The following is a 57,671-nucleotide window of genomic DNA, read 5'->3' as shown; positions in this document are numbered from 1 at the left end:
AGAAATTCTTAGGTTTTACGGCTACGCCGAACCGCCACTGTGAATCCAGTTTATAATCGGCATATCCGTCGGAGACGGCGGCATCCGGCATTGCGAAAACGGGCGAATTGACGTTCTTGCCGACAAGACCGGCGCGGGGCTTAAAAAGTATATCGTCCCTGCGCCACAACAAACCCAAATCCAGGGCAAGAGACGACGACTGCTTAGTGTTTTGGCCAGCGATGTCGCCGATGTCCTTCAACTTCGTTGAATCGCCTTCCCTAAGGAAATATTGTCGGGCGTACATTGTGTCGGCCATTACGTATTTTACGCCGACACCGACGGCAATGCCCTTAAGAAAACGCAATTTTTCGAATTCCGGAAGTTTCCTTCCATGGCTGAAGACCAATTCCGTAAGCGACACGCCTCTGACGGTAATATTTGAATTATTTTCTTTGAATGCCCTGCCACCCGCAAGATTCAGCAAAATCGGCATAGCGGCGCCTATTTGAGCGACGGCGGAGCGTATCTCGTCGGCCGACATATTTTGGGCTACTGCCATATTTATCAGGGCGTTGGCTATTTGAGCCGCCGACAAATTGCCCAGTTTCACCCCGGCTCCGTCGGCGAGCGCCTGAACGGACAACGACAAGTCAGAACTCTCCGTCTCAAGACCCGAAGGCGCATCGGTGCTGGCCGCTATTTTGGAAAGGTCGATACCGTCAAAGCTTTCCGACGACGAAGTCCTAAAAAGCGAAGGGGCGGGGGCGGCGGTCACGGTCGTGGAGCCCAGATAAACGCCGCTTAAATCTATGACGGGGTCAACTCCGACCGAACTGAAATTATTGACGGTTACGGCCCATCGGCCTATTGTGAAATTTGCGCCTCCGGCCGCGTCGATTTCAAGCCCTTTGCCGGGGCCTTCCATTTCTTTGAGATTTATGATTGCCTGCGAGAAGGTGTCAAGGTCGGCGAGTCCGACGGCAGCGCCGGATTTTTGCGCGTCCTGAAGGCGGGATATGGACGCGGCAGAATCGGAGATTTTTCTTGCGGAATTTAGAACACCGCCGGTGGCCTCGATATTCGCGCCGACCGGCAGTTCCACGCCGAAACCCCTCTGAAAAGCGAGCCCGGCCGGATTCCAGTAGGGCGCAAGCGCCCCCTCGGCCACAGCGACAAACGCTCCGCCCATTGCCGTGGGGCGGGAGCCCAGTATCTTAAAACTTCCGGCGTGTACCGGAGCCGAGATACTCGCTAAAACTGAAAATAAAAAAACGGGCGCGAATTTCGTCATACACGTCTCTCCCTCGAAAAGTTTATGAACTTGATTCGGTCGAAAACCCTTATTACGTCATTCCCGAATGTTGTTATCGGGAATCCATACTACGACGGAAACTCTGGATTCCCGCTTTCGCGGGAATGACACACGGGGAGAAAGGGACGTTTTTCAACAACCTCAACTTAAAATTTACGGCGGTTATTATGTGCCTTCCTGCCACGAGGACAGATACTTTTTCTGCTCGGGCGTGAGGCGGTCTATGTTGATGCCCATCGCGGCCAGTTTAAGAGCCGCGATTTTTTCGTCGATGTCGCGCGGGACGGGAAATACCGATTTTTTCAGATCGCCGCCCTTTTTGACCATATATTCCGCGGCCAGCGCCTGATTGGCGAAAGACATATCCATGACTGAGGCGGGATGCCCTTCCGCCGCGGCCAGGTTTATAAGACGTCCGTCGGCCAGAATATAAATCTTTTTATTGCCGGAAAGAACGTATTCGTCGACGAAAGGACGCGCTTCGCGCGACGTCTTGGACATCTTCTTTAAGGCGGGGATGTTTATCTCCACGTTAAAATGTCCCGAATTGCAGACGATGGCGCCGTCTTTCATCCTGGCGAAATGCGCCTTGTCGACGACGTTTATGTCGCCGGTGAGTGTTATGAACAAATCGCCGACTTCGGCGGCTTTAAGCATGGGCATTACCATAAAGCCGTCCATTGTGGCTTCGATTGCTTTAAGAGGGTCTATTTCGGTAACGATGACGTTTGAGCCAAGTCCCTTTGCGCGCATCGCCACGCCTCTGCCGCACCATCCGTAGCCCGCCACAACGACTGTCCTGCCGGCCAGCAGCATGTTCGTGGCTCTGAGTATTCCGTCGATGGTGGATTGCCCCGTCCCGTAACGGTTGTCGAAAAGATGCTTCGTCAGCGCGTCGTTGACGGCGATTATGGGATATTGCAGAACTCCGTCGGCGGCCATTGCCCTCAGACGGATAACGCCGGTAGTCGTCTCCTCCGTTCCTCCGATTATGGTGTCGAGCGTTTCGCGCCTTTTGGAATGTATCGTTGAAACCAGATCGGCGCCGTCGTCCATCGTTATTTGGGGTCTGTGATCGAGCGAAGCGTTCAAGTGCTTGTAGTACGTTTTGTTGTCTTCGCCTTTTATGGCGTACGTCGAGATGCCGTAATGTTTTATGAGCGCGGCGGCCGTTTCATCCTGGGTAGACAGCGGATTGGAGGCGCAAAGCCGCACGTCGGCGCCTCCGGCCTTGAGCGTTATCATAAGATTGGCCGTTTCGGTGGTAACGTGAAGGCAAGCCGCCATCCGCACGCCCTTCAACGGCTTTTCCGACGAGAAACGCTTCTTTATGGCTCTTAAAACCGGCATATCGCGCTCGGCCCATTCTATTTTCTTGCGGCCGGCGTCGGCAAGTTTAATGTCTTTTACGTGAAATTTCATGAGTGTGTCCGTCCTTGTAATATTATTCGGTTGTTTTTACAGCGCCTTGCGGATGGCCGCGACTTTATCCGTGGCCTCCCACGTGAAACCCGACCGGCCGAAATGTCCGTAAGCGGCCGTTTTAACATAAACGGGTTTGGTCAGTTTCAGATGCGATATGATTCCGCGGGGCGTAAGAGGAAATATGTCGCGCACGATTTTCGAGAGTTTCTCGTCGGGAACCTTGCCGGTGCCCCGTGTATCCACAAGCACCGAAACGGGTTCCGCCTCGCCTATGCAGTAGGCCAGCTGAGTCATGCACTCGACGGCGGCTCCTGCGGCCACAATGTTTTTAGCTATGTAGCGTGCCATGTACGTGGCGGAACGGTCGACTTTCGTCGGGTCCTTGCCGGAAAACGCTCCGCCGCCGTGAGGCGCCCATCCGCCGTAAGTATCGACGACTATTTTTCTGCCCGTCATACCGGTATCGGATTGAGGCCCGCCGACGACGAACTTGCCGGTGGCGTTAATATGGTATTTAGTGGCGGAGGTCAGATATTTCGCGGGAATTATTTTCTTTACGACCTTGCGAATAATTTCCTGTTTGGCGCTGTCGCGCATATTACGGCCGCTCTTATCGAGAACGTCGGCGGTATGCTGGCAGGCGATAACGACGTCGCGGACACGGACGGGCTTGCCGTCGACGTATTCCACGGACACCTGTGATTTACAATCGGGGCCCAGATACGGAAGCTCGCCGGAGCGTCTTACATCGGCCAGTTTTTTAACAAGCCGGTGCGCAAGCATTATCGGAAGAGGCATAAGTTCCGGCGTTTCGCGGCAAGCGTAGCCGAACATCGTTCCCTGGTCGCCGGCGCCGCCGGTGTCCACGCCCTGAGATATGTCGGGAGATTGAGAGTGAATAGCGTTTAATATGGCGCAGGTTTTGTAGTCGAAACCGTATTTAGGGTCGGTATATCCTATCTTTTTGACGATGTCGCGCACCAGACTGTGCACGTGCACGAATGTCTTGGTGGTAATTTCCCCGCCCACAATGACAAGTCCCTTGGTGATGAACGTTTCGCACGCCACGCGGCCCGCGGGGTCGCCCGCGAGAATGGCATCCAATATGGAATCCGAAATCTGGTCGCAAACCTTGTCGGGATGGCCTTCGCCCACCGACTCCGAAGTGAAAACAAATGTCTTTTTTTTCATAACGGCTTATCTCTCCTTGTCTTTACGACGAGCGGCGGATTCAAAAGTCCGCCGCGCGTTTATATTTTCAGTCCACGTTGAGTATTGTTCCCTCGTAGACCGATATGTCCGATACTACTTTTGCGCGATATCCAATGATGCAATTATCGAGCTTTACCCTCGGGGCGACGCGAACCCTGCCCCAGAGTATGGAGTTTGATACGGAAGCGCCGCGGGCGATTCTGCACTTGGCGGCTATCACCGTGTCGGGGCCGATTATAGCATTTTTTTCGATGAGACATTCTCTGCCGACGACGCAAGGCGCCAAAAGACGCGCCGTGGGATGGATTCTGGCGCCGTCTCCGACGTAAACGCCTTTCCTGATCTGACGCCCGGGTATTTTAAGAGAGATTTTCCCGTCGAGAGCGTCGCGCTGTCCCTGACGGTATTCTTTTAAATTGCCGACGTCGGTCCAGTAAGATTTTGTCACATATCCGTAAATCGGAAGGCGTTTTTTAAGAAGCCGGGGCCAAAGAGTATTGCCGAAGTCGTAAAATTTGCCGGGCGGTATCATCCTGAGTATCTTGGGCTCGAAAACGTAAATACCGGTATTTACCGTGTTGGAAAACACGTCGGACCACAGAGGTTTTTCTATAAATTTCCTTATCCTTCCCGACGGAGACAACAGGGTGACGCCGTAGTCGAATTTGGAATCAACGGCTTTAAGAACCATTGTAGCCGCGGATTTTTTTCTTCTGTGAAAATCAAGAACCGCCGAAAGGTTGACGTCGGCAAGGCCGTCGCCGGACAGAACTAAAAAAGTTCCGTCTTTAAGAAAATCTTCGCATCTTTTTACTCCGCCGGCGGTGCCCATAAGTTTTTTTTCCGGCGAATACGATATCCGCACGCCCCATCTGGAGCCGTCGCCGAAATAATCTTTTATCATGTCGCCGCGATAATGCAGGTTCATCATTATGTCGCGCACACCGTGGCGGGCGAGGTTTTCGATGGTATGCTCCAGCACGGGTTTATTGACTACCGGAACCATCGGCTTTGGTATGCTGAAAGTCAGCGGACGCAAACGAGTGCCGGCTCCGGCGGCCATAACAAAGGCCCTGATTATTTTTTTCATTTTCTGTCGAAATCGTCCTTTATTCTTATTATATCGTCCTCGGATATATATCTGCCGCGGGAAATTTCTATGACTTCAAGTATCTTTCCGGAAACGTTTTCCAGACGATGGACGGCGTGGACTGGGATGTGAGTCATCTGTCCTTCCCGCACTATTTTCGCGGAACTGCCCTTGGTCACCCGCGCGACACCGTCGACAACGAGCCAGTGCTCGCTGCGGCGCGTGTGTTTCTGCAAACTGAGTTTTTTTCCCGGCAGTACCCTTATTATTTTAACTTTGTAGCCGGGAGCGTCTTCGAGAACTTCGTATTCGCCCCACGGACGGGACACCACGCTATGGCGCAAGGCCTCTTCGCGGCCGGAGATTTTAGCCACGAGGTCGCGCACATTTTGCGACGCGGACGCCGATGCCACCAAAAGAGCGTCGGGAGTGTCGACGATAACGGCATCCTTTATTCCCACCACACCGACGAGACGCCTTGACCCCATGACCACGGTATTGCTTGTGTCCACGGACTCCACCCTGCCGCGAAAAACGTTGCCGCGCTTATCCGCCCCGTACACGCGGCGCGCCGAGTTCCAGTCGCCCAAGTCGTCCCATGCAACGCCGAGCGGCATAATGGCGGTTCTGTCTGATTTTTCGACGACGCCGTAATCTATGGATACCGACGGTATACGTCCGTAAACTTTTTTTATCGCCGAATCCGTAGTCCCCGAACCGCTTAAAAGCGTCGAGACAAGCGAGTGGAAAGAAGGGTTATGCGTTTTAATTTCTTCCAGAAGGACGGACGGTTTGACAACGAATATTCCGGCGTTCCACAGATAACCTTTTTTAAATATTCTGCGGGCCGCGTCAAGCGGCGGCTTCTCCACGAATTTTGAAACCATCCGGACGCGCGAAAAGCCGGGCAACCGCCGTCCGGGTTTTATGTATCCGTAACCGGTTTCGGGGCGGGCGGGCTTTATGCCGAAAAGAACTATAAATCCCTTCCGGGCCGCGTCGGCGGCCGCGCGGACAGTCGCCGCGAACGCCGCGTTGTCGCCGATAAGATGGTCGCTGGGGCAGATGACCATCGGCTCGTCGCCGAATGCGGCAAGGGATTTTGCGGCGGCTATGACGGCCGCGGGAAGCGTATTTTTTGAGGCGGGTTCGGCTATAATATTGTCCGACGGCCAAGCGGGGTTTATCGACGAAATATCTTCGCCCACAGAATATTTGTGCTCGGTATTGGTCACCACCAGAATATTTTTGGCGGGGATAAAGGATTCCAGACGCTTAAAACACTCTCCCAAAAGCGAATACTTGCCGAATTTTATGAGAAACTTGGGCCAGTACGCGCGCGAACGCGGCCACAATCTTGTGCCGGCTCCGCCCGCAAGAATAACCCCCGTAATTTTTTTCATTTCTTGTCCTTTCATTTCTTGGCCTTGAAAAAGTCCATTGTTTTTTTTAAGCCGTCGGACAGAGTGGTCGACGACTTCCACGAAAGCGCGGACGCCGCCTTGGAAACGTCGAGAAAACTTTTGAAGAGTTCTCCCTTGCGCGGCGGCTTGTAGGCGGGTTTTTTAGTGTAGCCGGCCCGATGTCCCGACAGTAAAGCAAACAGCGTGTTTACGTCGGCGGCCGAGCCCGTTCCGATATTGACGGTCTCGTTGTCTCCGGCCGACAGAGCCAGCAGGTTGACCGCGGCGACATCGCCCACATAAACGTAATCGCGCATCTGAAAGCCGTCGCCGTAAATGAAGCATTCTTCGTCCGCAAGAATCTTTGAGACGAAAATCGCAACCACGCCGGCCTCGCCGCGCGGATCCTGCCGCGGGCCGTAAACGTTGCCGTATCTTAATATGGTGTGCTTTATCCCGAACTGGGCGGAGTAGTATCTCAGATAAAACTCGCTTGAGAGTTTGGATATCCCGTACGGAGACATTGGAGCCGGAAGGGCATCCTCCGCGGGCGGCGTATCGCCGCATTCGCCATAGATAGTCCCGCCGCTCGACGAAAATATCACCTTGGACGCGGACGACTCTCGCGCGCTTTCAAGAACATTGATGATGCCGATTATGTTCACCCGCGCGTCGAATGCGGGGTCTTCGACGGATTTTCTCACGTCTATCTGCGCGGCGTGATGGCTTATCACGTCGGGCCGCTCTTCCAGAAAAACTTTGCGCAGTTTGGCGCGGTCGGTCACGTCGACCAGCCGGAACGGAACCGACGAGTTGAGGTTCTCTTTTCTGCCGGTGGAAAGATTATCCACCACCACGACCTCATGGCCGGCGGACACGTAGGCGTCCGCGACGTGCGATGCGATAAATCCGGCGCCGCCGGTCACTATTATTTTCATTGCTGTTTCTTTTTGGAGCCCGCGTGAGGCGCCGGAGCCGACGGAGCGGGCGCGTCCGCGGGTTTCGGGCCGAAGTATTTGTCCCTCAATATTTTTTCTATCTCGTCGGCGACGGCGGGGTTGTCTTTCAGATAATTCTTGGCGTTGTCTTTGCCCTGACCGAGACGAGTTTCCTTGTAGATGAACCAAGTGCCGGATTTTTCGACGAGACCGTCGTCGACGCCCTTGTCGAGCAGACACGCCTCGCGGCTCACGCCTTCGCCGTAATACATCTCGAACTCCGCCTGCGCGAAAGGCGGCGCGACTTTGTTCTTTACCACTTTCACGCGGATGCGCGAACCGACGGGCTCGTCGCCCTTTTTTATCGTTTCTATTCTTCTTATGTCCAGACGCAAAGAGGCGTAGAACTTAAGCGCCAGACCGCCGGTCGTGGTTTCCGGATTTCCCCACATCACGCCGATTTTCTGTCTTATCTGGTTGATGAATATTATCGTGGTTTTGGATTTGGACACCACCGAAGTGAGTTTCCTGAGCGCCTGCGACATCAGCCGCGCGTGCAGTCCCATATGCGAATCGCCCATTTCTCCGTCGATCTCGGCCTTGGGGACAAGGGCGGCGACGGAATCTATCACGATAACGTCGACGGCGGCGGAGCGCACGAGTTTCTCCGTTATTTCAAGCGCCTGCTCGCCTGAATCCGGCTGCGACACGTAAAGATTGTCGATATCGACTCCGAGTTTTTTGGCGTAATCCGGGTCCATCGCGTGTTCCGCGTCGATAAAAGCCGCTACGCCGCCGAGCTTCTGCGCCTGCGCTATTATCAACAGCGTGAGCGTGGTTTTTCCGCCGGCCTCGGGACCGTAAATTTCCACCACGCGGCCGCGCGGAATACCGCCCACGCCTATGGCAATATCGAGAGGAAGTATTCCGGTGGGAATGACCTCGACGGGCGATTTGGCGTGTCTTTCGCCCAGACGCATAACAGCGTCTTTCCCGAAATCTTTTTCAATCTGCGTAATGGCAAGTTCCAAGGCCTTCATTTTTTCGGCATTAGACATAAAACCTCCGGTTGTATCCCCGCTTGTATCTTTCCTGAGCGTAGCGAAGGATCTCGTCCCACTCAGGGCATGCTCCGTGAAGGGTCTCCACCCGAAGGGTGGTCGTCGGAAGACAAGATTCTTCGCGGAGTTTATCCTGAGGCATTATGAGATTCTTCGCTACGCTCAGAATGACGCTCGCTGAAGGACTCAGAATGACAAATAACGGGGTTTTTCAATTGACTCATCTTATAGTTTTGATCCCTGGGTTCTGCCTGCTTATACCTGACCACCCGTTTTTAATACGCGCCGTGGCGGCTCATCACCGCGAAAAATGTCTTAAATAGAATTTTAACGTCGAGACCGGGCGACCAGTTCTCTATGTAGAAAATGTCGAGTTCTATCATTTCTTCATAACTTAAAGAAGCGCGTCCGGAGACCTGCCACAAGCCGGTGATACCCGGCAGCACCCGCAGCCGGCGTTTGGCCCATTCGTCGTAATGCGCGGCTTCCCAGAGCACTTGCGGGCGCGGCCCGACCAGAGACATATCGCCCTTGAGCACGTTTATTATCTGGGGGAGTTCGTCTATGCTGTATCGACGGATAAACTTGCCGAACTTGGTTATGCGCGGGTCGTTTTTCATCTTGAAAGCGGGGCCTTTTCTGTCGCTGGCTTTCTTGAGTTCTTCCAGGCGGTCGTCGGCGTCGGCGACCATGGAACGGAATTTGTAGAAGAAAAACGGCACGCCGCGGTAGCCGACTCTTTTGTGCGCGTAGAGAAAAGGTCCGCGGGAATCGAGTTTTATCAGCAGCGTCACTATTGCCAAAAACGGCCAGGCCATCGACAGAAATGCGGCGGCAAGAAAAACGTCGATGCACCTCTTGAAATAAAAATTGAAGCCGCTGAGATTCACGGCCTTAAGGCGCAGCATCGGCACGCCGAAAGATGTGTCGATTATCGTCTCGCCCAGACAGAGCTGCACAAGGTCGGGGAAGACCTTCAATTCGATGCCCGCCAGGTCGCACCAGTCGTAAAAAGCCATCAACTCTTTTTGCGGATAATCCAGATTAAGGAGTATAACCTGCGAAACGTTTTTTTCTTCGGCGGCGGCCTTCACGGCATAAAGCGACCCGGGGCCTTCGGTTATGTGATATACCGCCTCCAAATGAGGGTGTTCCTTGATGAGCGTTTTTATCGACGAGAAATCTCTTCCGGCTATTATTACCCGCTCAAGTCCGTAGATGTTTCTTAAAATGTAGCGCGCCCAAATCTTGAACGTCTGCCGGAAAGCAAAAACTCCGACAATCGCAAAAACCCAGACGAGTAAAAAAGTTACGCGCGAAAATTCGTACTGTCTCACCACGGCCACGGCCAGTGTCGACAGAAGCATAGCCACGGTTATGTTTTTAAGCGTCCTTATGAACTCGTCTATCGCCGGAAGGAAATAATTTTTGTAGAGGTCGGCGTAGAAAAATACGAACAGAAATATGGGCAGGGAAAAAAGAAGTGTGGCGCGATAAAAAGACCAGTCGGGGATTCCCTTATGGACGGACAGCAAGCCGGAATAAAAACGAACATGATAGGCCGCGAAGAATGCGATGGATACGGCGGCGGCGTCGCCGAAAGCCAGAGCAAGGAGTATCGCCGCCCGACGGAACTTATGTTTCATTTTTATGGTGTGTTAAAAAAAGCCGGGGAAGGGAGTCGAACCCTCGACCTACGGTTTACGAAACCGTTGCTCTACCAACTGAGCTACCCCGGCGAATCTTTTTTGACGGGGTAGCCGTTTTTTCGCTACCCCGGCGAATACTTTGACTCGGTTATTTTACAAAAAAAGAAGATATTGAGCAAAAAAAACAGACGGCGGGGCGATAGTTTTACTTAGGAATAAAACGATATGATATACTGAGGAAGCATACAACCGCCGGCGGAGGGTCGAAAAATACGCCTATATGAGAATATTCACCGCGATAGAGATACCACCCGATATAAGAGACGAGATTTTCCGCGCGGCCTCGCCGCTTGGCGCCGCGGGCGGGATATCCGTAATCCGGCGGGACAATCTTCATATCACGATTAAGTTTATCTCAGAGACCGACGAGGACGGCTTAAAGCGGATCAAACTGGCGGCTGGGAACGTCGCGAATCGTCGGGCGAAAACCTTAAAAATTTCGGGATTCGGATGTTTCCCGACGGACGGCCCGCCGCGTATCGTCTGGGCGGGCATAACGCAGGGCGATGATTTTATAGCGGCCGCCGCCCGTCAACTCGATATGGCGCTGTCGCAGAAAGCCCACGTGACATCGGGAGCATTCGTGCCTCACATTACCGTGGCGCGGATAAGAAACGGCCCGGGCGGACAGAGGGAACAGATCGAGCGCTTCATCGCGGAAGCTGTTTTGTCGACGCGCGAGTTCAAGCCCGAAGCGATATCCGTGATAAAAAGCACGCTCTCGCCGTCCGGCGCGATTTACGAGACGATTTTTACGGCGAAATTCGCCGGACCGGAAAATCCTCTCATCCCGCCTTGTACTCTTTAAGAATAGCCAAAACCTCTTTGTCTTCCACTTGCGCGAAACGCAGGTAAAAACTTCCCACCGAATCGAAATCGCGGGGCGCTTCAAGAGCTACGATTTCATCGACATCGCGGGCAAGCATAGAAAGCGTTTCGCGCGCGCCCACCGGCACGGCGACTATCAATAATTTGGGACGCTCCCGCCGCACCGCCCATATCGCGGCCCGCATTGTGGCGCCGGTAGCGACGCCATCGTCGGAGATGACGACCGTTTTGCCTTCCAGGGGAACTTTGGGCGCTATTTTTCTAAACAGCAGCGCGCGCCGCTTTATCTCGACCATCTGATGCTGCGCCTCGCGCCGGATATATTCGTCGTCGGCGCCCGCGTACGAGGCCGTCTCCCGCTGAACAAACAATTCGCCGCTTTCGGAAACCGCGCCGACGGCCAGTTCGGGATTCATGGGCGCGCCGATTTTGCGCGACAGAACGATATCGAGCTCCGTCCCATTCACCGAGGCGATTTGGCGCGCGATAACAATCCCTCCGCGCAAAATACCGAGCGATACTGTCTTGTTATCGACAATACTCCTTAATTCGTGCGCAAGCAGACGGGCGGCCTCATTACGATCGGCGAAGGTCGACACGCCGTTTGAGACAATAGATAATTTACCCATAGCGTTTTATCCCCGTGAAACGGAGAAGACCCGCCTCTACACGGAAATATATACAAAATAAACACCTCATATTCAAGGGATTTATGTCGTCAGACGATGATATTGAGGGATTGAAACGAGGGTTAATCCTGCTCTTGCGTTATAGAGGTCTTTCTGCCGCGCTCGGAGATCGCAAGCGCTGTCTTTCTGAGGCGGATGGACTTGGGTGTGATTTCTATGAGTTCGTCGTCTTTTATGAATGTTATCGCTCTTTCAAGCGTCATCGGTTGTATCGGGGTAAGAAGTATGTTGTCGTCTTTGCCGGCGGCGCGCATATTCGAGAGTTTCTTTTCTTTGCACGGATTGACGTTCAGGTCGGTGTCGCGGCTGTTGTCGCCTATTATCATTCCCTCGTACACAGGGTCATTGGGCGATATAAACAACGTGCCGCGCGGCTCAAGATGGAAGATCGCGTACGGAACTGCCTTGCCCGCTCTGTCGGCGACCAGCGAACCGGTTTTTCTCAACGAAAAATCGCCGCGATACTCTTCGTAATCGTGGACATAGGAATTCATTATGCCGGTGCCTCTGGTGTCGGTCAAAAACTCGCTTCTATAACCGATAAGAGCTCTTGTAGGCACGGTAAACTCAAGGCGCACACGGCCGGTACCGTGATTGACCATGTTGACCATCTTTCCTTTTCTGCTTGAAATCTTCTCGGTGACTATGCCGACGTTGGCTTCCGCGCAATCTATGAAAAGATGCTCTATGGGTTCAAGAAGTTTGCCGTCTTTCTTTTTGAATATTACCTGCGGACGGCCCACGCTGAACTCAAAACCCTCGCGGCGCATCATTTCGATGAGAATTTCCATCTGAAACTCGCCGCGGCCTTTGACTATATATTTGTCCGACGAAGGCGATTCCTCGACCTGCACGGCGACGTTCTGCAGCGTTTCTTTTTTAAGCCGCTCCAAAATTTTTCTCGACTGAACGATAGTTCCCTCGGTGCCGGAAAGCGGCGACGAGTTGATGGTAAACATCATGAAAATAGTGGGCTCGTCGACTTTTATGCGCTTGATGGCGCGGGGATTTTCGCCGTTACAGATGGTATCGCCTATCGATACGTCCTCGATGCCGGCCAAAATAACTATGTCTCCCGCCCCGGCGAAGTCCACCTCTTTTATGCTGATACCGTCGTAAACCTGAAGTTTTGTCGTTTTCAAAGGCACGATATCGCCGCCTTCTTTTATGCAGACGATATTGTCGTTCTTGCTCACCCGTCCGTTAAAAACTCTTCCGACGGCAAGCCGTCCCATATAGTTGGAATAATCAAGGTCGCAGACGAGCATCTGGAAGGGTTCGTCGGGATTGTGCGAAGGCGCGGGAACTTCGTCGATAATCGTCTCGAAAAGCAAACCTAAATCCTTGCCTTTTTCTTCAAGAGTTTTTTGCGCGATGCCGTCCCGTCCGACGGAAAATATCACGGGAAAATCTATCTGTGCGTCCTTGGCTCCGAGGTCCATAAAAAGTTCGTAAACCTCGTCGAGAACATCTTTGGGGCGGGCGTCTTTGCGGTCGATTTTGTTTATTAAAACGATAATTTTGAGCCCCGATTCCAGCGCTTTCTGCAAAACGAATCTGGTCTGCGGCAGAGGACCTTCGGCCGCGTCGACAAGAAGCAGGGCGCCGTCGACCATTTTAAGAGCCCTCTCCACTTCGCCGCCGAAATCGGCGTGGCCGGGCGTGTCGATAATGTTTATCCGAACGTCGCCCCATCGAACCGCGCAGTTTTTGGCCGCGATAGTGACGCCGCGCTCGCGCTCCAGATCCATATTGTCCATAACGCGTTCGGAGACATCCTGATTTGCCCGGAATATCCCGCTCTGCCGCAGCATGTGGTCCACAAGAGTCGTCTTGCCGTGGTCCACGTGCGCTATAATGGCCACGTTTCGGACTTTATCGTTGCTTTGTGTTTTTTTCACCGCGTTTGGCGTTCCTTATTCTTTGTTTCTTAAACTCCGCCGACAAAAAAAACCGTCGATTAAACATCGACGGTTCATCGATAAAACACCCCCCGCCGGCCGGACGAGATCAGAATGTGCTCTGTGCAAACTACAAGGGTAATCTTGCTATTATTTCTAAAGCCGTTTGTTGGGGTTGAGTGAACTTTTAATGATCACTCCGCCTTTAATACCGCTTTTTAAAATCAGCACTTTACTCTATTTACACTGACAATCTTTAGATCTCTGTCCGGCCTGTTATGGCGCGGGGATGATTCTAAGTCCTATCGCGAAAAACATTAAAACAGCGTTAAAACGCCGTAATTAAAGTTTTACCACGTTGGCCGCTTTGGAACCTTTGTCCGAAGGAACAACTTCGAACTCCACTTCGTCGCCTTCTTTCAGGGATTTGAATCCTTCCATCTGGACGGCGGTGTGGTGCACGAATACGTCGCTGCCTTCTTCGGGGGTTATGAAACCATAACCTTTGCTGTCATTAAACCACTTAACTTTGCCTTTCATCTGTTATCTCACCTCCTTTTTGTTAAAAAAATAACCGCGGGGCGCCGGGTGACTTCAAGCACCTTGCGGTCTTTGTTTGTCCTACATTCGCGAGCAGTATAGCATATTGCGCCGGGCTAAAGCAATAGGCGGACAAAAATATATTTACCCGCGGGGATGCGCGCAAAAGCGCATATTGCATCGACGGCGGAAGCGTCCGCGCGTCAAGTTTTTAGCGACGACGACGCGGCGAAGCGAACGGCATAGACCCCGGGTGCAGTCGATGAGCGTTGCCTCGCTCGTAGACGCTGATTTGCTGGGCCATCCACATATAAGGCGGACGCAGAACGCGGAACGCTTCGGATAAAAGACCTGTTTTCGGACGGCTGTAAACAAAATCCAAAGCGGCCAACTTTTGTACCCAGTAACGCTTGGGCTGTTCATTAACGTGATGACATCCGCCCTGATGCGGCGGCGAGGCCGAAAAAATCAGGACAGACGAGAAACGCGCAAGATTTTTAAGAAAAATCTCCGTCAGCGATTCGGATATATGTTCGGCCACTTCAAGGCATAACGCGATGTCAAAGTCGCCCCAGGCGTTTTCAAAGGGCTCCGTAAGATCCTGTTTATGAATGTTAACGGCAAAGGAGTGATCTTTATGCGGAATCACTCCGTCCAATGAAAACACATCGACTCCTTTTTTGCTCAAGAAATGTCCGTAAACTCCGCAGCCGCACCCTATATCGGCCACGCGGGCGGGGCGAAACTGCCGGTGTATTTCCGATGCGATAATTTCGGCGGAGCGAACGTAATCGGCGTGTTCTCTTCCCCATTCTTTGAAAAAATCGTCGCCGTAGATACTATCCAAACTTCTTGTCATATCGCAAAAAAAACGAACCGTGGATTATATTTTATTTTGAAAGAAAGGCCGCGAAAGCGGCGGGGTTATCCTATTTTAACCTCGGCGAAATGCTCTTTTCTGTCGTCGATGAGACGCACGGATTTGTCCTCGCTCTCTTTTCCGTCGACAACGACCGAGACCACGCCGTCCGCGGGTCCGATTCTTTGAACGGCTATATGATAAAACGTTTCCCCGTGCCGGTAATGCATTTTGAACGATTGCCAATCTTCGGGCGGGCAGGGCTCAAAATAAAGCCGGCCGGCGGCGCGGCGCAGTCCGAGCAGATGCCCGACTATAAGCCGATACATCCATGACGCGGCGCCGGTGTACCACGTCCAGCCGCCCCGTCCCGCGTTGCTGCCGACGGAATATACATCGCCCGCCGCCACGAAAGGTTCCACTTTGTAAATTTCGCATTTGTCGAATGTGTCGCCGTGATGTATGGGATTAATGATATTCAACAATTCCCACGCGCGTTTTTTGTCTTTTAGCATCGCAAACGCTATGGCTGCCCACACGGCGGCGTGGGTGTATTGCCCTCCGTTTTCCCTCACGCCGGGCACGTAGCCCTTTATGTAACCGGGATTGTCCGGGGACTTATCGAATGCCGGAGCGAACAGTTTTACAAGAGAGTGTTTCCTGTCCACGAGAATTTCGTCGACGCTGTCCATGGCCGCTCCGGCTTTTTCCGACGGGGCCGCGCCCGAAATGACGGCCCACGACTGCGGTATGGAATCAATCCTGCATTCGATGTTTGACGAGGATCCTATGACTTCCCCGTTGTCAAAATACGCGCGGGTATACCATCGGCCGTCCCACGCGTTATCCTCGATATTTTTTGAAAGTTTTTTGACTTCGACGGCGCATAATTCCGCGAAATTTTTATCGCCGCGGCTCTCGGCCAGCGACGACATTGATTTAAGTATATGGCACAGAAAAAATGCCAGCCATACGCTTTCGCCCTTGCCCTGCCGACCGACCAGATTCATACCGTCGTTCCAATCTCCGCTTCCCATAAGGGGAAGCCCGCGCGCGCCGAAATTAAGAGCTCTTTTTACGGCCAAAACACAATGCTCGTACAATGTTCCGGATTTTTCGGATACTTTCGGCAGGCCGTAGTATGACTCTTCTTCCGATTTTATCGCGGGACCTTCAAGAAAGTTGACCGGCTCATCCATAACACCCGTGTCTCCGACTTCTTCGACGTAAAGACAGGCCGCGAATGGAAGCCATAAATAATCGTCCGAGCAGCGGCTGCGAACGCCGCGGCCCGCGGGGGGATGCCACCAGTGCTGAACGTCGCCTTCGATAAACTGACGCGAAGCGCTCGATAGCAATTGCGCTCTTGTCATAGAGGGCAATGAATGAGTTAAGGCCGTTACGTCCTGTAATTGATCGCGGAAACCGTACGCCCCGCCGGACTGGTAGTATCCGCTCCGTCCCCACAGGCGGCAGCTGATTGTCTGATATTGAAGCCATCCGTTTACGAGGAAATTTATCGAGTCGTCGGGCGTTTCCACGTACACAACTCCGAGGACGCGTTTCCAGTAATCCCAGACATTTTCAAGTTCCTTCCGGACCGCCGCCGTTCCGTTGAAACGCCCGATAAGGCCGCGGGCTTCGTCCACGCTTTTGGCGGAGCCGAAGGCAAATACGATATCTTTCTGGTAACTATCGTCAAGCTCAAACTTCACTTGCATGGAAGCGCACGGATCAAGACCCGCGCCGGCTTTGCCCGAGAGTTTTTCGCTCCGCATGGCGGCAGGATAACGGATGGAGCCGTTCCTTCCCAAAAACTCGTTTCTGTCGCCGCTCACAAAACGCGCCGTTTCGCTTACATTAAGAAAAACCACTCTGCCGGAGAATTCTTTGTTGTAGGGATTACGGGCCAGCAGCGCGCCGGTCTTGGGGTCGACTTCGGTCGAGATGTGCATATGGTATTTATCTCTCAGAGAGCCCATAACCAATTCGTTGTACGATGTCGCGGAAAGTTTTCTTTTGCGTCCCGAAATATTTTTGATTTTCAAAACGGCGAACTTTACCGGATGTTCCGGCGAAACAAATACTGTCAGTTCCGATACAATGCCCGAGCGGACATGCTCGAAAATACTATAACCGAAACCGTGGCGCGTCACATAACGGTTATTCCCTCCGGAAGGCAGAGGCGTCGGGGACCAGAAGATTCCCGTTTCTTCGTCGCGGATATAAAGCGCTTCGCCCGAAGTGTCGGTCACAGGGTCATTTTTCCACGGCGTCAAACGAAACTCATGGGCGTTTTCGCTCCACGTATAAGCGCCGCCGCTTTCTGAAATTACCGTGCCGAAATCGCGGCTGGCCAATACATTTACCCACGGAGCCGGAGTTCTTTGGGCGCGGTCGGTCGTGATAACGTATTCCCGCCCGTCACGCGTGAAACCTCCGATACCGTTGAAATATGCCAGTTCCGGGCGTTCCGCGATATTTCCCTGCGCGTTTTCACGGTCGGTTTTGGGAGCGGGAATAAACGGCGGACGGCTTTTTTTTAACCGCGCGCGGGACTCGATCTGTTCGGCCAAAGTGCCGGCTCTGTCGGTAACGACTATCCGCGCAACCGTCTCAAAAAGCGTTTTGTCCTCGTCCGACATTTGATCGGCGCGCCTTAAAAATATCCCGCCGGGGCGGTTCGACTGCACCTCGGCGTTGGCCGCTATAAGGGCGTTTATTCTTTCGCCCATTGTGTCCCTGTAAACCGAACGGTCCTCGTTCCATATCAGCAGGTCGACCGCGAGGCCTTTCAGGCGCCAATACGAGTACGCCTGCACCATTTTTGCGGCCAATTCGATATTTTTTTGATCTTCCAGACGAACAAGGACTATCGGCAGGTCGCCGGAAATGCCGTATCCCCAAAGGTCGGGCTGCCCTCGGTAATTTGCTTTAAGGACACTCGCGTTGGCTCTCCATGCGGGGTTGGCGTAAATAATTGCGCTCGCCAGACGGCCGTATAACTGGGCGTCGGCTTCCGTGGCGTTAATCTGCTGCAATGCCACCTGCCCGCGTGTCCAGGCAAGATCGAAAACTCTGTCGGCGAGATTCCGGTCTCTGTACTTTTCCATCAACCCGCGGGCGGTTTCGGGAGTTTCGCAGATTCCGGTGACATAATCGATTACAGCCGACTCTTCGGGTCCGAGTTCCACCGTAGAGCGGATTGCGACAATCGGGTCAAGAACGGAACCTTCGCTGTCGGAAAGGCGTCCTTTGGCGCGCATGGCCGAGGGGCTCTCAAGCGTATTGCACCTGCCGATAAATTTATTGCGGTCGGTTTCATAGGATGCCCCGACAATCGCGTTGCCGTGCACCGCCATAAGATGAAGCATACAGGGAAACTTGTCGCTGTCGGAGCGGGGTCGGCGGGTACAAATAATCGCCTGGTGCGACCTGATTATCTGAGTTTGCACGAATAAATTACCGAACACCCTGTGAGCCGCGTCGTGGGCGGGATAATTCAGCACGGCTTCCGCATAACTGGTAATCTCGATGACGCGAGTGCGGCTCCGCGACGTATTGGTTATCTTCACCCGACGGAGTTCTATATCGTCCTCGGGCGAAACCGCTATTGTCGTGTGAGTGTCTATGCCGTTATCCCTGCGCTTGAATTCGGCCCGCGACTGCGAGAATACGGCTTCGTAGCTATCGGATTTTTTCAATGCCGGCTGGTATGCCGCGGACCAGAACTCGCCGGTTATCGTGTCGCGCAGGTATATGAAAGCTCCGTCGGCGTCCGATGTGGCGTCTTCGCGCCATCTTGTCACTCCGATATTTTTCCAGCGGCTGTATCCGCCGCCGGCATTGGTCACCATAACGCTGTATGTTCCGTTGGATAAAAGGTGCGTTTCGGGGGAGGGTGTATCGGGATTGATGAATACGCGCAGGAGCGCTTCTCTTTCTTCGATTTTTTTCAAACTTCCGGTAACCTCGACGTCATAAAGCAAAGGCGCCTCTTTCGGCACTCGCTCCTGCAAAAGAAGCTCGGTCGCCTTAAACATGGGATCCGAGAGAAAACGCCTTTGCATCGGCATATCCAGCAAAACGTACGCCAGGGACAGAAAGCTCATTCCCTGATGGTGCGCCATATACGATTTGACGACGGCGCGCGTTTTATCCCGACTGAGTCGGGACGGAGTATAATCAACCGCCTCGTAAAAACCGTATTCCCCCGCGAAGCCCATCTCATTTAATTGTCTGAGATTTTCGTACGCCTTGGCCGGTTCGACCATCAGCGCCATAACGGCGGCGTAAGGGGCGATTACCAAATCTTCCGACAGTCCCCTCTTAAAACCTATATCGGGGACTCCGAACGCGCGGTACTGATATGTCATTGCCGCGTCAATTTTATTGTAGCCGGATTCCGAAATGCCCCACGGGATATTGTTGGCGGAAGCGTATTTTATCTGGCGGCCTATCATGGCATGATAAGTTCTCTCAAGAAGAGTATCCTCGTAGGTGGGCATTACCAAAAGAGGCATCAGGTATTCAAACATCGAACCGCCCCAAGAAACCAAAACGGGCGGGCCGCCGTACTTTGAAAGCATTCTGCCGAGCATAAACCAGTGTTTCTGCGGCAACCGCCCCTGGGCAATAGCCACATAACTGCAAAGACGCGATTCCGAAGCCAGAAGGTCGTAACAGCCCGAATCGGATTTATGTTCGCCGACATTGTATCCTATGGAAAGCAAATACGAGGTTTTGTCGTAGAGAAATTCGTATTCTATGGCGGAAAGTTCGCTGGCGCGCAAAACTATATAGTCGATTGCCGTGATTCTTTCGCTCGATCGGGCCGACGCGGCGCTTATGGCGTTTTTGAGTTGCTCGAACCATTCGTTTTCTCTGAGCGAGTCGTCGCCCGATGAAACGATGTCCCCGCGAATTTCGTCTATCAGGGAGAAAAATTTCATTTCCAGCATCGCTACTTCGGACAATACGGGTATTTCATCCAAACGCCGCAATTCTTCGCGCAAACGGGCAAGGAGACGCCTGCGGTTCTCGCCGCCTTTGTCCCACATACCGGGAATTTCCGGAGGCATCAGAATCCACGGGGCTATAAAAGACATATCTTCCAGATAATCATAACACTGTCTTTCAAACACTTGCGCCCATTTTTTAATTTTCCAGGTATCCTCAGAGGGCAAAACTGACAGAACTTTGGATATATCCTTCGAGAAACGCCGCAAAAGCGCGTGTATTTCCGGAAGAGAAGAAGGCGGAGCGGCGAGGTTTTTCCTGAAATAATCTATCTTTTCCGAGAGGACTCCGGCAAGCCCCGGTTGGGCGGGCGTTTTGTTTTTTGCCAGTTGCGCGACACATTCCCGAAGAACGCTCAAAGTGTCCGCGAGGCCGTCGAATATTTTCAAGTGGACTATTTTATTCTCCCTCATTTCCATAAGTCCGGAACGCAAAACCAGCAAATGGCCGGCCAGATTTCCGCTGTCGACCGAGGAAACATAAAGCGGCTCAAGCGGTTTTAAGGTTTGCGTATCGTACCAGTTATAAAAATGTCCTCTGTATTTTTCCATGCGATCCATCGTGCCGAGAGTTTTTTCCGATCTGTTAAACATCCGCCCCATGGACACGTAACCGAAATCATACGCCGCGAGGTTCGACAGCAGAGACAGCCCTATATTGGTGGGCGATGTCCTGTGCGCGACGGCGCCGAGGGGCTCTTCCTGAAAATTGTCCGGCGGAAGCCAGTTGTCCCGCTCGGTGACAAAGGTTTCGGAAAAATCCCAAATCCTTCGGGCCTTGCTTCTCAAAAAAAGAAGCTGCGGAACGGACAGAATGATTTTGCGGGAGGACCCGGGACGACTGATCAAATACGCGACGGCCGGAGCCAACGCCCACAAACCCAGAATTGCAGCCGTAAGCGCGTCTATGTTTTTTTGTACTAACGCCGAATACGCCCAAAAAGAAACGACTATCATAGGCGGCACGTACATTTTTTTATAGAAACCAAAAATGTTTTTCGGCGAGCTCGACGCCGATTCGTTGAACGTTTTCCATTTGAGCAGGCGCCGGCGCGAAACGAGGATACGCCACAATGCGGCCGCGATCGCGTCCAAACCGTAAAAGGCCTCATAGACGACAAAAGTGAGTGAAAAACAAAATTGTCCGGCGCGGGAGAGGAGCGAGGAAAGCATGGAATCCAAATGCGCGTTCAGAGTTATCTCCGCGGATTTTCTTGCGGCCTTAACCAGTTCCGCGAGCGCCGCCGGCGAACCCATAAAAGCTATCGCCGCAAGCGACCAAAACCACGCGGGCTCAAAAAACGTCCACCCGAACAAAAGCAAAAAAGCGGTCGACGCCGGAACTAACGTCCGTCTGAGATTGTCGAATATTTTCCATTTGGACAAAACGGATATAGGATTTTTGACTTTTTTACCGCCGAAGGCGGGCACCTTCGCGAATATCCATCGGGCTATCTGGACGTCGCCGCGAATCCATCGGTGTCTGCGGCTTGCGTCTTTGAGGTAGGCGGCGGGATATTCTTCATAAAGCTGCACGTCGGTGACAAGCGCGGAGCGCGCGTAGCATCCTTCCAGGAGGTCGTGGCTCAATATAAGATTTTCCGGAAAACGTCCCGCGAGAGATTTTTCAAAGGCATCGACGTCGTAAAGGCCCTTTCCGATAAAAGACCCCTCGCCAAAAAGATCCTGATACACGTCCGAGACGGTCTTTGTATAAGGGTCGATGCCGGATTCGCCGCCGTACACTTTAACGAACAGGGACGGATTCCCGCCCGGGTAGGCGGCTTCCACCCTCGGCTGTAAAATGCCGTAACCGGCGGTAACGCGCCGCTTTTTCTCGTCGTAGACCGGCCTGTTCAACGGATGTTCGATAACGCCCGCCAACTCCCGCGCGACGTCGCGCGGCATACGCGTGTCGGCGTCGAGCGTTATAACGTATTTTACGTCCTGCAAGCGCCCGGGGTCGCCCACTATCGCGCTGAATTTATCTTTCGCGCCGCCGCGCAGCAGAGAATTCAAATCCGCGAGTTTTCCCCTTTTGCGCTCATAACCCATCCACACACTTTCCCTGTCGTTCCAAATGCGCGGACGGTGGAAAAGATAAAAAATATTTTCTTTGAGGCGGCGGTATTTCTGATTAAGTTTTTCTATGCCGGCGACGGCCTGCGCAAGAAGGGCGTCGTCGTCGGGCATGGTCATCCGCGGCGCGTCGCAAAAATCCGTCAGCAGCGCGAAATCCACGTTGGCGTCGGTATTCGCCAGATAATGGACCTCCATATTTTCAACAAGCGATTCCACCCCGCGCGGGCCGCTCAGCATGGAAGGAACGACTACCAGCGTATGCGCCCGGGCCGGAATGCCTTCGGAGAAATCCATCCTGGGAAGCGGACCGGGTTTGACAAGAATGGTTGAAATCCAGTTCACCACGGAAATCGCCGCCTGACCCGCCACAACAAACAGCGGGATGACGAATAACACAAGCCGCGGCCACGGCGCCGACAGGACGTCCTGCGCCAAAAACAAAAACGCGGCAAAAACGGCTGCGCTCAGAGTTACAATCGAACCTATGTACGCGCTCAACGGCAGGGCCGTATTTTTCGTTTGTAGAGACACGCTTAAAGGCGCTCGAAGCCCCAATGCGCGGTATAATTGCCTCAGTCCCCTATCAATAAGGTAATATCCGATATGCGCCGCCGCGGCCCGACGACCGAGTGATATTTCCGCTTCCGCCGCGAGTCGAACGACCGCGGCGGCGACGGCTTCTTCCGCGAGGCGGCCTTGCGCGGAAAGTTTTTCTATCACGTGGCGATAACCGTCGCGCGTGGCAAAGGACATCAGACCGTAATCGCCGGACGGGTCCCTTCTTAAAATTTCTTCGACGATACTTGACTGTTCGACAAAATCGTGCCAGTCCTTGGCTTCAAGCAGCCGCAAACTCTCTATGGTGTTTGCCATCGACACCTGATCGGCGGCCAGATCGTGACCGATGGATTGTATGAGCCGGTCTATGTTTTCGCCGCGCTCGGAAAGTTTCTTTTCCAGCCAGCTCAGAGGAAGGTTCAGCGTGGAACTTTGACCGTGAATCCGCCTGACGAATTCCGCCACAAAAGAGCTGGAAAGCGGCAAATCGCTCTTTGCCATTGAGGCAATCTCAAGAATTACGTCGTTAGCGTCTTTTGCCGAAACTTCAAGAATACGGTCGGCGCAGGCGGCGGCGCGGTCTCTGTCGATTTGAGAACGCATCATACGGGATGAAACGCGCCGCAAATTTTCAATTAAGGCCAGCCGCAACATTATGGGGATGGCCCACAACTCGCCCAGTTTCAGATGTTTGACGGTTTGATAGGATGACACGAATCCGGACAGTCCCTTGATATCGAGCCGGCCGTCGCCGTGGGAAACCATCGTCATTGCGATATCGTAGACACGCGGATATCCGGCCATGGGACCTTTGGTTAAGTTGGGTAATTCGCGGCTGTAACCTTTAGGCAGGTATTTTTGCGCGAGACGGATTTGTTCCTCGATAAGATAATAATTATCGAGCAGCCATTCGCCGGCGGGCGATATTCTTCTTTTGACTTTTCCCGCCTCATTGAGCAACTCATATGTCCGTAACAGTATCCTTTCGTTTTCTTTCAGGCGCGACAGAAGTTTTTCCCGACCCCTTTTGAAACTGACAGTGTGTTTTCCGGCCAATTTTTTGGCGTGCGCCTCAAACTGATCTATGCTGAAGAGTTCGTCCCTGAGGGGATGTTCCTCGGCAATACTCTTTTTGGGCAGAAATTTACCCAAACGCGGACCGACAGTCGAAATAATATGTCCGAAAAACGGAAACGGCATTTAATTCCTCTTTATTGAACTTCGCATAATCAGGCAAATCTGCGGCGGAATCGCCGCTTTTTATTATTCTATCAAAGTCGGAAGGAAACCGGCGGCATTTTTTCTATCGCCCTCGTCTATTTTTTCGACAAAACCGCGATACTGAAAAAGAACGCTTGCGGCGTATCCGTCGTAGAGGGATGCAGAGGCGATATAGTTTATTTTATAGTGACGGACTCAAAAGGCGATATTGCCGGAGTTACCCCGCGCGACCCGGCGCCACACTAATCCCCCTATCTGCGCCCGTCAAACCGAATGTCCGGACGGAGATTTCCGGTTCCTCCGAAGATATGCGACGGCAATTCGCTTATTCGAATTTTGCGCCGCAACCTCCGCAGAATCTCGTTTGCGCCGGACTCTGCGCGCCGCACTTTGAACATTTTATTAAGTCAAGCGATGCGCCGCAGTTGTTGCAGAACTTGCCCTCGCCGGCGGGTTTGCCGCATTGGGAGCAGAGCGTTTGCTTGCTTTCTATCTCGCCGGTAAAAACCTGTGTCGAGGCCGCTTTCGCTTTTATGTCTTCCACCGCCTTTTGGGCTTTGGCGGCGGCCACTTCGACGTTTACTCTCGGAGCATCGTTTACACAAAGTCCTTCCTGTTCGTTCCAGTCGTTTTCGCAGACATATTTTTTACATTTAGGACAACGGTGAAAGTGTTGCTTCGCCTCGTTCTGGGCGAACTCGAACGCCGCCTCGTGTTCCTTGTGCCAATCCGGCGACATTCCGCTGTATCTGCCCGATATTACATCGGCTCCTCTGTCCACGCCGTAACCGATATTGTACTTTCCTGTGATCTGCGCCGCCGCGCTTGCGATTTTTCCCAGGTTTTTAAAGAACTGACCTTTTTTGTGCGACTTGCTCTCGACGAATTTCGTTTTGTATCCTTCGCGACACACATCGCAAAAAAACGTGAACTGAAAACCCGCATCCGTGCTGTTGTCCGCGAAATTACTTGTAAATGGTTGCAACGCCATAGTTTTATCCTCCGTTTTATTTTAGCGGTTTACCGCATTTTATGCATTTCTCTGCGACCGGCGGCTGGTCTGTTTTACATTTTGGATTTGGACAGACGACAACCAACCGTGCGTCACAATGTTCGCAGTAGTCCCCAAAAAATGTTGTCTCGCCGCATTTTGGACAAGCAATTTCCAGGGAGATCCCGCAATTGCTGCATTTCTTCCAATCTTTTTGGATTGGATTCCTGCATTTGGGGCATCTTAACGGACCCAGCGGGTTTACCTTGCCGCATAACGGACAAACATTTGAGTCGGGCGGTATCAGTTTGCCGCAATAATTACACGGATGTTTGTATCCCGGCATAATCAATCACCTCCTTCTTTAATTTTTGATAAATCCAACTCCGCATTGCCCGGTTGCATATGGTTTCCCGCGTGATTGCAACTATTGTTCTTGCGGCGGGATCGACAATTTTCTGGCTCTTTTAGTGTTGCGGCGCCGCCCTGTTTTTAATTTTCTTTCACCGTGGATTACGTAACAATTTCGTTACATTGTGGTGTTATAATGTCACGAAAGCCGTCGATGCTTACCAAATCCGGCGACAACCGCGCATCGCGGCAAAATTTTCCCTTGAAAGGAGTCAGAAATGAAAATGCCAAGGCACTTTCTTCAAACAATTTCGCGCCGCAAAAGCGCGACGGAGAATCTCCGCGCTTTCCGGCCGTTCGGAGCCGTTTCGGCGGCGGCGCTCTTAATGCTCATTCCGACGGCCTGCGCGCAAAAAAAGCGGGCTTTAACTCCGGCGGACGAACCGCGCGTCGCCATAATCGCAGTGGACGGAAAAACGATAAGAACTTTCGGCAGCTTCCCGCTCAAACGCGGCGTTTACGCCGATTGCGTGGACGCGCTTACCCGTCACAGCGCCGCCATAATTGCCATAAATATACTTTTTGACCTGCCGTCTTCACACGGCAGGCAGGAAGACGAGCGTTTCGCCCGGGCCATCGGCCGCGCCGGCAATGTCATACTTCTGGCAACTGCGGACGAGGAAAAGATCATCTATCCGATAGGCGCGTTAAAGAAAAACGCGCGCGCAGTTGCCCACGGCGAGATGTGGACAGGAAACAGCATGCGCGTAAAAGGAATCGCACCGCTTGCCCGCGCATCAGACAAGGTCAAATTCATTCCGGCGCTCGCCTTCGCGGTCGCGCGTGAATACATCGGTGTCAAAGAACCAATGTCAATAGAAGGAAATTCTCTTGCGGCGGTATTGTTGTTCGGCATGCCGCTGCATGTGCTTAAACTCGGCAATATGTCCGTGCCACTGTACAACGGCGGTCTGGCGAAAATATCTTACAAAGGGCCGGCCGGGAGTATTGAAACATTTTCGCTGGCCGATGTTGTCTCAGGTAAAATCGGCGCGGAAAAAATCCGCGGAAGAATCTGTTTTGTCGGCTACGCATCGCCGGGCGGCGATCACGAAACGCCTGTCGGGATAATGAGCGGAACTGAAGCGCAAGCCAACGCCGCGATAACGGTGATCAACCATTTGCGCGCTAAACCCGCCACCGGTTTCCGCGCCAACGCCGCGGTAACGGTGATCAACCATTTGCGCGCGCCTTCACCTGAAGCCGTCAAGACACGGTGACTGCCGTAACTTATTAAAAGGTTTTACGCTCGCGTTTCGTCGGAGAAATTGACTCTATTCATCTGTCATCCCCTGACGCTGTCTGACGTAAAGAACCCGCGTGTTCTTCTCACCGTCGGAGTAACAAGCCCCAAGCGCTGACATACCGCGTTGAAAAAGTTGCCTGCCAAACTTGAACCTATCAACACTAATTTCTGCGACGTTTCTGTCGGATTATAAAACTCGACTTCTCCCTCGGAAAATCCTTTCGCTCTTACGAACTTGGCAAAAATATTTGAGCGGGGAATTGGCTGCGGAATAATTTCTTCGGGCCAGAGTTCTTGGGGATGCCCCTTCCATTGCTCATGTTTGACGCTCTTATAATTGTTGACTTCACTGTCCGCGTAAGGGTCTGTTTTGAAAAGAAACTCTTGTTCTTCTTTTGTCAACTCTTCAAATTTCGGTTTCCTGCATAGCTTCCAGATTAAATTTTGCGAAAATGCCTGCTCTGTTTCGGGATGCCCCGCAAAGTATTTCATGATTTTTAAAGACATAGGCATATCAAGTTTCTCGTAGGAAAATATATAAGGCGTATTTATGTCGGGCGCAAGCTTTCCCTCGTCCAAACAAAAAGTCCTGAAAGTCAAACGCGCCTTTGACTTTGGCGGAATAACCCCTTCAATCGGATTATCTTTAAATATCGCGTTCGCTTCGGGCGTGTCAGTTATATCCCTAAGAGATTTTGGGTCAAAATCCAGCGCCGTCACATAGCCGGTTATTTCCGACGCTGTTTTTGTTTTGCTCCATTTGGCATCGTCATCCCGCGCGCTTACGTTAAACTTCAACAAATCCATCACATCTTTCTTCCACTGCTCCGCCGAGGAATGTATCACTCTTCCGATAAAAAGATGCCGCAAATCCCGAAGCGCCGGTATTTTATCAATAGCGAATTTATATTTCCGGTACTGCGGCTCTTCCAGCCGTTCGTCCGGTAAGTAAACAGGTTCCCTCCTGAAATTTATGGCGAGCATACAACGATTTATTTTCCCGATGAAATTGTCCGTCTCCTTGTGCAAATCTTCTATATTCTTAAAATCCGGATAATCCTTTCTGCTTACGATTCTGAAGAAATAAGTCGCCTTGCCGCCGCCTTCGCCTGAAATAGCTTCCATAGCGACCGCATTACCCGGCTCGTCGGGGTTCGCGCCGTACACAGGAATCAAAAACCAGACGTACTCGCCGGTCAAATCGCCTAAAAGTCCGCGTTTTAATCCGATACACATTTTCTTTTCCCGGGCAAGAGACCTCAGAAAATCGTATTCTTCTTTTATCCCCGCCGGCTCCAATTTCTTTTCCAATTCGGTCCAGAGTTCAGGAGAAATTGATTCGATGTCGCTTCTTCGCGCCGCTTTGCCTTCTTTCATAATCCGGGCGGCTCGTCTTATTACCGACGGGTCGGATTCAGGCAATAATTCTTTGAGGGACGATTGGACATTAAGAGAAAGTTCGTTGATTGAGTCGGAGAGAGTTTTCGTGAACGGATTAAATTGCCCGCCCATTTTTGAAAAAATAAATTTTTCTCCAAAGTCCGTGGCGACGGCAAGGGCAAAATCTTCGTCCACGATTCCTGAGATGTCGCTGTAAGGGATGCGGACGAGTTCTCCTCTTTCGGGTATTATTACTATGCCTGTCTCATAAAGACGCGGTTCGCATTTTCCTTTTAGTTTTTCATTGCCGGCGGCGTCAAAATAAACGAACTCCGCTTCAACTCCGGATTTATTAAGCGTTTCATGCATCAACATATCTTTCAGGATAATTTCGTTGCGCAGACGCGAAAGAACGCGCAGGAAATCCTCGCGCTTATATCCAAGATCAAAAATTGTAAGTTTCTCTTTTGAAGTCAAGGCGAGATAAATTTTATAGTCGCCCCCGGAAATTTCAAGAATATCCCTCAGAGAAAAAAACAACGGCTCGCCGAACTTAGGCATAATGGCGATACTTTCTTCCTTCAATATGGCCTGAGCGTCCTTGCTCGCCGCCGTTTGGCCCGCCTCATCGCTCAAAGAATAACTCGCCCGGCATTCCATAATGATTTCCTGCTTATTTTCTTCGCTCATAATTATTTTCTCCTTTCCACCGCCGGTTAGCCCGCAGTTTTACGACTTGCCGAAGGGGCTCTATCAGAGGGTGTTCCACTGCGCGGCTTCAGTCAATTCGCGGCGCATTGCGGTGTTTCCATAAGCGTCACATCTTAGCGACGATGGTTTCAAATGCCATAACGTCGACGGCAATGGCGTCCGCCAAAATATATCTATCGGATATCCTGATTTTGTTGAATGGCAATATGCGACAAAATCCCGTCATCCCCACAACGGTTTTCCCCTTGCGGCGAGCGAAGATGCGCCCTGACGCAAGCAAATTATACAAAATAACACGGGCGTGTCAATCGTAATTGCAGGCGATAATTCAAGCGTGAAATGCTTACTCCCCGTCGATGGCTCGACGGAAAAAACAAAAAACTCCCCGGGGTGGACGATCACCCTACGGGTGACAAGTTGTCAGAACTGATTCAGTCAGGCGGGGCTTTGAGGGTTTGGCTTGATTTCGGAGTGGCCTTTGTCAAAATTGCGGCGAACAAATCATTATCCTTGACGCTGAGTTCCCTCTGTTTTTCCTCGACGATGAGAAACGGCTCGGCGCCCGAATTGTCGAAAATCATCCACGTGCTTAAAAACGGCCGGTAAAGCCGGAAGAAATTCTTCAGCCCGCGGCCGACTTTATCTTTTTCAATGCGTAATCTATCTCTTCTTCCGTCGTAAAAAGACCCATACTGATTCTGACGGCAGAAAAAGCGACGTTCGGGGCAACACCCATCGCGCTCAATACCGCCGACGGAGTTTTCGAGCCGGCGTGGTCGCGTTATAGTCCAGATAGATATGTTTCATTAAAGAGCCGCTCCGGTTTTATTTCGCATAACGACGGTATTTCAAAAAGTTGGAGGCGTACAAAACGACCGCCATAACGGTGCTCAAGAAACACACGAACAGCAGCGCCGGGCTCCGATAGTAGTTCCCGTAGACGTAACAACCCAAGACCTCAAACCCCACCAAAGCGCAGACGGGACTCCATAAACTCGGATAAAACTCTTTTTTGCCGAATTCTTCTCTGAAATATTCCTCGAGCAGATACGTTATCAGGAAAATGCAAAGGACGGCAGCCGCAAAAGAAATCACAACGGCAAAAAACGAAAAGGCCCCCAAATCATAGGCGAATTTATTTTTTAGGTATATGTTAAATTTATAAACGCTCACGCCGAAAAGACAAAGTATGGGAACGACGGTGAAGTATCCCGGCAGAGACGATTTCTCGGGCAATTTTTCCGCCCTTAACTGATGATAAATCAGTATGACGAGTTTTGCGGCAAAAATAAACGCCCCGGCGGCGAGGGCGACTATCGTCATCAATGCGGAGGATGACGCGATATGACTTTTTACGGACAGCACCGCTATGCCGGCTCCGACCAGCGAAACCATTCCGAAGGCGAATACGTCCAGCAGCCAGCCGAAATTCAATTTCTCGGTTTCTACGGGTTTCACAAACCATAATTTGAGAACCCTCGCTTCGGCCAGAAGCAAAAGAGCCCAGAGAATTCCCCATATCATAAAAACGGGCAAAAGCATCGACTGAACGACATCGCCGGAGAATTCAAAGAAAAAAACTACCGGCCCCAAAACAACGTTTATGCTCATAGCCAGTGAAATTATCGGCGAAAAAATTCCGGTATTCGTCAGCGGATTGCCGAGGAAATCGTCGAATTCTTTTTTGTCCGAAATCCACAAAAATAAATCTTTCAGATAAACCGTCGTTAAAACAAAATGCGCGGCCGTAAAGGCCGCCATTATGCCGACGAGAAACATTATTAAATAGGAGCCCGCCGCGACAGAGCCGGATATATCGGAAAATCCGATTATCCCGTTTCCGTGCGGAACGGAAAACTGCAAATATACGAAAGGCATAAGAGCAACGCCGGCCGCCGCCAGCGCGGCCTGAAATCTAATCGGCGAGAACTTCATATTATTTACCCTCTTCATTTCTCAGTTATGTTATCATACACATATTGCCGGGGATTAGAATGTCACTATTTTATCGGACTCTCTGATAATTTGGTGTAAATCCTTCATAGTAGAGACGGGACAAAGCTGGCTTCCGTCTTGTTGACGGAGTTTCAGACACGTCCCGCAGGCGAGGATTTTTCCGCCGGCGTCCAGAAACTTTTGCGCCTGCGCGACGATGTCGTATTTTTCGCTTAAGAGTTTTTCATATTCGACGCCTTTGGCCAAAAGAAAGACATTGACGGTATCCTTCTCATGGAGCGCGAAATTGGCAAGACGAAACGCATTCCAGACAAGTTCCGCGTCGTTTGAATAAAGAACAATACCCAGTTTCATAAACACCTCCTGTTTATTTGATTTTTCCCAGCAACCTTTTGTTTTTTTGAAGATTTCTTACCAAGACCTTTCTCATTATGTCGCACGCCTTGATTATATCGGGGTTACTTAACTCGTAAAAAACATTTCTGCCTTTTCTTTCGGCCGTTACGACTCCTTGCTCCACGAGCAACGACATATGCTGAGAAAGGATGACTTTGTTGGTTTTCACTTTTTTGAGAACTTCGCTCGCGCACATCTTTTTAGCCCTCAGTGTGTTTATTATCATCAACCTTACCGGGTTGGCCAGCGTTTTACACACTTCGGCGTGCAGCTCATAAATCTCGTCCATTTAAGAATCTCCTTTGGTTAGTAAGTATGATTGTTAGTAAACTGGTTAACTATATAAAATAGCGAGGGGCGTTGTCAAGTCAAAGAGAGACGGCGATTTGCAAAGCGGTTTGAATGGCGGGGACTTTTCAAGTCGACGACCGGGCGGATTCAGGTGTTTATATGTATTTTTGAGTGGGCCTGCTGAAATAGAAAGGCGCCGATGTGATGCGGCGCGGCAGAATCCGGCACGAAATCAACTTATCGTGTCCAGAAACTGCTTGCAAACCGTTCCGATATCGGAAGCGGTATCTATGCCCGTCAATCCGGCGCCGCTTTCTACGAGATTTACGACCACGATGTCGGCTCCGTTGAATATGGCGCTTCTGGACTCTCTTAAATCTATTCCGCCGGCGGCCGAGATCAGAACGTCATACTTGCTCTTTATCTTATTGATGTGTTTGTACTGAATTAACTTGCCGCGCGTTCTTTCCTCGTCGCGGCCTTTGTGGATTATCACGCAGTCGGGCGAGCGGCGCAACCCGCGCAAAACCCTCATCGGCTCTTCGACGCCGAGCATATCTATCATCGAAACCACTCCCAGCCGCGCGCATTCATCCACGAAAATCAACAACGTTTCGCGCGGCGAACTGCCGAGAGCCGTCACCGCCGACGCTCCGGCCGAGGCGGCCATAGCGACCTCCGAGGCGGCGCCATCGGCGACCTTGTAATCGGCCACGACGCGACCGGGGCGGTAATACGCAAGCCGCTCTATACCGCGCAATCCTTCGCGTTTGATGAAAGGCGTGCCCGCTTCAATCAAAATCCTGTCGCTTTGCGGTATGCGCCCGATGGTCGTCACGGCATGGGCGATGTCGTAGTTGAATGCGAGTTGAAGATACCGGAGTTTTCTTTCGAGCATATCGCGGCGGCCTTCAGATATGTTTTTTTACCGTTTCAACAATATCCGACGGAAGAAACAGGACGATTTTTTCCGACGGGTCGGAGGCGATGTCTCTTATCGTCTGAAGAGTGCGCAGTTGTATCGCCGCGGGGCTTTTCGAGAGCGTTTCGGCTGCGGCGCGCAGGTTCTCCGAGGCCTTAAGCTCGCCCTCGGAGGCGATTATCATGGCGCGCCTTTCTCTCTCGGCCTCGGCCTGTTTAGCCATTGCGCGCTTCATCTCGGCGGGAAGTTCAATCTCTTGAATTTTAATGGATTCGATGTCCACTCCCCATCCGCTCGTCTCGGCGTCAACGATACTTTTGATGCTGCCCGCGATTTTTTCTCTCTCGGTCAACACAAAATCGAGCTCGCTGTTTCCGACGATGTCGCGCAAGGCCGCCTGCGTGTATTGACGCACCGCATAGGCGTGGTCCTCAATTTTTATTATGGCGTCTTCGGGCTTTGATACTTTGAAATACACCACGGTGTTGGCAAGCAGAGGGATGTTGTCTTTGGTTATTACTTCCTGACGCGGGAGATCGACGGTTTTGATTCTCAAATCTACCTTTCTTATCGTCTGAAAAACCAGCGCTATCCATCTCAAACCCGGTTCTTTTACTCCGGCGAATTTTCCGAGCGTAAAAACCACCGCGCGCTCATACTGATAAATGATTCTTAAGCCGAAAAACGCGTAAGCTAACGCGGCCAGCACAACTAAAATGACGCCTTCCATGTTGCCTCCCTGTTGAAAATGAATTCAATTATTTATTGCGCTTACCCGGGGATTCGAAGTTAATTGCCGACCGGTATACAAGCATTATTCCTCGTCGATAAAATCCGAGAGCGCCCGTAATGAATCTATGTCACCCGCATCCTTGGCCTTACGGTATTCCTGCGTAATTTTGTCTTTTTGGCCGGTTTTATCATAGCAAATCGCCAATTGATACCGTGCGCGTTGATGTTGCGGATTTATGGCTAAAACTTTTTTAAAACAATCTGTGGCATTATCATATCTTTCAAACGATAAATATCTTTTTCCTGCGGAATAGAGCGAATACTCGTCTTTAGGGTCCATTCGAATCGCCTGTTCAAAAGATTCGAGAGCTTTCTTATGCTTATTTTGTAAGCCGTAATATACGCCCATATGGTAATAATCTCTGGCGGTGGCGCTTTTTAAAGAAATCACTTTATTTATAGACGCCAAGGCATCTTCGTGATTACCCTTGTGACTTTGGACGGAAGCCATCCTTCGGTGAGTAGCCGCTCTATTGGGATTTATCTTGATAACCTCATTAAACATCTCTTCGGCCTTGTCATAATTACGGTTCTTCTGGTATATGCGTCCCAAACCGTAATAAGAAGCCGCACTGTTAGGATTGATACTTATGGCCTCTTGATAAGCCCACATCGACTGCGTCATATCGCCTATCCTGTAATACGCATTACCAAGTGACGTGTAGACGGCGGAACGTTTGGATGGAACGGCTTGCTTGAGTTCTTTGATTGCGGATTCTATATCGGATTTATCCTTTGACTTCATCAGTTCCCGCGCACGGTCATAATGTTTCTTATACTCCAAATCCTTTGCCGCATCGGCCGAAACCGTGGAAACCCGCATCAAATTTGTCAACAGGGTAAATAGAAACGCTAAAAAACCGACGCTTTTCATATGCAACATAATATATCCCTCGACATTCTCAAAATAATAGTTGCCATCCCCTCAATTAAAATGGCTAATAAGCCGAAGTCAATGGCGGCTTTTTCAACGCCGCTTCGGTACTTTTTATGTGCTCTTTAATCTCCGGGTCGGGATCCAATTTAGACGCTTTTTTAAGAAGGGGCAGCGCTTTTTTATAGTTCCCCATTTTGTAATACGTCCAGCCGAGAGTATCTATGTAAGCTCCGCATTTCGGTTCCAGTGAAACCGCTATCTTCGCATTGAGCAGAGCATCATCAAGTTTCGTTTCAAGATTGTTGGTATAAGTCCACGCCAGATGATTATGCCCCCACGCCGCGTAGCGCCGCTTTCGCGAATAAGCCGGATTGGCGGCGGAAAGAGTTTTATCAAGAATTGCGGCGGCTTTGTCGTACTCCTTAATGTGATAAAAATAATTGGACAGCGTCAGACCCGCATTAAAAAGACGTGGTCTCGACGATATCTCGGCGGCAAAAAGCTCCAGCCGATACTCGGAACCGCCAATATATTTCTGCACATATATGCCCTGCAGGAAATATTCTCTGTCAAGCAGTATAGCGGCGCGGACATAATCGCCGCGCGACAGCGCAGCGCGGCCGGGGAAATAAAATAAATTTTGAACCGTGGAATTCAACTTCACGGCTTTCGATGCTTCGGCGGAAGAACGGATGCCATCGCCGGCCTCGCCGTAGATAATTGCCAGGCCCAAACGGGCAAAAGCCTCGGCTGGTTTTATTGCCGTCGAGCGCAGCAAAATATTCTCCGCGAGTTTCAATTTTTCTTTGTTCGGCGAGTCGCCGGAGAGAGCGTAACGTTCCATAAGCGCCCAGGCATAAAGAACTGACGAGATCCATCCTCCCGATTCGGATTCTTTGCTTAAACGCTCAATCGTCTCGTCGGTAACCGTGGAGTACGATATTTCCCGTGCATATCTTTTTGTGAACTCGGCGCAAGAGGCCTGGCCGGGCGCCAGAGCCAGGGACATAACATCGAGTTGACTTGAACCCCGCGCCGGCGAAAAAGCGAAATTATTCTTGTCTCTGACAGTGGGGATTCCGAATGTGTGCGCTACCCTTTTTTGTGTCGCAACCAAGGTGCGGTGTAAAAATCGTTCTTTGTCGTGCGTCTTGAACATGCGCGGCGATACCACTTGAACCCCAAATCCCATAGCGCCCCATGACCACCATCTTTTACCGTCCGGTCCTATCAAATCAAGATTTGTAAGCGCCAGAATGTGCGGAATGTCGTAACCGTATTTTTTTCCGACTTCTTCCGACAGTATGTCCGCCCGATACCGGTCTTTTTGGGCATTATAAGCTTCCGGTGGGATGGAAATGGGCGGCATTATCCGGGCCTTAAATCGAAAAATTTTTTCAAGATGCGCCGCTACCGCCGATACCATTTCACCGTCGACATCTCCTATGGTAGTGATAATAATCTCTCCGCGCTGAAGTTCGACTTCATCCGGCGAAGCAAGAACAGGTATCGGCGGCAGGGGCTTGATTCCCTTCAACTTGGCTATGCGCCCTTTGATTTCCTCTATCCCCGGGCCGCTTTTATCCTTTGCCCGCAGCGCGTTTTCGTAAGTTTCGAGAGCATCCTTGTATTTTCCGCTTTTTTCATAAACTCTCGCAAGCCACGAAAGCCCGTAAAAATCGCCGGACTGGGATTCAAGAAGACGCTCAAAGCATTGCCCGGAGGCACCGTAATCCTGCGCCCAATACAGCGCCGCGCCTGCAAAAGAAAGCGCCTTGTGTTTGCGGGGGTTGTCGGGTTCAAGCTCGATGGCGCGCAAGAACTGTCCGCCGGCGGTTTTATAATTACGCAACCGGTAGTTGATCATAGCCGCCGTATAAGAGAGCCATGAATCGTCATTATCGAGCGCAATTGCTTTGTCGATATTTTCAAGCGCTGCGTCATTTCTTTCCAGCACGTAAAGTGTGTATGCGCGGGCTCCGAGGGCGCGCGGCGAGCGGGGTTGGGTTCGAACAATTTCTTCCGTGTAAGCCAAAACATCGTCCGACTTCTTTCTCCATTTGCACATCTGACTCCACGCGCGCGTATCTCCGACGACATCGTACGCCAATGTCAAAAACAGACGAGCCGGAGCGTTATCGGGAGCTACGGCGACCCAATTCCGCGCATTGTCAATAAACGTCGAAGTGGATTGCTTTAGTAAAAATGACTCAACGGCCTCTTTTTCCTGCGCATGACCGTCCGCACACAGTAGGAATGAATACAGCAAAAGAATAATACGACTTACACTTTTCCTCATAATCATATATCCCCCTTAACTCGACATAATGAACGCGCTCCCCGCGTCCGTAAAAAATACGGAACACAAACCGATTGATGCCGGAAAAAGAAAAATTTTCGACGCGGGCGAGACCGGAATTCTTTAATTATCCCCACGGCATTTCCCCTTGCGGCCACGGGATGGCCGCGCTTATGAGAGCATTTTATCTAAATGGGCAAAGGAAAGTCAAGAGAGATTCGGCGTGTTGTTTTAAGGGAATATCCGTCGAAGAAATATAATTCGAGGAGTGGCCGGGTCAAGATTCGGTTACATTTTACAAAACAAATCCTGATTTCACGAATGCGCGGGCGCTACCAGTTGACCGACGCTCCCGCCGATAATACACCGCCGCGATAAGTATGATTTTCGTATTTGCCCTTTAGTTCAGGCAAATGCAGATATTCATAGTGTAAATGCATCCTTAGTGGCTCCGATTGAAATAATTCAATGCCTAAAACCAATATCGGCGCGAGACCGCTGTAGTTCGCACTGTCCGAATATATTACTTCCCGCTTATCTGTCGAAACATCGTAAATGTTGTGACTAAACGATGCGGAAGAAAATCCGGCGCCCAACCCCGCATAAGGGGAGAGCCATCCCGGAAAGAAAAAGTTTCTTGACATAAAATGGAAATTGGAAAGATAATGCGTAATATCTATAACTCGATTGTGAATATCCATATGACGAACCGCTGTCGCCGCGCGGAAACTGCAGACAGGCGCTCCAGCCATCGCCGAAATTAAACTGCCACAAGATGCCGCCGCCCCGCATAGATACATCTTTTTCAAAACCCTCCAGCTTATCTTCATCCGACGGCACCGAAAGCGGCACGCCGAAGAAAAGTCCCAAACTGAACCATTTTCTCGTGCCGAGATGAACAACTTTGTCTTCCGACCTGATATATTCTTTCGGGCGGCCATAGAGTTCGCCCACGGCCTCTTTATCGCCTATTCCGTATACCTCAAACTTACCCTGATATTTGCCGGTTGAATCATAAACCGCGTAGACGTCCCTTTCCTTGACACCGTGCAAAGAACCGCGATTAAAATGTACTTTATATCTGTGATAAGCAAAAACTCGGCCCTCTTTTTTGGGAACAAAGACGTCGGTAAAATCTTTTTTTTCCAGTTTAATGTATACATCCGGTATATTTTTTTGCGCATCACTTTCATCCATCAGCGCATAAATCTTATCCCCCTCTCCGATTTGACGATGACCGGGCGACGTCGATTCATAAAAAAATCTTTCGTTCTCCTCATGAAAAAAGTCATCCACAAGCACAGGGATATTTCTCTTGGCATAAAGCGTCGTCATAGTAGGGATTTTTCTGTCCAGAGACACAACCAGAGTCGTGACGTTATTCCTGTAATATGACTGAACGACGAAACCTATTTCCTCCAACGTAAGTTTTGCCGCAAAAAGACCGCGGGTACACAGCGGCATGGCAAGAACAACAAAAATAAAAAACCGGAGTATTACGCGCATTTTAATAACCCCCAAAACCCGGCATCCGCAAATAAAAAAACCGGAATGCCAAAAACCAGCGTTTAACTACAAAGACACAAACGCAAAATTCCGGCACTCCGGTCGGGCAAAACATCAGATATGTCTTTCGGCAACCCGGCGAACAAATGTCACGGCGCTTTCATTGCGTCGTGATTTAGTCCCGTGGCTTTGCGTCCCACCCTTTCGGCGTGGTTTGCCTTTGTCGCTGACTCTTACACGTAGCTTGTATCAGAAATCCCGTCCAAAATCAAGGTTTTTTTGAAAATGAAAAACGGGGCGGGGGCGGCAATACGGCTGAGTAAAATATACCCTAAAGATAATTTTAAATTTGCGTTACTGAAGGCGGGATGCCGTTTTTACCGTCGGGGGCTCGACGGTAAAAAATAAAAAAACTCCCCGGGGTGGACGACCTCGCCAAGGCGGGGCAAGTTGTTCGAACTTATTTCGTGGGGGCTAATTTAGGTGTTTGTGCTGATTTTTGAGAGGGTTTAGTGAAAGTTGGCGCGAAGTCCATAGCGGGATGGATCGCCCCCACACCACCATCAACGACTATGCTGGAGAGTATATCTGTCGAGAAGATTTCGTATCATCTTCTGATATTTGGTGTGGCGCTTGGCTGCTTCCTGCTTAAAAAAGTCAACGCTCTTATTACTCAACTCTATCGTGACCTTGATTTTGTCTTCGGGCAGCGCCAGTTCATCCGGCGACGGCAGAAAGTCCGCGATTTTCTTTAGTTTGCCCACGGGCATATTGGCGTCAATCGTTTTCTTCATAATATTTCGCTCCCTTGCGCCAGTAACCGGCGCCGAAAATCCTGATTTTTCCGCCTCTGTAAATAAATCTTACCGTCAGCGGCCGGCCATCCACTTTCCCCACGCAAAACAGCCGAGTTTCATCTTTACTGTGGAGTTCATCAACAAATATCTTTCTTGTAGCATCCTTAAACGCAAGAGCAGCCGTATGAAAATCAACGCCGTGTTTCTTGATGTTCAGAATTTCTTTATTCCTGTCCAAGACGAAATCGCCCGATTTGATATCCATAAGGTTTCGACGTAATTATACATATAAATATATGGTAAGTCAAGAGTTTTTTATAACGCGTATTTATCTGAGGCAGGCAAAATCAGGTTCGAGCGTCCAGCGCGGGGTAGTTATTTCTCCGACGATAAAAAAGCGAAATCCCCCGACTGAACGATGTTTGCACTTATTTGACGGTCCGTCAATTTAAGGTTTCGGATTGATTTTTGAGGGGTTTATGCCAAAAGCGACGGGCGGGCAGACGGTCAAATAGGGTGGCGCGCTATCCCTTATGCAAAATATTCAGGAATTCGGCGGGCGTCACTATGGGGATATTCACCGATTTTTTCACTTCTAAAAGATGAGTATCGCCGCTGACTATAAAGTCAGCATGCCCGGCAATGGCGGCTTCAAGAAACTTATTATCGGCGGGGTCTTTTTTAACGATATTTACCTTAGCGCGCAGCTCAACGATAACCGCCTTGTGCGGATTCGCGAAAAGTACCGCCAAATCTTCCATATCCTCGTCGGTTATGTCGAATCTTTCGATTACACTGAAATATTCGGAGAGGATTTCTTCGCTGGCAATCAAAGACAGCTTCCCCTCGTCCCATAATTCGATTATTCTGCCGGGCTTGCCTCCCCATAAGCTCGACACAAGTATGTTCGTGTCTATTACGACCTTTAAGCGGCGGGAACTCATTTTACCGCCCGGCGGGTTTGTCTGATAAGTTTGTCGACGCCGGACGCCTTATAGCCCGCGCGCTCGGCTCCCGCGCGGAGGCGCGACCACAGCGGCCGGGCATTTACGGTGAAATCGGCAGAATCGACCGAGCGGACTATGGCCACGGGGCGCCCGCGACGGGTAATGACCACGGGGCCGTTGGTGCGGCTTGAATCAAGGACTTTGTTGGTTTCAAGTTTAAGTTCTCTTACGTTTGCGAAAAGCATACCATATCCTCCGAATGTGTTACATTTGTGTTACATTATAACATAAACCGGCCGGAAAGTCAATGGTTTTTTATAAATATGCTTCGGATGGGAATCAGTTACACTTGTTTTTTTCTTTATAAAGAACTGTCAATCGGCGGTTGTATTTATCGGATTTCACGAAGTTGCCGTCTATAAGATGAACCCGCCGCGCGAACCTATAAATCTGCTCAAGTCTTTCATATCTATGTCTTTCCCACTTTCGGATTTCGCCGGAGTGCGATACGGCTTTTTGGCAGGCGCGGATGGCGCCGCTTATGTCATCCTTGTCAAGCAGGGCCGAGGCAATCAGACGATAAGCCGTGCTTTTGTTGCGCCCGCCTTTCACCAAAGCTTTTTCGGCAAATTCTATGGCCTTGTCATATTCTTTATTCCCGCCGTGATAACCCGCTATTATAAGATTGGCAAAATCATTCGCATAATAATCGGGATATCCCGCGATGCATCCCTGCGAAAGCCGGCGCTGTTAAGATGAGAGGCCGTTTTAAGCAACGTTACGGGCGACGGGCTTTTGACCATATTCAAATATTTCAACGCCGATTTCGGTTCGCCCATATCAGCGGCAATCGCCGACCTGAATGAAAGCAGGTTTTCCGCCGACGGTTCGACGCTTAAGGCCTTGTCAAGATATTCGGCAGCCGACATCAGATATTTATTTTCTTTTTGCCCGGATCGCAAGTAAAGAGAATAGTACAATTCGGCCAAGGTGTGCAGTATGTGAGGATTGCCCTGATAGGTGTTATTCAACATGTCAAGCCATTGGTTCAAATAAAGAAGTTCGGGGTAGGTGCGGATGACACGGCAAAAATATTTTTGGCGGCGCTCGGAGGCATCGCGGTCATCAGTTTCGGAGTATGCCCTGGCCAGAAGATAATTCACCACAGGATGACGCCTGATAAAAGGCCTCGGTCTTTCCAGAGATTTTCTTATTCCGTTCCAATCCCCGGATAAAAGCAAGCGCTCGCCTATTTTCGCATCCATTTGATTCAGAAAGTCGGGCGCAATTCTACACGTCGCCGCAAGAACGGAAAAAACCGCGACCAAAACAAACGACCGAAGATAGATATTTTTAGGTAGAAACTTCATAAGAAAATTCCCCCCTCATCCCCGCAACATTTCCCCTTACAGCTGACGGACAACCGCCTGTTTATGGGCACTTTATACTAAATAGCTATGTTTAGTATCAAGCGGATTTTGGAAGAACTTGAAAGGTAGTTTCCCTCGGAGAAAAACTTCTGCGGAATGTTTTTTCCGTCGACGGCTCGACGGTAAAAATAAAAAACTCCCAGGGCTGGACGATCACCCTACGGGTGACAAGTTGTTCGAACCTTTTTGATGGCTCGTCAATTTGAAGTTTCGGCTTGATTTGTGAGGGGGTTTAGTGAAATAGAGAGGCGGGTGAAAACCGTGCGGCAACCGGCAAAAGCGCGTATGCTTCTTTTACAAACGGGACCGCATATCAGGACACTTCGTCAAATCACCATTTCATTCCAAGCGAAATTCTGTGTACATCCGTCAAAACACCGTAAGTCACGAAAGCGTAATCCAAAGAATAGTCGTTATATTCCAATCCAAGCCCCGCGGTCAAACCGGCGGATCCCGTTAGTCCCGCCACATTTGTCTTATATCCGGTACGCAAGGCGCATCCAAACTCTCCAAAGTTTCTTGCGTATTCTATCCCGAACCGGCCAATCGCCCCGCTGTCATTAACGTAATTTACGTCGAGATTAAAATTGACGCCGTGGTCAATCTTAAAACACTCGTCTAATTTCGAATTAACAGGCAGCGTATATTTGGCGCCAAGTGTAAACGTCGTCGGAAGAGGGTCGCCTTCATTAACATATTTCAACTGCGTCCCGATATTTTGAATTACGGCTCCGAGTTTAAGCCGCAAGTCGTTAAACAAGTACTGCGCTCCCAAATCGCCTCCGAACGCCGCGGCTGTTTCAGTGTCAATCTTGCTTGAGATATATTTGACATTAACGCCGTAACTCAAAGCAGCGCTTATTTTGTTGCCGTAGCCAAGCGTTACCGCCATATCCGTCGGAGAATAACTTTCCTCTTGTTTTGCGCCGGCGGAGTCGTACTTTGTTATGGCGGGCACAGAGAGATAATTAACGCCCAAGCCAAGCGCGCCGAAACCAAATTCGCGGCTTATCGCCACATTTGAATAGTTCACCGACTCAATCCACATCGCCTGAGAAAGATTTACGGCCGTCCGTGCCGACCCGCAGTAAATACCCGCGGGATTTAAAAATAAACTCTCGGGCCCGCTTGATACCGCGCCGACTCCGCCTAAAGCGCTCGTTTTTGCGTCAATTCCTATTTTAAGAAACTGCGCTCCCGATGTGCCGGCTCCCGCGTGGCAGACGGCCGATAACAGCCAGCACGTAACGAAAAAAGATAAAAATAAATTTTTACGCATAATCCTCTCCGGATTTTACGGCAACAAGACACCGCTGTGGCTCTATTCCTTTACTTGATAATCGCAAACTTGCCTTTGGCTTTCAAGCCACCGTCGGTAGAAACATAGTAAATATAAACACCGCTTGCGACTTTTTCGCCCGAATCATTTTTTGCGTTCCACTTCTCTTCGCCTGCGACGTTGTCAACTTCTATTGTCTTGACGAGTTCGCCGGCTATATTGAATATCTTAATCGTTGATTTCCGTGTGAGATTTCTGAATGTAATTTCGGCTGCGTCGTAAGCGCCGCCGCTTCCCGGCTTAAACGGATTTGGAAATACTATGACTTCGGAGAGATCGGTTTTCAGATAAGATGAGGCCGCAAGAACATCCGAGAGTCCTCCCGATATTGAATAATCCCCTCCTGAAAGTGATATCGTCCCTGCGGATTGTCCGACTGAGGAAACAACCGAAAAATCACCGCCCGAAGACGCCGCGGGGGCAAATGCGGAACTCAGCCCCGGCATAATCAGCGAAAAATCTCCGCCGGATATAACGAACGCGCCGGCGGACCCCATCAACAGCAATACCGGCAGCGACAGCACTATTTTTTTTGATGTGGCCACAAAATTCCTCCGGATCAGAATCGCCCCCCATTTCTACCCATTTTTATCGACCTGCCATCTTGTCAACTTAACTTTTCCTCCGATCCCATTGCTTCATTATTACTGTCCAAATACGGTCAAATATACTTGTGTCCCATCCTGCGCGAATTCAATAGTGTCTCCTAAAACCCCAAGATTTATTCCTATTACGACATTTACTATAATTCTTTTCCGATCTTCTGATATAAATTTTATACTCGCCAATGGGACACTTATTGCCGCTGCCGTATCGGTTTTTGCAGTTGCATTTGCCGAATAAATACTCGTAAATAAGGCGGTTCCTGTTTCCGTGCCGTCATTCGTTAAATAAAAAGTGCTGCACCCTGATAGTGTGGATGTCATTGAACTATAAATTACTACACCTGTGTATTGCGCATTCCCGTTGTATGCCGTGATAATTGTGCCGGTGGATGCTCTACACTCAATGTCGATTGCGCTGTCGGCGTATATCGCAGAAGACACCTTAACATTGTTGAAGTGATTGCTGTCGGATGCAAGGGTGTTTGCCGTGGCGGCGGTTGTGGCATTAGTCGCATTAGTCGCCGTTGCGGCGGTGTTTGCGGTATCGGCGTAGATTGCAGATGACACTTTCACATCGTTCAAATAATCTCCGGAACCTATCGCTGCGCTCTCGGCATATATGGCGCTGGATACTCGGACATCGTTCAAATAATTTCCGCTTGCTAATCCGCTCGCTGTCGTGGCAGTCGTTGCGCTGTTGGCGCTGGTCGCTGTATTTGCGGTGTTCGCGCTGTCGGCGTAGATTGCGCTTGAAACCTTAACATTGTTGAAGTGATTACTGTCGGATGCAAGGGCGTTTGCCGTAGCGGCGGTTGTGGCATTAGTCGCATTGGTCGCATTGGTCGCCGTCGCGGCAGTGTTTGCGCTGTCGGCGTATATCGCAGAAGACACCTTAACATTATTGAAGTAATTCCCGCTGGCAATAGTCGGAACGACATTTGAAGCGGAGGCCACTGTAATATCGTAAAACTGATTGACCGCTATTTTGGCAGGGCCGACGGAGCCGGCCGCTATTTTATCCGATGTAACAGCCCCATTCGCTATTTTAGCGGCGGTAATTGCGCCGTCATCCACACTTTTTGCCTGCAAAGCATATACACTTGAAACCAGTTCCTCTCTGGGAGTCAATACTGTGCCTTCAACCGTAGTTTGTAAAAAGTATGTTCCGGTTTCCCAGTTAGTTGCCGTCGGCTCCAATACATATCTGAAGACGCCCTGACTGACTTCCACTGAAACATTTCCGCTTGTCCAAACCTCTGTTCATCCGGTCAGAGCGTCAAAAATAGAAAATTTCATCGTTTTTGTCGCCGAGACAAAATTTCCCTTTTCTTTCAGTATGCCCTGATAGCTAATCCTGTTTGGCGTCGCCGCAAAAAGACGGGCGCAAAATATAAAATTTATGACACAGGCAAAAACAAGCAATGGCAGAATCTTACGCATATAAAAAACCTCCACTTTGTAATTTGGGCAGAGATTTTCTCTCAACTGCCTTCGAGGAAGAGCGCTCTGTTGACACATTTTTACCGCTCCGTAAAAGAACTCTGTACATTTCATCATTTCTGCCTATTGCGGCAGAAGCTTCTTCCAGTATATAAATTTTTATATGCCCCCGAACCAAAACAACCTTTCATTAAACCCCTGGAAACGGCAAAAGATACTTGCGCGGGCGCTCCGACGAAAAATACACGCAAGGGACACAAATTTGAAAATATGCCCCCAAAAATGTGACAAAAATCACAAGTGCTGTTTGTGTAATGTATTACACTCCACCCGGTTCTGTTTCCAATTTAACGGCGCTGACAGGACTCAAAGACGGCGAAATCATTCTTGAATGGACGGCGCAGGGCAACGATGTCCGAAGCGGCGCGAACTTTTGCTTTCGACAGACAAATTGACATAATTTTTGGTGGAACTGTCCGCGAAATCTCGCGAGGCCCTCTGTTATGAACATATTTTCAAGATTCCACTTTCGTCTTAAAGAAGACATTCAAACCGTTTTCCACAAATATCCGGCCGCCAAACATCGTATTTTAAAATACAGGGAGGACGATACTGATGCTCTATAATATACCCGCTGTGCTTCTTGTCGGAGTTCTTTTCATCGGGATAATACTCTTCTATTTGCTTGGTCTGCGGGCAATGCGGTATAAGATGAAGAAGGACCCTTCATACTCGCCGGACGGAATAGGTCCGCTTGAAGGAGCAGTGCTTGGTTTGCTCTCCTTGTTGCTTGCGTTTACATTTAATCAATCGGCATCCCATTACGATGTACGGAGGGATTTACTTATTGAAGAAAGCAACGATATCGGAACCGCTTTATTCCGTTCCGCGTTATATCCCGACTCTCTCAAAATCGCATTCAGGAACGATTTCAAAGATTACATCGTGGCGCGCATTGCGTACTATGAAGCAGGCACCAATGAAGATAGAATTTTTGCCGCTCTGCAAGAAGCAAACGACATTTCGACGAGAATATGGCAGCGCGCATCATACATCTCCCAATTGCCCGGCAATGCAACCCGGTCGATGCAAATGATACCGGCTATCAACAAGATGGTCGATGGCATGAGCACGCGTGAAGAAGCAAGAAAGAAGCATGTTCCGGAATCCATCCTCTGGCTTTTGTCCCTGCTTTGCATTACCGGCAGTTTTATTGTCGGCTACGCGAGCAAATCAAGGAAGATAGATTATGTGATTCTGTGCACGTATTCGCTGATGACTGTCATGACCATTTATTTCATCCTCGATCTTGATCGTCCTCGGCGCGGCATCATTACCACAAGGTCGGCTCACCGAAACATATACGGCCTTTTGAATTATCTTCAGGACAACGAAGGGGCGACGAAATAACAAAATGATTGTTCTCTTGTATCCGGAAGAAAGAACATTTTCAAGATTTGACACATCAAGTTCTGAAATAAACCGGTAACGGCCTATAACACACCCGACAACGACACTCCGTCTTTTGATAAAGATTATAGATATCGCGCAACACTTTTGAACATCCTCATAATTACACACTAACTGACCGGAACGACGAAAGAGTTCACGGATATTATCGCCGCGGAACTTGCGGGAAACTCTTACACCGTCGAACAAACACTTCTTGAAACCGACCCCCCGGTAAAATCGGCGGCGGGGCCATCAAGCAAAAACATCCGGGATGCTTTTCCAACTCAACACTCTGGCAAAACTCCGACGCTGATTTTCGTCGCCGCCGTATATAAGAAAAGGTCTTGTGTTTTTCGATCCCGCAACTTTGTTCCAGTATCTCAACCCGTCGAAATAATCATCGGCTATGGTCATCCCTGATTTTATCTCTACTTGAATCGGACCGCCGGCAGTATCAATTACACAGTCCACCTCATTTCCTTTTTTGTCCCGCCAATAATAACATCCCGGCTCTTCGCCACTGTTTAATTTTTCCTTTATTATCTCGGAGATAACAAACGACTCGAACAAACTTCCCCGCGCGTAATGTCCGTCGAGCTGTTTCTTGTCTTGCAATCCCAAAAGCGAACAGGCGAGACCCGTATCGTAAAAATAGAGTTTGGGCATTTTCGTAAGCCGCTTATTGAAGTTTTTGTGAAATGGCTTAAGAAGAAAAATGATGTAACTCGCCTCCAAGACGGACAGCCACGCTTTTGCCGTGTTGTGAGTGATGCCGCACTCGTTCCCGAGCGAAGATAGGTTGAGCGGTTGAGCGATTCTTCCGGCGCACATCTTTAAGAAACGCTGAAAAGCCGCGAGGTCGGTTATGTTTTTTATCAGGCGCACATCCCTTTCGACATATGTCTGAATGTAATTAGGATACCAATCGGCGGGAGATATTTTCCTGTCATAAATCGGCGGGTACAAACCTTTGAAAATATATTCGTCCGCAGCGCCGATTTTTCGTCCGTCGAGGCGCAACTCGTCAATACTGAAAGGTAAAAGTTTGAGGATGGCGACACGTCCGGCGAGCGTCTGAGATATATTTTCCTGAAGCAAAAAGTTCTGCGAGCCGGTCAAAACGAAACGCCCTGACTTCTTTTTTGCGTCGACAGCGGTCTGAATGTAAGAAAAAAGCGCGGGCGCTCTTTGTATCTCGTCTATTATGGCCCCGCCATCGTAGTTTGCAAGGAATCCCCTGGGGTCTTTGAGCGCGAACTCTCTGGTGTCCAAATCCTCCAAAGAAACATAATTCATACCGCCGAAAACATGTTTGACGAGCGTGGTTTTACCCGATTGCCTCGGACCCGTTACGGCGACAACGGGAAACTTTGAAAACAAACTTTTTAATTTCGTCGACAGGGTTCTTTTAATCATAATGGTTTTTTGAGGTATAAGCGCGGGGATACCGGCCGCCACCAACGACGGCGGGCAGCCGGACGTCGGCATTATAACAATTAAGGGGGCAAATTGTCAATCGGATTTACAATTTGGACTATATTGAAAGAGCAAGCGTCACATCTCTCGAAATTGTATATGTTGCCCCACTGTTTGTCGTTATTGAAGCAGTAACCGAACATTCTGACAATGAACTAAAAAACAGAACTGTAAATACCGTAAATAGTGTGTTTCTGACTAAACTTCTCATTTTTTATAAATAAATTTTATTTCCTTCTGATTTTTGTTGCCATATAAATCAGTAGCAACCACTCTAAAAATATTTTTGCCGGGTGCCGCCGGACCTGCTCCCGCGGAAATATCTATCCAAGGCAGAGGGGATCCGCCCGTAAGTTTTTTGTCGTTAAGATAGATAAACCAAAGAGTTAAGTTTTCATCATAACCCCTAACTTTGTAACGAAAATCTTTTTCACTAAGTATTTGTCCCTCATAAATTCCTTCTATTTCGATAGTCGGCGGAGTAGTATCTGTCTTATCTTTTGGAGGATAGACAACATACACTCCCTTGTTTGCTGATCCATCTGATGCATTTTGCGCATAAACTTTCATACTATGTATCCCTGTTGATGGTAATACTACTGTCTCACTGAATTTATACACTTTCTGACCGGGGGGCACCGATAATTCGACAAATCCGGGATTATCTTTGTGTTTCTCCTTCCACTCAAAATATCTTTGTTTAGACAATCTTCCTTCCTTTGTATCTTCAAATGTTTCCTCGGGTGGAATATATTCTGACTTAGAAATATTTATTTCTTGCTTCTTGTCGCCGACTTCTATCCATGCTTTTATCACTTCGTACATCTCAAGCGTTTTGATTGCCCCCTTAACTGTTATCGCGGGTAAATTGACCACCTCATTATCTCTTGGCAAATTAATACTAATACTTTCAGGATGCAAGTTTCTGCCCCACCTTGCTTTTTTCATTTTAATTTTTGTCTCTTGTCGCAATTTGTTCCATTTTTGTTCAATGAACGGCGGTGGCTCAAAAACCACATCACTCTCCCACTGAAGAGGATTACCGATTAAATTTTTAGGAATTAAATCTACCAAACCATAATAGTCATAGAATTTGTATAATGTCGCGGCATCATCGTCTATCTCGCCCTTTTGATATGCTTCTTCTATAAGTCCCAAGGTTGTTGGTCCTTTTTCCACCCGCTGCGGGATAAAAACATTGTTCTTTTTTAATAGCGGCTCGAGTTTTGCCCTGAGGCCTTGGCTTAGGTTAAACCACTCTTGCTCTATGCGGTTCTTGAAGTTTTTCTCAGCGCCGTCGTAGTACATATCGTGCATCTTTGGTGGCGCGTCGGGATAAATGTATCCTCTTCTCTCGAAATCTTGGTACAACTCCGGCTTTTTGTATTTACTCGGAAGCAAGGCGCGGTCATATAAAGCGTATGCGGTGTAAAGCAGACACTCCTCGTCGGTGATTTTTCCTTCCTGCCGGTATTTCTGCAAGCCCGTCTCAATTCTGTGGGCTCCGAAGGGCTTTTTGTATCTTTTCTTCTGGTACTCGAATATTTCGCGACGCGTCTCCTCGGCGATATCCGCAATACGCCCGCTCATCTCCGCTTCCGCGCACCACCATTCTATCTTGTCGTCGGTCCTGAATTTTTCGGGGAGTTTGCTCTTGTCTTCCGCCGCGTAGATTTTATAAAGCACGGCGGTGCTTATGGTTATCTCGTTTTTTCAAGCGCTTCGTCTATCCGTTTTATGACGGACGACTCTTTGTATCTTTTATACTCCCGCATACGCTCTATCATGTAGGGCGAAACGTTGGCTAAAGGCATGCCCCATTCTTGCCTGATTGACTCCAAATCCGGGGGGACAGACGGCACCGCCTGCTCTTTTTGCCGCCCGAAACCCGCCGTTGAAATCAAAACTGCCGAGAGAAAAATAATTATTTTTTTCATATCTTGTTATGCTCCCGCCATCCCCAAAACATTTCCCCTTGCGCCGGGCGAAGTGGCGCCCGGCCGCGAGCAAATTATACAAAATAAAATGGGCGGGCCAGGCGCGATTGCGAGCGATGTTTTGGGCGGGAGATGCGAGAGTTTCCATTGAAGCAGATGGCGATTGCGAATGGATTGCGAGTTGATTTTCCGTCGGAGAGAAACTTTTGTGGAACGATTTTTCCGTCGAGACGTCGACGGTAAAAATGAAAAAACTCCCCCGACTGGACGATGTTCGAACTTATTTTGTGGGGGCGGATTTGGGTGTTTGTGTTGATTTTTTAGGGGGTTTTGGTAAATTGGTGGCGGGTCGGAACCGCGTCCGATGATGCTTTAAAACGAGGAAATGCCCCTACTGACAAGCCCTATTTTGCGGTTCTGGATACTTTGTCGGCCGAGATCCAGGCCACTTTGCCTTTGCGCCAGACGGCAAGCGGGCGGCCGGTGCGTTTGTGGTCCTCGACGACTTCTCTTACGGCTTCTTTAAGCGCCGCGGTGGCTTTCGAGTGCAGTGTTTTATAATTCTTCATATTCCGACATTTCAAGACACAAAACCCGCAAAATTATCTTTCGTTACGACTTCATACTTTGCGCCTTTGTAAGTTTCGGCCCACTCGCGGGGGACGCGAGGTTTTTTTGCGGGCGACCATTTTATCTCATAGCCGTAAAGTTTGCCGCCGCGCTCCTCGACAAGGTCTATTTCCTTGCCCTCCCATGTCCGCCAGAAATAGCAATTCGCGAATATGTTTTTATAAGAGCGTTTTTTGAGCCGCTCCATAAATATAAAGTTCTCCCACAGCGCGCCGATGTCGTTTCTCAACTCAATAGCGTTGAAATTGGAAATAACGGCGTTTCTGACGCCGTTGTCGTAGAAAAAATATTTGCTCTTTTTGGTGATTTCGCTTCTGAGGTTTCTGCTGAATCCTCTTAAATTATAAATCACGAACGATTTCTCGAACAAATCGAGATACCGCGCCACGGTTTTATAATTCACGCCCACCTGTTGGGCTATTTCGCTCAGCGAAACTTCTTTGCCGATTTGGAAAGCCAGAAGCCGCAGCATATCGAGCAGAATCTTGGAACTCTTGACTTTTTCAAGCTCCAAAATGTCCTTCAGAAGATACGACTGGACTATCTCCTCGAGCAGCGCGGCTTTGCCGTTCTTGCTTTTCGTCGTCAGGACCTCGGGGTATCCGCCATACACCAGCCACTCGCTCAGTTTTTCTTTTGTCTCCGACGGATTATACATACGCGAGAGTTCAAGAAGCGATATAGGATAAAGGTTAAGCGTGGTCTTTCTGCCGGTAAGAGGTTCGCCGATTTGTCCGGTAAGTTCGAAAGATGACGAGCCGGTTACTATTACGCGAATCCCCGGTATTTGGTCAACGAGGATTTTAAGGCCGTCGCCGACGCCTCGGATTTTCTGCGCCTCGTCTATGGCTATAAGATTGTAGCCCTGGGTGTAATCTTTGAGCGCCGAAAAATCCCGCGAGCCCAAAACATTCTGTGTCCCGATATTATCGCCCGAATCAAGCCGGTATTTAAGTTTTGTTCCGGCAAGAAAATCCTTAAGAAGCGTGGTTTTTCCCACCTGCCTCGGGCCGTAAATGACAAGGACTTTGCCGGGCGCGATCTTTTGGGACAAATCGTACGTTCTCGGTATTTTCATATCGGCAAGAGTATATCAAAATCCTTGTAATATGTCAATTTCAAGGAGTGTCAGTCCTTGAAATCGGACGAGCCGCGGCCGGCGCCTGTGATGTCCCGCCGAATGTAAAATGGATTTTTCTTCATCACTGTTACTCTTTTACATAAATCGTCATTTCTTTGGTTACTGTATTGTGTCCGTCGGTAACTACAAGTTTTAGTATGTTTTTACCACGACCCAATTTAACTGGAAAACCAGTTTTCCATCTACCCGGCCATCCTTGTTTTATGTCATTAACGAAAAAACTACAGTTCGAACCTGGCTTGTGGGGGCGAATTTTGCTGTTTGTGTTGATTTTTGAGGGGGTTCTGCTAAAAATAAGCGAGGTGAGCATCGGCAGGCGACGGAGCAAAAGGGGTCATGCCAGGGTGTAAAAATGGGTCGCAGGCATCGTAAAAGTGGGCTCACTACTACTTAAAACGGTGTTTTTATCCATGGGTGGGGTCAAGATTCGGTTACATTACACACTTTCCATAAGCTAAAACTTAACACCCAACGATACTCTGTGCGTCATACCGAGATCGCCGTATGGGACGAATGCATAGTCGATGGCGTAGTTTTTGTATGCCCCCCCGATGCCGGCGGTTATGCCGCTTAATCCGGTGACGTCTTTGCTTATTGTGTTGCATCCTAATCTCAAAGTCGCGGAGAGGTCGTCGTTGACCCGATGAGCGTATTCGCCGCCTATAGCGAAGTTGACTCCGCTGTCGCTGGGCATAATTATATCTGCCGAAACAAGAAGGTTCTTCATAAATTTATACGCCACGCCTACTTTTATCGTAAGCGGCAAAGGGTCGGCCGCCTCTATGAACTTCATTTCGCCGGCGATGTTTTGAACCGCCAATCCGAGGGACAGTTTATTATCAACCATCTTTTTCATAACGCCCAGGTCGGCGGCGAGCGCCGTGGCCGTCTCCGTTATCGTTGACTGAATGTATTTTACGCTTATGCCGGCATCTATCCCCGATATCTTTCTTCCATACGCCATCGTAAGCGCTATATCGGCAGGAATAAAATTGCCCGTCTCCGCGCCATCTTTGTCGGCGCCTTTTAGCGCTCCGTAAGAAACATACTGTATCCCGACGCCGAAACTTCCTATCTTCGCGGGGCAAACATATGACGCCCAGTCATACGATATATCTTCGAACCACAGGGCGTGCATCAGTGAAACCGATTTTTTTTCTATCCGGCTCAACCCCGCCGGGTTCCAGTAAACCGCGGTGGCGTCATCGGCAACTCCCGTGAAAGCGCCGCCCATTGAAGTTGCGCGGGCTCCCGCCCCAAGCTTTAGAAACTGCGCGCCGGATGTTCCCGCGTCGCTCTTTGAAAATGCTCCAAGGGCAACGCCATGAATCAGTAAAAGCGCCGAAAGATTTATTAAAAAACCTCGCATATAACCTCGGATAAACATCGTTATTCCAAATCGCGCTCGACGGCGGAATACCCGAAACTCTTCTCTATTTTATTATTGCAAGCTTCCCTTTGGCTTTTTGCGAACCGTCGTCGGGATTGATTATGTAATAGATATACACGCCGCTTGCGACTTTGTTTCCGTCGGTGTTCGCCGCGGGCCAGTCATAAACCCCGCCGGTGTTTTCAATGTCTTTCTCGAACACGAGTTCGCCTGCTACATTGTATATCCTTATCTTTGCCTTATCGGTTAATCCCTCAAACCTTATGCCCTCGGCTCGGCGGTATTTTGCGTTTGCGCCGGTCCCTGCCGGTATATACGGGTTGGGATAGATTCTCACTCCTTCGAGGCTTAACGACGACGTCTTTACGCTTACCAAAGCATACACGCTGAAGTGTTTGACTTCCACGGTTACCTTATTGCTTGTCGTATCCACTGTGCCGCCGACTTCTTCCCACTCGTCTGTCGTTTCGTTAAGAACGTGGACTTTCAAACTCTTCTCCGGAATCTTCGGCTCCGTTCCGTCGACAAAACCGTCGTCGTCGGCGTCGGGATACGAGAGTGTTATCCTTACCGTGTTGCCGAATTCCGCGGTAAATTTTTCGCCCGTGGCATAATCTCTGGCGACAAACTCGGTTATCGTATCGCCGATAATCTTTTTCTTTATGTCCGACGTTATTTTACTGTTCGCGGCGGTTATCTTTTCTTTGTCCACAACTATCGGATTTTTGACGGGGTCAACCGAGATATCCATATAAACCTGTCTCGTAACGGCTCCGGCCAGCATCTCCACTTTTACTTCAAGATTAACGCCACCGGCAGTGGTCTTGTCGCGGTTAATCGTCGCGGATTGGTCGGGGGCGACCATGCTTACCGTCGGGGGCAGGTCTTGCGTGATACCTTTTACCGTCGCGCTGCTATCCGTTGGTATACCGTCGCTGTTATAACCGTAAACCGCGAAATAATATGTCGTTGAGGGCGCCAGAGCGTTTATCGTAACCGGTGAAGCGGTTATGCCGTCTGCCCATTCCAATACCTTGACGGGGGCGTTCTCATCGTCGGCGGGAGCGCAGAAAATCCTGAACCTTGTCGCGTCGTTGGCGTTCCATGCGAGCGTTAACGCGTGAATGCCCGGCGAGCTTATCGAAAGTCCGGTCGGCGGATTGGCAAGCGTATATCTCGTTACAATTGCGGACGCGGCCGAAAGACCGTCTTGGTCGCCCGATTTCGCGTATCTTGAATATGGGGTGTTCGCCGCAAGACCGGTTTCCGTCCACGTGGTCGCGCCGTTTCCTTCGAGATTCGCCAACAGTGAAGCGGCGGCCGCGTCATAAACCCGATAATATGTCGCGCCGGAGACAATTTTCCACTCCCATTTGATAGAGCCGGTGGAAATGTCCGCGGCGAAAAGTTCCGGCGACGAAGATGTCTGCGCGGCGACAGTTGAATCATAACCCGTCGGTATGCCATCCTCGTTGAAGGCGCGGACTTTGAACCAATAAGTAGTGCCTGCGGCAAGCCCCGCGGCGAGATAAAAAGTGTCCGTGTGGTTGTCGGCGAAGTTTTTAATCATTGCAACGGAGAACTTAAAGTTGTCGGTGGAAATAATAATTCCCCATGAAGTATAGCCGCTGTTTCCGTTGGGCGACCATGCAATACCAAGGTTATGTCTTGAAATAAAATATATGTGACTTCCGACGGGCGGATTGGCGAGGGTACGCCTTATAACCGGAGGAGAATTGACGCTTTCCCTGTATGAATTAAATGTTCTGACATACCTGACATAGGGCGTGTTCGGGCTGAGATTGTTCTCCGTCCAGCATGTTGTTGTTTTGGACAAGTCGCCCGAAATACATCCCGTCGCCGAATATATCCTGTAACCCGAAACATCTTCGGCGACTTCGTGCCAGCTCCATTTTATTGATGTTGTAGAAAGTGCCGCGCCATAAACCGCGGCCGGCGCGAACGGGTCCGGCATAGGTATTATATTTCGCAGGCGGCCAAGAAAAGCGCCGGAGTACCCACCCGTCGGAATCATAAAGTTCGGGGAAGAAACGAAGATGTTTGAATCGTCGCGGACTATCTTTGCTCCGAGTGTGCGCGACTCCTGGGTTTCAGGCTCGACCGGAACGGCGGTACCGGTAATATCATAGGTGACGAAGTATCTCTGCGAATCGCCGATTGTCTGAGCGCGCGTTTTTGTTATGAGCGTCTTGACAAACTGCGGCTGAAAAGGAATATTCGCAACCAATGACTGACCGATATTGCCGAAAGCGCCGGAACCTATAAGCAAATCATACTGTGATTCAAAAATGCCGTTGTTGTTATTGTCATACCATATCTTGACCGAAGAAACCTCTTCAACAAGATTGTCGTTATCCGCGGCGGCGCCGATTCCGTGGACATTGAGTCCGCTCCATAAAGCTTCGGATTTCGCAGTTTCAAGTGTAAACATTAAAACCGCCTGATTGACGGTGTTCTGCTGCAAATTACTGCCCGTCAGCGTTTCAGTGGCGACGCATATGACACTGTCGGCGAATTCATTTAACTTCGTAATATAACTTGCCGACTTGCCGCCCGGAGGAATCCCTATATTCCCGAATCTGTTTTCCATATAGTCGGGCGACAAGAGAGAGAAGTAATTCGTTGTTCTGATCTCAAGTCCGAGATTAGAATCCGCGGAAACGGAAGAAAGGGTATCTATGTCATACGTCACAAAATAATCTTTGGGTACCGTGGTCAACTCCTGACCGCCCAGAGTGCCGAGTATTCTGATAATCGCCTGTCCCGAAACGACAGTTCCCGTCGAAAAACTCAAAGGTGTAGCCGAGCGCTCAATATCCGTGAAAGTATTATCGTAGACGTTAATCCCTTTGTATATCACGACTTCCTGATTCTCGGAACCATCCCCCAGGATAAGACGGCCCGGCACAAGCGGAAATAATCCGGAATCGGGAATGAAAGTCGTTATGTCTGTTACTTTTATAAAAGTGTCCGCCGGCCCGACGGGCTGCGCGAGCAATGAGACGGGAAATGTATTGGCTTTATCGATAGACGACACAACCTGGTCTATATACGGGTCTAACAGGCCATTTCCATTAACATCGCGCCAGAGTTTTATATCGGCGACATCGGAAGGTTTGTTTTTCTTTTCGGTATTTCCTCTGTCTATTTTAAGGCCGCGCCAGATGGCCGTTCTTTCCATAGTCCCCATCGTAAGACGCGCCATTACACAGTTAACGTCGCCCTGAACGGCAGCGCTGGAAACAGAGAAATTATTCGGCGCCGCCTTGTTAAAGTCAAGAAGATTCACTCTGTCAGTGGTAGCAACTACGGACACAAGCGACGAAATCATAGAAGGCGTCGGCTGTATGTTTCCCACAGAGAGAACCAGATGATTTGCATCGGAGATTCTTGCGCCTTGAGTAGTGCCCGGAACAGCGGAATCGTTTATTCTGTACGCTATAAAAAATTGCCTCGTCGTCGTGTCTATAAGCTGCGTAGTATTCAGTGTGACGAGCGCGGTACCCTCAGCGCCGAAGGTCGTCCACGATGAAATTCGCGTATCAAGAGCCGGCTGAAATATGCCGTCGCCGCCGGAAGGTTCCCCCGCGCTATTGTCGTCCATATATACGGCGCAACCGACGATATCCGAATCACTGCCGGTGCCTATTCTTGTGACGCGGATTTGTTGCAGCCACCCCTTGAAGTATGGCGTCCACATTGATATTTTCAACATGCCCGCAAAGGGGTAACCCTGATAGATATAATTGTTTTTGCGCAATGTCGTCCACGTTCCCATATCGACTTCAAACCACGCCGCTATATCCTCAGAGACGGCGTAGACCTTTCCCTCTTCTTCCATAATAGTCGAAGTCGCGGTTCTCATCGAAAAATTGCTCGACGCGACTTTTATCGCGGTTCCCGGTGAAGTCGTTATATAACTGTAACTGCTTATACGCAAACCGACGGTTTCGCCGGGCTCGGCGGTTTTGGATATTCTCGCCGTCAGAAAGTAATTCTTTTGCGAGGCGGTTATCACCTCATTCAAACCCGTAAAATACCACGCCTGCTCGCTTTCGTTAAACTCTCCGGTTTTCACAAGAACGTCAGCCGAAGGACCGCCCGAATATAATTCTCCGTCGAACTTACCGTTGTTGTTATCATCCCTGTAAAGGGCGAGTTCAGTGACGGCGCTCGACGACGACGTGCCGAGTTTGTCAACTCTTATCTGCGTTATTGTCGAAGTTTGAGTTGTGCCGGCGGGCCGCGTTCTCATATTAAGTCGCATCATCGGGAACGGCGAGGGTTTTTCGTCGGTCTCGCCGTCGCCCTGCAGAAGCATAGTTCTATATTCGTAAATACTGCCTTCGCGCAATGTTTGTTTAGTCGGACTAAGAGGATGCTCCGGCGCCATATCTTCGGGCGTTACAATGACGCCCGCCGTTACGACATTTCCATCGGAGCGGACAGGCAGGTCGCGGTCCGTATCGTTAGTGTAACCGACTATCTTGGCCGGGTCGCCCGGAGGAAGATGCTCCGTCGCGTAGTCGGTTACATTGACTTTCAAAGTTTCCTGAATCTGGTCCGAAATCCGCAAGTTCGCATATACCCCCGCATCCGACTGCGTGAATGTATAATATGTCGCCCCGCTTATGGCATCTTCCAGAATCGCCTTGCCGCTTGTGCCGTTATGACTCAATAATATCGTTCCCGTGTAATATTGTCCGTTGACATCGCTTCCGCTTGCGAGGTTGCCGTATCTATCGCGGACTTTTACGGTAAGCTGTCCGGTCGTGTTGACCGAGAGTGGATTTGCCGAAGTAAAATTATGATGAATGGTGAAATAACTCGGCGGTGCGTTCGTTACAAAATTGTCCTGTTGAGACGGTTGAAATTCTCTGTTGGATGCCGTCTTAGCCGCCGCTTTTATCGCTACGGTACCCGCCGCGGTTTCGAAGAAATAAAACGAGGCGGTCGTATTGCCGGCGGGAATCAGCATGTTCGCATAGTTGCCTCCTGATATCGACTGCCACGCAGGATTGTCCGGCGGCACAGGATTTGTAATGCCGTAAGTATTCGTCGAATAGGGAGCGGAAAAACTCACGACTACGTTTTCCGTCGAGACGGCGACATTATCGTAGGCATCGCGTATTTCCACTGTCATGAAGGCGGGCGCGAAATCGCCGTTTTGCGTTATCGTCATATCGCCGCCGCGGGCAGGGACGGTCGTCGTGGATGATGGAACACCGGAGCCGTCGAATTGTATGGTGGTGCCGGCTATAAGATGACGGGCGGGTGTCGTGAAAGCGAGTTTCATCGGATAACCCGCCTCACTTTCGACGGTAAATATCGAAGAAGTGCCGTCCTCATAAAGCTGGGTTTCCGCTCTTATGTAATGATAAGTCGCCGCGGTAAGAAGCGTGGCGTTGAAGTTTCTTGTGCCCTGCGATAACGTCAGAGCCGTCGGCGTGGACCAGTAGA

44 protein-coding genes, 1 tRNA gene and 1 riboswitch (1 of these 46 running past the window's edge) are annotated in these 57,671 nt (G+C 50.1%); of the genes, 5 read left to right on the top strand and 40 right to left on the bottom strand.

All coding sequences use genetic code 11. The features are described 5' to 3' along the window. The 9 genes from CVU77_06690 to CVU77_06650 form a co-directional block, all read right to left on the bottom strand. On the bottom strand, window positions 1–1,273 hold the 5' portion of the coding sequence (locus tag CVU77_06690; protein PKN01157.1) for a hypothetical protein. It extends 317 nt beyond the left edge of the window; the window shows 1,273 of its 1,590 coding nt (coding positions 1–1,273); the start codon lies at window positions 1,271–1,273; its stop codon lies off the left edge, out of view. A gap of 186 nt (window positions 1,274–1,459) precedes the next feature. Continuing rightward, window positions 1,460–2,716, bottom strand: a complete 1,257-nt coding sequence (locus CVU77_06685) for an adenosylhomocysteinase (protein PKN01156.1) — start codon at window positions 2,714–2,716, stop codon at window positions 1,460–1,462. A 36-nt stretch (window positions 2,717–2,752) separates the two neighbouring features. Then, window positions 2,753–3,910 (bottom strand): methionine adenosyltransferase, encoded by a 1,158-nt coding sequence (locus CVU77_06680; protein ID PKN01155.1) that lies wholly within the window; start codon window positions 3,908–3,910, stop codon window positions 2,753–2,755. A gap of 67 nt (window positions 3,911–3,977) precedes the next feature. After that, entirely contained in the window at window positions 3,978–5,021 is a 1,044-nt protein-coding gene (locus CVU77_06675; GenBank protein ID PKN01154.1) for a hypothetical protein, read from the bottom strand. Beyond that, window positions 5,018–6,439 (bottom strand): mannose-1-phosphate guanylyltransferase/mannose-6-phosphate isomerase, encoded by a 1,422-nt coding sequence (locus tag CVU77_06670; protein PKN01153.1) that lies wholly within the window; start codon window positions 6,437–6,439, stop codon window positions 5,018–5,020. The genes CVU77_06675 and CVU77_06670 overlap by 4 nt, the downstream gene beginning before the upstream one ends. Then, window positions 6,436–7,362: a UDP-glucose 4-epimerase gene (locus tag CVU77_06665; protein PKN01152.1), complete on the bottom strand. Its 927-nt coding sequence runs from the start codon at window positions 7,360–7,362 to the stop codon at window positions 6,436–6,438. Before CVU77_06665 ends, CVU77_06670 begins: the two co-directional genes overlap by 4 nt. Beyond that, the gene (gene recA / locus CVU77_06660) at window positions 7,359–8,420 is read right to left on the bottom strand and encodes a recombinase RecA (GenBank protein ID PKN01151.1); all 1,062 of its coding nucleotides are present in this window, start codon (window positions 8,418–8,420) and stop codon (window positions 7,359–7,361) included. The genes CVU77_06665 and recA overlap by 4 nt, the downstream gene beginning before the upstream one ends. 278 nt (window positions 8,421–8,698) lie before the next feature. After that, window positions 8,699–10,069 (bottom strand): hypothetical protein, encoded by a 1,371-nt coding sequence (locus CVU77_06655; protein ID PKN01150.1) that lies wholly within the window; start codon window positions 10,067–10,069, stop codon window positions 8,699–8,701. A gap of 20 nt (window positions 10,070–10,089) precedes the next feature. Beyond that, a tRNA-Thr gene (locus CVU77_06650) sits at window positions 10,090–10,162 on the bottom strand. Between the two features lie 190 nt (window positions 10,163–10,352). On the opposite strand from CVU77_06650, the gene CVU77_06645 reads away from it, so the two are divergent. Next, window positions 10,353–10,940 carry an RNA 2',3'-cyclic phosphodiesterase gene (locus CVU77_06645; protein PKN01149.1) on the top strand — a complete coding sequence of 196 codons (588 nt, stop codon included), beginning with the start codon at window positions 10,353–10,355 and terminating at the stop codon, window positions 10,938–10,940. Here CVU77_06645 and CVU77_06640 read toward each other — a convergent pair. The 7 genes from CVU77_06640 to CVU77_06610 all read right to left on the bottom strand — a co-directional run bounded on the left by CVU77_06640 (window position 10,918) and on the right by CVU77_06610 (window position 25,165). Next, window positions 10,918–11,589: a phosphoribosyltransferase gene (locus tag CVU77_06640; protein ID PKN01148.1), complete on the bottom strand. Its 672-nt coding sequence runs from the start codon at window positions 11,587–11,589 to the stop codon at window positions 10,918–10,920. The genes CVU77_06645 and CVU77_06640 overlap by 23 nt on opposite strands. A gap of 122 nt (window positions 11,590–11,711) precedes the next feature. Then, window positions 11,712–13,550: a translational GTPase TypA gene (typA, locus tag CVU77_06635; GenBank protein PKN01147.1), complete on the bottom strand. Its 1,839-nt coding sequence runs from the start codon at window positions 13,548–13,550 to the stop codon at window positions 11,712–11,714. Between the two features lie 342 nt (window positions 13,551–13,892). After that, window positions 13,893–14,090, bottom strand: a complete 198-nt coding sequence (locus CVU77_06630; protein ID PKN01146.1) for a cold-shock protein — start codon at window positions 14,088–14,090, stop codon at window positions 13,893–13,895. Between the two features lie 211 nt (window positions 14,091–14,301). Beyond that, window positions 14,302–14,949, bottom strand: a complete 648-nt coding sequence (locus CVU77_06625) for a hypothetical protein (GenBank protein ID PKN01145.1) — start codon at window positions 14,947–14,949, stop codon at window positions 14,302–14,304. A 65-nt stretch (window positions 14,950–15,014) separates the two neighbouring features. Next, a complete protein-coding gene (locus CVU77_06620; GenBank protein ID PKN01144.1) occupies window positions 15,015–23,807 on the bottom strand; it encodes a cyclic beta 1-2 glucan synthetase in 8,793 nt (2,930 codons plus the stop codon). A 346-nt stretch (window positions 23,808–24,153) separates the two neighbouring features. Beyond that, complete coding sequence (locus CVU77_06615; GenBank protein ID PKN01143.1) at window positions 24,154–24,819, bottom strand: zinc ribbon domain-containing protein; 666 nt, start codon at window positions 24,817–24,819, stop codon at window positions 24,154–24,156. 16 nt (window positions 24,820–24,835) lie between these two features. Beyond that, window positions 24,836–25,165 (bottom strand): hypothetical protein, encoded by a 330-nt coding sequence (locus CVU77_06610; GenBank protein ID PKN01142.1) that lies wholly within the window; start codon window positions 25,163–25,165, stop codon window positions 24,836–24,838. 283 nt (window positions 25,166–25,448) lie between these two features. On the opposite strand from CVU77_06610, the gene CVU77_06605 reads away from it, so the two are divergent. Beyond that, window positions 25,449–26,450 carry a hypothetical protein gene (locus tag CVU77_06605; protein ID PKN01141.1) on the top strand — a complete coding sequence of 334 codons (1,002 nt, stop codon included), beginning with the start codon at window positions 25,449–25,451 and terminating at the stop codon, window positions 26,448–26,450. A 65-nt stretch (window positions 26,451–26,515) separates the two neighbouring features. On the opposite strand, the gene CVU77_06600 is transcribed toward CVU77_06605, so the two are convergent. Next, entirely contained in the window at window positions 26,516–28,546 is a 2,031-nt protein-coding gene (locus CVU77_06600) for a hypothetical protein (protein PKN01140.1), read from the bottom strand. Window positions 28,547–28,906: 360 nt separating this feature from the next. Between CVU77_06600 and CVU77_06595 the strand changes: the two genes are divergently transcribed. Next, window positions 28,907–29,173 carry a hypothetical protein gene (locus CVU77_06595; protein PKN01139.1) on the top strand — a complete coding sequence of 89 codons (267 nt, stop codon included), beginning with the start codon at window positions 28,907–28,909 and terminating at the stop codon, window positions 29,171–29,173. A 219-nt stretch (window positions 29,174–29,392) separates the two neighbouring features. On the opposite strand, the gene CVU77_06590 is transcribed toward CVU77_06595, so the two are convergent. The 18 genes from CVU77_06590 to CVU77_06505 form a co-directional block, all read right to left on the bottom strand. Next, on the bottom strand, window positions 29,393–30,520 hold the full coding sequence (locus CVU77_06590; protein PKN01138.1) for a hypothetical protein: 1,128 nt from the start codon (window positions 30,518–30,520) through the stop codon (window positions 29,393–29,395). Between the two features lie 36 nt (window positions 30,521–30,556). Continuing rightward, window positions 30,557–30,877 carry a sulfur reduction protein DsrE gene (locus CVU77_06585; protein ID PKN01137.1) on the bottom strand — a complete coding sequence of 107 codons (321 nt, stop codon included), beginning with the start codon at window positions 30,875–30,877 and terminating at the stop codon, window positions 30,557–30,559. Between the two features lie 13 nt (window positions 30,878–30,890). Beyond that, window positions 30,891–31,208 (bottom strand): transcriptional regulator, encoded by a 318-nt coding sequence (locus CVU77_06580; GenBank protein PKN01136.1) that lies wholly within the window; start codon window positions 31,206–31,208, stop codon window positions 30,891–30,893. Window positions 31,209–31,442: 234 nt separating this feature from the next. Then, window positions 31,443–32,108 carry a hypothetical protein gene (locus CVU77_06575; protein ID PKN01135.1) on the bottom strand — a complete coding sequence of 222 codons (666 nt, stop codon included), beginning with the start codon at window positions 32,106–32,108 and terminating at the stop codon, window positions 31,443–31,445. A 13-nt stretch (window positions 32,109–32,121) separates the two neighbouring features. Then, window positions 32,122–32,862: a hypothetical protein gene (locus CVU77_06570; GenBank protein PKN01134.1), complete on the bottom strand. Its 741-nt coding sequence runs from the start codon at window positions 32,860–32,862 to the stop codon at window positions 32,122–32,124. Between the two features lie 84 nt (window positions 32,863–32,946). Next, complete coding sequence (locus CVU77_06565) at window positions 32,947–33,807, bottom strand: hypothetical protein (GenBank protein ID PKN01133.1); 861 nt, start codon at window positions 33,805–33,807, stop codon at window positions 32,947–32,949. 55 nt (window positions 33,808–33,862) lie between these two features. Then, a complete protein-coding gene (locus tag CVU77_06560; GenBank protein PKN01132.1) occupies window positions 33,863–36,106 on the bottom strand; it encodes a hypothetical protein in 2,244 nt (747 codons plus the stop codon). 558 nt (window positions 36,107–36,664) lie between these two features. Beyond that, window positions 36,665–37,606: a hypothetical protein gene (locus tag CVU77_06555; protein ID PKN01131.1), complete on the bottom strand. Its 942-nt coding sequence runs from the start codon at window positions 37,604–37,606 to the stop codon at window positions 36,665–36,667. 126 nt (window positions 37,607–37,732) lie between these two features. Then, window positions 37,733–37,835, bottom strand: a riboswitch (cyclic di-GMP riboswitch). Between the two features lie 334 nt (window positions 37,836–38,169). Next, entirely contained in the window at window positions 38,170–38,400 is a 231-nt protein-coding gene (locus CVU77_06550; GenBank protein ID PKN01130.1) for a CopG family transcriptional regulator, read from the bottom strand. Beyond that, window positions 38,384–38,668 carry a hypothetical protein gene (locus CVU77_06545; protein PKN01129.1) on the bottom strand — a complete coding sequence of 95 codons (285 nt, stop codon included), beginning with the start codon at window positions 38,666–38,668 and terminating at the stop codon, window positions 38,384–38,386. Before CVU77_06545 ends, CVU77_06550 begins: the two co-directional genes overlap by 17 nt. Before the next feature lie 259 nt (window positions 38,669–38,927). Further along, entirely contained in the window at window positions 38,928–39,347 is a 420-nt protein-coding gene (locus CVU77_06540) for a putative toxin-antitoxin system toxin component, PIN family (GenBank protein ID PKN01128.1), read from the bottom strand. Then, window positions 39,344–39,595 (bottom strand): hypothetical protein, encoded by a 252-nt coding sequence (locus CVU77_06535; GenBank protein ID PKN01127.1) that lies wholly within the window; start codon window positions 39,593–39,595, stop codon window positions 39,344–39,346. The genes CVU77_06540 and CVU77_06535 overlap by 4 nt, the downstream gene beginning before the upstream one ends. Window positions 39,596–39,689: 94 nt before the next feature. After that, window positions 39,690–39,962, bottom strand: coding sequence for a hypothetical protein (locus CVU77_06530; GenBank protein ID PKN01126.1), 273 nt, complete (start codon window positions 39,960–39,962; stop codon window positions 39,690–39,692). 65 nt (window positions 39,963–40,027) lie between these two features. Continuing rightward, window positions 40,028–40,720, bottom strand: a complete 693-nt coding sequence (locus CVU77_06525) for a hypothetical protein (GenBank protein PKN01125.1) — start codon at window positions 40,718–40,720, stop codon at window positions 40,028–40,030. 391 nt (window positions 40,721–41,111) lie between these two features. Next, a complete protein-coding gene (locus CVU77_06520; protein PKN01124.1) occupies window positions 41,112–42,059 on the bottom strand; it encodes a hypothetical protein in 948 nt (315 codons plus the stop codon). A 50-nt stretch (window positions 42,060–42,109) separates the two neighbouring features. Beyond that, window positions 42,110–42,664 carry a hypothetical protein gene (locus CVU77_06515; protein ID PKN01123.1) on the bottom strand — a complete coding sequence of 185 codons (555 nt, stop codon included), beginning with the start codon at window positions 42,662–42,664 and terminating at the stop codon, window positions 42,110–42,112. A gap of 99 nt (window positions 42,665–42,763) precedes the next feature. Beyond that, complete coding sequence (locus CVU77_06510; protein ID PKN01122.1) at window positions 42,764–43,954, bottom strand: hypothetical protein; 1,191 nt, start codon at window positions 43,952–43,954, stop codon at window positions 42,764–42,766. Between the two features lie 30 nt (window positions 43,955–43,984). Continuing rightward, window positions 43,985–44,278: a hypothetical protein gene (locus CVU77_06505; protein ID PKN01121.1), complete on the bottom strand. Its 294-nt coding sequence runs from the start codon at window positions 44,276–44,278 to the stop codon at window positions 43,985–43,987. A gap of 501 nt (window positions 44,279–44,779) precedes the next feature. Here CVU77_06505 and CVU77_06500 point away from each other — a divergent pair. Continuing rightward, a complete protein-coding gene (locus CVU77_06500) occupies window positions 44,780–45,574 on the top strand; it encodes a hypothetical protein (GenBank protein PKN01120.1) in 795 nt (264 codons plus the stop codon). A gap of 294 nt (window positions 45,575–45,868) precedes the next feature. Here CVU77_06500 and CVU77_06495 read toward each other — a convergent pair whose 3' ends face one another. Together CVU77_06495 and CVU77_06490 are read right to left on the bottom strand one after the other, a co-directional pair. After that, window positions 45,869–47,032 (bottom strand): AAA family ATPase, encoded by a 1,164-nt coding sequence (locus CVU77_06495; GenBank protein PKN01177.1) that lies wholly within the window; start codon window positions 47,030–47,032, stop codon window positions 45,869–45,871. A gap of 267 nt (window positions 47,033–47,299) precedes the next feature. Further along, on the bottom strand, window positions 47,300–48,778 hold the full coding sequence (locus CVU77_06490) for a hypothetical protein (protein ID PKN01119.1): 1,479 nt from the start codon (window positions 48,776–48,778) through the stop codon (window positions 47,300–47,302). A 126-nt stretch (window positions 48,779–48,904) separates the two neighbouring features. On the opposite strand from CVU77_06490, the gene CVU77_06485 reads away from it, so the two are divergent. After that, the gene (locus tag CVU77_06485) at window positions 48,905–49,180 is read left to right on the top strand and encodes a hypothetical protein (protein PKN01118.1); all 276 of its coding nucleotides are present in this window, start codon (window positions 48,905–48,907) and stop codon (window positions 49,178–49,180) included. A 429-nt stretch (window positions 49,181–49,609) separates the two neighbouring features. On the opposite strand, the gene CVU77_06480 is transcribed toward CVU77_06485, so the two are convergent. The 3 genes from CVU77_06480 to CVU77_06470 all read right to left on the bottom strand — a co-directional run. Next, entirely contained in the window at window positions 49,610–50,737 is a 1,128-nt protein-coding gene (locus CVU77_06480) for a hypothetical protein (protein PKN01117.1), read from the bottom strand. 517 nt (window positions 50,738–51,254) lie between these two features. Beyond that, window positions 51,255–52,187, bottom strand: coding sequence for a hypothetical protein (locus tag CVU77_06475; protein PKN01116.1), 933 nt, complete (start codon window positions 52,185–52,187; stop codon window positions 51,255–51,257). A 46-nt stretch (window positions 52,188–52,233) separates the two neighbouring features. Further along, window positions 52,234–57,671, bottom strand: a 5,438-nt coding sequence (locus CVU77_06470) for a hypothetical protein (GenBank protein ID PKN01115.1), incomplete at its 5' end; no start/stop codon positions are given.

This window comes from Elusimicrobia bacterium HGW-Elusimicrobia-1, from assembly GCA_002841695.1.
Classification (GTDB): domain Bacteria; phylum Elusimicrobiota; class Endomicrobiia; order PHAN01; family PHAN01; genus PHAN01.
This window is presented reverse-complemented; position numbering and strand designations above follow the sequence as displayed.

Coding starts and splice junctions, on each gene's coding strand:
- CVU77_06560 (PKN01132.1), bottom strand. CDS start 36,106: ATGATTATGAGGAAAAGTGTAAGTCGTATTATTCTTTTGCTGTATTCA.
- CVU77_06540 (PKN01128.1), bottom strand. CDS start 39,347: ATGAGTTCCCGCCGCTTAAAGGTCGTAATAGACACGAACATACTTGTG.
- CVU77_06630 (PKN01146.1), bottom strand. CDS start 14,090: ATGAAAGGCAAAGTTAAGTGGTTTAATGACAGCAAAGGTTATGGTTTC.
- CVU77_06600 (PKN01140.1), bottom strand. CDS start 28,546: ATGAGCGAAGAAAATAAGCAGGAAATCATTATGGAATGCCGGGCGAGT.
- CVU77_06595 (PKN01139.1), top strand. CDS start 28,907: ATGCTTACTCCCCGTCGATGGCTCGACGGAAAAAACAAAAAACTCCCC.
- CVU77_06480 (PKN01117.1), bottom strand. CDS start 50,737: ATGAAAATACCGAGAACGTACGATTTGTCCCAAAAGATCGCGCCCGGC.
- CVU77_06645 (PKN01149.1), top strand. CDS start 10,353: ATGAGAATATTCACCGCGATAGAGATACCACCCGATATAAGAGACGAG.
- CVU77_06615 (PKN01143.1), bottom strand. CDS start 24,819: ATGGCGTTGCAACCATTTACAAGTAATTTCGCGGACAACAGCACGGAT.
- CVU77_06580 (PKN01136.1), bottom strand. CDS start 31,208: ATGGACGAGATTTATGAGCTGCACGCCGAAGTGTGTAAAACGCTGGCC.
- CVU77_06625 (PKN01145.1), bottom strand. CDS start 14,949: ATGACAAGAAGTTTGGATAGTATCTACGGCGACGATTTTTTCAAAGAA.
- CVU77_06655 (PKN01150.1), bottom strand. CDS start 10,069: ATGAAACATAAGTTCCGTCGGGCGGCGATACTCCTTGCTCTGGCTTTC.
- CVU77_06535 (PKN01127.1), bottom strand. CDS start 39,595: ATGCTTTTCGCAAACGTAAGAGAACTTAAACTTGAAACCAACAAAGTC.
- CVU77_06575 (PKN01135.1), bottom strand. CDS start 32,108: ATGCTCGAAAGAAAACTCCGGTATCTTCAACTCGCATTCAACTACGAC.
- CVU77_06665 (PKN01152.1), bottom strand. CDS start 7,362: ATGAAAATAATAGTGACCGGCGGCGCCGGATTTATCGCATCGCACGTC.
- CVU77_06675 (PKN01154.1), bottom strand. CDS start 5,021: ATGAAAAAAATAATCAGGGCCTTTGTTATGGCCGCCGGAGCCGGCACT.
- CVU77_06495 (PKN01177.1), bottom strand. CDS start 47,032: ATGATTAAAAGAACCCTGTCGACGAAATTAAAAAGTTTGTTTTCAAAG.
- CVU77_06570 (PKN01134.1), bottom strand. CDS start 32,862: ATGGAAGGCGTCATTTTAGTTGTGCTGGCCGCGTTAGCTTACGCGTTT.
- CVU77_06500 (PKN01120.1), top strand. CDS start 44,780: ATGCTCTATAATATACCCGCTGTGCTTCTTGTCGGAGTTCTTTTCATC.
- CVU77_06505 (PKN01121.1), bottom strand. CDS start 44,278: ATGAAATGTACAGAGTTCTTTTACGGAGCGGTAAAAATGTGTCAACAG.
- CVU77_06610 (PKN01142.1), bottom strand. CDS start 25,165: ATGCCGGGATACAAACATCCGTGTAATTATTGCGGCAAACTGATACCG.
- CVU77_06590 (PKN01138.1), bottom strand. CDS start 30,520: ATGAAGAGGGTAAATAATATGAAGTTCTCGCCGATTAGATTTCAGGCC.
- CVU77_06485 (PKN01118.1), top strand. CDS start 48,905: ATGCCCCATTCTTGCCTGATTGACTCCAAATCCGGGGGGACAGACGGC.
- CVU77_06550 (PKN01130.1), bottom strand. CDS start 38,400: ATGAAGAAAACGATTGACGCCAATATGCCCGTGGGCAAACTAAAGAAA.
- CVU77_06685 (PKN01156.1), bottom strand. CDS start 2,716: ATGAAATTTCACGTAAAAGACATTAAACTTGCCGACGCCGGCCGCAAG.
- CVU77_06680 (PKN01155.1), bottom strand. CDS start 3,910: ATGAAAAAAAAGACATTTGTTTTCACTTCGGAGTCGGTGGGCGAAGGC.
- CVU77_06585 (PKN01137.1), bottom strand. CDS start 30,877: ATGAAACTGGGTATTGTTCTTTATTCAAACGACGCGGAACTTGTCTGG.
- CVU77_06640 (PKN01148.1), bottom strand. CDS start 11,589: ATGGGTAAATTATCTATTGTCTCAAACGGCGTGTCGACCTTCGCCGAT.
- CVU77_06525 (PKN01125.1), bottom strand. CDS start 40,720: ATGAAGTTTCTACCTAAAAATATCTATCTTCGGTCGTTTGTTTTGGTC.
- CVU77_06605 (PKN01141.1), top strand. CDS start 25,449: ATGAAAATGCCAAGGCACTTTCTTCAAACAATTTCGCGCCGCAAAAGC.
- CVU77_06555 (PKN01131.1), bottom strand. CDS start 37,606: ATGCGCGTAATACTCCGGTTTTTTATTTTTGTTGTTCTTGCCATGCCG.
- CVU77_06475 (PKN01116.1), bottom strand. CDS start 52,187: ATGTTTATCCGAGGTTATATGCGAGGTTTTTTAATAAATCTTTCGGCG.
- recA (PKN01151.1), bottom strand. CDS start 8,420: ATGTCTAATGCCGAAAAAATGAAGGCCTTGGAACTTGCCATTACGCAG.
- CVU77_06620 (PKN01144.1), bottom strand. CDS start 23,807: ATGCCGTTTCCGTTTTTCGGACATATTATTTCGACTGTCGGTCCGCGT.
- CVU77_06670 (PKN01153.1), bottom strand. CDS start 6,439: ATGAAAGGACAAGAAATGAAAAAAATTACGGGGGTTATTCTTGCGGGC.
- CVU77_06520 (PKN01124.1), bottom strand. CDS start 42,059: ATGCGTAAAAATTTATTTTTATCTTTTTTCGTTACGTGCTGGCTGTTA.
- CVU77_06565 (PKN01133.1), bottom strand. CDS start 33,807: ATGTTGCATATGAAAAGCGTCGGTTTTTTAGCGTTTCTATTTACCCTG.
- CVU77_06545 (PKN01129.1), bottom strand. CDS start 38,668: ATGGATATCAAATCGGGCGATTTCGTCTTGGACAGGAATAAAGAAATT.